This is a genomic window from Bacillus thuringiensis (assembly GCF_001182785.1).
Taxonomy (GTDB): domain Bacteria; phylum Bacillota; class Bacilli; order Bacillales; family Bacillaceae_G; genus Bacillus_A; species Bacillus_A thuringiensis_S.
In genome coordinates, this window is sequence record NZ_CP012099.1 from 4,950,323 (window position 1) to 5,007,993 (window position 57,671).

Here is a 57,671-nt window from a genome sequence, read left to right on the forward strand (position 1 = left end):
GCGACCGCACACTATTTAAAAATATGAATGGAACTATTGTCCCTGGTGCAAAACTAGCTATTTTAGGGGCAAATGGAAGCGGCAAAACCACTTTGTTCAACATGCTTCTCACAAACGAGCGTGGCATGCAGCTATCGAAAAGTTGTAAAGTTGGATACTTCGAACAAACATTATCTATTTTAAAAACAGATAAAACCATTTTAGAAAACGTTCTAGAAGAAACAAACTATACGGAAGCATTCGTTCGCACAATACTTGCACGGCTTCTATTCCGCCGTGAGGATGTTCATAAACCTGTGCACGTTCTAAGCGGGGGTGAACGAATGAAGGTTGCACTCGCAAAAGTATTTTTAGGAAACTATAATATGCTTCTGCTAGATGAACCGACAAACTATTTAGACTTAGCAACGCAAGAAGAATTAGAAACCATGTTACAAGAATATCCTGGCACAATACTTTTTATTAGCCATGACCGTGCCTTTATTCGCTCTGTTGCAGACCATATTCTCCAAGTAGATGAGAGTGAACCAAGAATCTTCCACGGTAATTACGAGCAATACACTAAAAGAGCCACCGGAGATTCTGTAAACGTTACTGAGCAAGAATTGTTACGATTACAAACAAAATTAACAGAAATCATCGGCCGAATTTCCATTCCAAATCAGCACGATGACATCACATCTCTCAACCAAGAATACGAAACATTATTAGTTCAAATACGGAAATGTAAAGAAGCGCTCTAATGTCTTCCCTATATATCGACAAGGCCTTCCGCATTTCCCAAGAAATATTGAAACTTCGACATATAAAGTAAAAAGCCATGCATCAGCACGGCTTTTTACTTTTATATACGAACAGCAGTCCCGCTCACAGCAACCATTAGCATTCCTTCGCGAACTACTTCGTAATCCACGTCGATACCAACAATTGCATTCGCATTTTTTTGTCTTGCGAAAGTTTTCATCTCTTCCATTGCAATGTCGCGCGCTTCTTTTAATTTACTTTCATAAGCACCCGCACGACCGCCGACAACGTCACGGACAGAAGCGAAGAGGTCACGAACGATATTCGCGCCCATAATCGCTTCTCCATTGACGATATCGATATACTCAATAATTTCTTTTCCTTAAATTGTAGACGTTGTTGTTACAATCATACTTTATAGCCTCCCATATGAGATTTTTACCTACTTATGGTGCACTAATTCAGTATAAATTATATTTACGAACTAAACTGAGCTTCGTATAACCTACTATATCCTCCGCCACGCTCAATTAATTCATCATGTGAACCTTGTTCTGCAATACCGTCTTTATTTACAACGACGATTCGATCTGCATTTTTAATCGTTGCAAGTCTATGAGCAATAACTAATGTTGTACGACCGACAGATAGTTCAGCCAGTGATTTTTGAATCGCTAGTTCCGTCTCTGTATCTAATGCGGAAGTCGCTTCATCTAATATTAAAATTGGCGGGTTTTTCAAGAACATACGAGCAATCGCTAGACGCTGCTTCTGTCCACCAGAAAGTTTCACACCACGCTCACCGATAACGGTATCTAAACCGTCTGGTTGTGAGTAAATTAAGTCTTCTAACTGCGCACGTTTTACTGCCTGCCAAATTTCAGCTTCTGACGCCTTTAAATTTCCGTAAGCAATATTTTCACGAATTGTTCCTGAGAATAAGAACACATCTTGCTGCACAATTCCAATTTGCTTACGAAGTGAAGATAATGTCATATCTTTCGTATCAATACCATCAATTTGAATTGATCCAGATGATTGCTCATAAAAACGTGGTAATAGGCTACATAACGTCGTTTTCCCTGCTCCTGATGGTCCAACGAACGCAACAGTTTCACCTGCATGTATGTTCAAACTAATGTCATTTAAAATCGGTTCTTTATTTTCATATCCGAACGTAATGTTGTTATATTGAATATCACCATGTACCTGCTTAACTTCCATTGCATCTTTAGAGTCTACAATGTCAGGCTCTGTTTCAAGAAGCTCTACATACCTTTTAAAACCAGCGATTCCTTTCGGATAGCTTTCGATTACCGCGTTAATTTTTTCAATTGGACGGAAGAAAATATTCGTTAATAGAACGAATCCGATAAATCCACCGTATGTTAATTCTCCTTGCAGAACAAACCATGTACCGCATATTAATACGAAGAGCGTTACAAGACGCATGAGCATATAACTAATCGATGAATTTAAAGCCATAATTTTATACGCCATTAATTTCGTTGTACGGAAACGAGCGTTGTTAACAGCAAATTGCTCTTTCTCAAACTTTTCATTTCCGAATGCTTGTACAACGCGAATGCCCCCTACATTGTTCTCAATGCATGCATTAAAATCAGCAACATCTGAGAATAAACGTCTAAACGTACCTGTCATTTTTTTATTGAAGTAAAGCGCCAACCATAATAAGAATGGAATAACGAAGAACGTTAATAGCGCTAACTTCCAGTTAATCATCATCATAAATGAGAATGCCCCAACTAAAGTCATAATAGCGATAAACAAATCTTCTGGTCCATGATGAGCAATTTCCCCAATTTCCATTAAATCGTTTGTAAGGCGTGAAATTAGATGACCTGTTTTATTATTGTCAAAAAATCTGAATGATAGCTTTTGAATATGATCAAATAATTTCTGCCTCATATCCGTTTCAATGTTAACACCAAGCATATGTCCCCAATATGTAACGACATATTGTAAGCCTGCATTTAATATATACACTGCAAGTAAACCGAAACAAGCCCATAAAATAAGCGTCCAGTTTTGTCCTGGCAATAACTTATCAATAAATTGATTTACGATAAGCGGGAAGCCAAGTTCTAGTAACCCTGCGACAACTGCGCAAGAAAAGTCGAGTATAAATAAACCTTTATACGGTTTATAGTAAGAAAAAAATTTACGTAGCATATCTTACCTCCATTTTCCAAAATTAAAAAGACTCCCTAAATGATAACCATTATCAAATAATTATTCAAGTTATCCGTCTATGAAACTGAAAATAAGCTTTACGCTAGTTGTTGTTTTTTTGCCGAAAAGTCGATATAAATTTCATTTGCTACTGCCATCACCACTCACACACAAAAAAGGGGTGTCACCTATAGGTGACACCCTCACTTCTATTACATCGCTTCCGAATCCCACTCATGCTCCTGCTCAACGAATACAATACCTAATTCGTGATGTCCACCAGCATATAATGCAGTTTGTGCAAGACGAAGCTCACCATTTGTATCTAATACTTCTAATTTACAAAATGCTCCTGTCGTCTTCGTTTGAAGCGCATCATAAAATTCCTCGGCGCTTTTTGGAATGACTCCATTTACTTTCGTAATAATTTCTCCAGGCAGTAATTTTAGCTCTGCTCCAATTGTATTTGGAATTGTATCTAGTACAACGAGCCCATCATTGCGTGCAGCAAAATAAGCTGGTCTTGTTTCATCGGCAATTTTCTCTTGCATCGAAATTGTGAAACGCCCAAGCATCGCGACTCCCATCGCGATAATTGCAAGTACGTGCCACCAGTAACTTGCGATTCCTAAAACGAGCACGAGTCCTGCTAATCCATAAACACGTCTTCCTGTAAATAATAAAGCTTCCGTCGGCTCATAACTTTTAATCTTTCTCATAAATCCAATTAAAAATGGAACGAGGAATAGAGAATATGTACCTGAACCTATTGAAACGACAGGCCACCATGAAATAAACTGCGTTACCGCATCACCCGGTACAAGAATAAAAATAGGAACGATCCATAAACGCTTTGATTCGTGTAAACCAATCTTTAATCCACGCTTCCCCTTCCTAATCTTCGGTGTAGAGTATCCTACTGCATTTTTAGAAATCAATAAACCTTCTACAATAAGCATAACGCCTAGTAAAATAGCAAGGGATACAACGGTACTCTCTTCACCTTCTCGAAGCTGTAAGAAGGGAACTGGTAGCTTAGAAGATAATAGAACACATACAATCGCAATGCTAAATGTATAAGCTGCCGATAAATATCGATACATAGCCGTTAATCCAAATATTAATGTCCAAATTAAAATAGCCCATAAGCTTGCTTTAGAAACAACAAGTCCAAGCCCAATCGTAATAATAGATACTACTAATCCGTATCCAATCCCTGCAAATAGAGAGGTTCGCAGTTCAAACCAAATATCATAAACTTTAAAAGAAAAATCTTTTCGTTCTCTTAACATACGTAAGTATCCAACGAAGATACTACTTATTACAAATATATAGACAGCAGGGTGTAAGAAAAAACGTCCAACTGCCCGCATTATTTCAAAAATCCACGCCTCCACGAACTCATTCACCACCATTTATATCATTCTTTCTTTTTATATTATCATAACTAAACAAACGTTTGTTTAACACAAAAAAATACAGGCAGCAAACTGCCTGTATTTTTTCTTATTTTGCCATTAATTTTAATGCTGACTGTAATTGTAGATCATTTTCTCCAGAACGGATTTTTTCGATAATTTTAGTTTGAATCGCTTCAGCTGTCTTTTTATCAAGCTGTCCTGTCGCTTCCATCTCATTCGCATTTTGGAATGCTTTCAGCGCCGATTCTGTCTCTTTACTAAAGTATCCATCTTCACGACCTGGTACATACCCTAAGCTCTTAAGCATTTCTTGAGCATGTTTTACTTGTACATCATTTGAATTGTATGAAAGTGTTTTTTCAATTTGAATTGGTGTCGCATGATAATAATTTGGTTGCTTCACTTCTACTGTTGGCGCGATTCCTTTTTTATGAATCCAGTTCCCATCCGGCGTTAACCATTTAAACATCGTTAATTTAATGTTGCTGCCGTCTTTAAATGGAACAGCTTGCTGGACAGTACCTTTACCAAATGTTTTTTCACCAATTAAATCGTATCCTTCTCCTTCTTTCAGCGCACCCGCTAAAATCTCTGAAGCAGAAGCACTTCCACTATCAATTAATACTGAAATTGGATATGGTTTTCTCTCTTTCAGTTCCGTAGAGAATTTCTTCTTCTCACCATTTCGCTGCTCTACTTGTAGCATTGGCTTTTTATTCGTCATAATTTCCCCTAGTATATCTTCTACACTATTTAAATAGCCACCAGGATTACCACGCACGTCAATAACTAAGCCTTTTATATTTTTCTTTTCCAACTCTTTTAACTGATCCTTAAATTCTTTCGCTGTATTCTCAGCAAAAGAAGTGATTTGCATATAACCGATATCTTTTCCGCTCTCTTGCTTCACAGAACTAAACACTGTAAAGATTGGAATCTTTTCACGCTTAATTTTAAATACAATCGGATCAGTTACTCCCGCACGTTTAATTTCAATTGCGACAGTCGTTCCCTTTTTACCACGAATTTTTAATACTGCTTCTTCACGTGATAAGTCTTTCACACTGTTTCCATCTACAGATAAAATTTGGTCATTCGGTTTAATTCCTATCTTTTCTGCTGGTGAACCTTTAATTGGCGATACGATAATAAGCTTATCGTCCGTCTTGTTCACCTCAGCCCCAATCCCCTCTAATTCAGGATCAAGCGATTCACTAAACTGTTTGGCTGTTTCTTTATCCATATACGTGGAATAAGGGTCCTTCAGCGTAGACAACATACCTTGTATTGCACCTTCAACTAACTTTTCATCTTTCACGTCTTCCACATAACGTGAATCAATTAGTGCATACGCCTCATTAATTTTTGCCAAATTCCCTTGCGCAGTGCTAGCATTCCCACTCGAAATTGTTTGCGTTACTTCTGCTGGGTTAACCCCAAATACAGACATGCCTGCAAACATTCCGCCAGCACCAATTAAAAATGCAACAACCATTCCAATAATTGCAACTCTACGTTTCAATGCGGAATTCCCCTTTCCAAAACACACAGGTGGTGTAGCAAAAGGCATCACACAGTGTGTGATGCCTTTACCTATTTCTACTATATGATAAGCTTGTACGAATTATGTTTGCAACTTTTTATACTTTTAAGAAGCGACGAATTGACATTACACTTCCCCACATACCGATTAAAGCACCGATTAACACTAGTAAACCAGCTAATTGGAATACGAAAGGACTGTATGGTAGAAGCTCGAAAATTGTGCCGCCAAGTTTTTCGTTAAACACACCTTGCAACGAATTATACGTAACTAGAATTAGGCCAATTGGAATAATTGATCCTAATACTCCTAAGAATAATCCCTCTAGCAAGAATGGCCAACGAATAAACCAGTTTGTTGCACCAACAAGTTTCATAATTTCAATTTCTGTACTACGAGCATAAATTGTAATTTTAATTGTATTAGAGATTAAGAACATCGCTGTGAATAAAAGACCAGCAATTAACGCAATCCCAATGTTACGACCAGTTTTTACAGTATCAAATAATCGTTCAACTTGCCCTTTTCCGTACTGAACATTACTGACAAACTGCATTTTTTCAACTTTCTTCGCGATTGTCGCTGTATCTGTTGGTTCTTTTGCTTTTACAACGAATACGTTTTTAAGTGGGTTATCTTGTTCAAATAACTCAAACGTTTTTCCGCTATCACCTAAGCTTTTAATTAAACGTTTTAACTCTTCTTCTTTAGAAGAATATTTAATAGAATCTACTTTTGCAATCTTACTCATATCTTCTTCTAATTTCTTTTGATCAGCTTCTTTCGCAGCTGGATCAATGTGTACACGAATCTCTACATCTTGCTCTACTTTTGTCGCAAAATGGTTCATATTCATAATCGCTGTTAAAAAGACACCTACAAGTAATAATGTAACTGTTACTGCACTAACAGAAGCAAACGTCATCCATCCGTTACGTGATAGATTCTTTACACCTTCTCGCAAATGTCGACTAAGGGTCTTAGCCTTCATATCCGTATCCTCCCTCAATCTCGTCTCGAACAATTTTTCCGCCTTCAATCGCGATTACACGATGACGGATTGTATTTACGATATCTGCATTATGCGTCGCCATAACGATCGTTGTACCACGCTCATTAATGCGAGTAAAAATCTTCATAATATCAAGAGCTGTTTCAATATCTAAGTTACCTGTTGGCTCATCGGCAATTACAACCTTTGGTCGATTTACAATTGCTCTTGCAATCGCAACACGTTGTTGCTCCCCACCTGAAAGCTCACTTGGAAGTGCATCTGCACGATCTTCAAGGCCTACAAGACCTAGAACTTCTGTTACACGCTCACGAATTGCATCCGGTTCTTCTTCAATTACTTCTAAAGCAAACGCAACATTCTCATATACCGTTAATTTAGGTAGCAATTTAAAATCTTGGAAAATTACGCCTAATTGACGACGAAAATACGGAACGTCTCTTTCTGCCAATGTTTCGATAGTAAGTCCATTTACATTAATAGATCCTGTAGATGGTTTCTCTTCACGATACATCATTTTAATAAATGTAGATTTTCCGGCTCCACTCGGTCCAACTACGTATACGAATTCACCTTGTTTAATGTTAACTGTAAGACCAGCAATGGCTTTCATACCATTCGGGTACTCCTTATAAACATTCGTCATTTTTATCATTATTTATCACCCAATACTTAATGATTTTTTTCGAAATACTTTTCTGTACATCTGAAAATAAAAGACATCCTTCATTTTCACTTATTCATCCTTGTTGAAGGTAGTTTACTTATGCTTTCTCATAAGCAATACCACTCTATGTAATATATTTCAGCAAAATTCTACAAACCCCATTGTAACATCAAACGGTTTCCAATTTGGATACATTTTTGTTACAGTTATGTTACATCCCAGAAAAAGGAAAACGAGTTGACTATATTATCAACTCGTCCATTTCACCTTTTTTATTTATGTTCTGCTAACCATTCAGATACTTTTTTCGCATCTTCACCTTGAATAAGTCCTGGTGACATTGAACCGCGGCCTTTTTTAATAATCTCTTCGATATCTGCGGCGTCGTACTTACCGCCTACTTTTCTTAAATCAGGTCCAGTTGCCCCTGATAAATCTGTTGCGTGACATCCAGCACAACTTCTTTGGAAAATTTGTTCTGCGCTGTCTGTGCTTGCAGACTGTTTCGAAGACTTACTCTCTTCTTTATTTCCACATGCTCCTAAAGCAAAAACAACCGATGTCCCTAGCGCAATAGCCAACAATTTCTTTTTCACTTCTATCGCTCCCCATTGTTGATATTCTTTTTATTCCTAACACACTCATTTTCATTATAAGCATTATCTTTATATAGAAAAACTAAGGTGTATTTCATATTCCTCAAAAATACAGTGAGAACCTTGATAAAATAAAGCTTTCATAAGTTGTTTCAATTCTGTGAACAACTTAAAAAACTTCTATAAAGAATCCTTTTTAAAAGGAAAATTAGAAAAGTTCTATATAAATCTTCACCCTATTACCGCTCTATTTTACTATTCTCTACTTTTTACAAAACAATATACAGCATTGTAATCTACATATAATCCCATCAAAAAGAGAAGTTGTCGTTTCCAACTTCTCTTCCTCTTTACTTCATCTATAAAAATAAAATCAAATGCCTTATATCCTCTATATCCTCAGCATGCGCCAACAATTTTGTTGGCTTTTTTTCGCTTATTAGATGCGAGAACGTAAGTAAGCATCAATAAATGGATCAATCTCTCCATCCATAACTGCTTGTACGTTACCAACCTCCGTATTTGTACGGTGGTCTTTTACAAGAGAATACGGGTGGAATACGTAAGAACGGATTTGGCTACCCCATCCGATTTCTTTTTGTTCCCCACGGATTTCATCTAATTGTGCCTGCTGCTCTTCTAGTTTCTTTTGATATAATTTCGCTTTTAACATCTTCATCGCATGCTCACGGTTTTTAATTTGTGAACGCTCTGATTGACACGTTACAACTGTATTTGTCGGTGTATGTGTAATACGAACTGCTGAATCTGTCGTATTTACGTGCTGCCCACCCGCTCCACTTGCGCGGTACGTATCAATTTTTAAATCTTCTGTACGTACTTCGATTTCAACTTCATCATTGAACTCTGGTACAACTTCACAAGATACAAACGATGTATGACGACGACCTGAAGAATCGAATGGTGAAATACGTACAAGACGATGTACACCTTTCTCTGCTTTTAAGTAACCGTAAGCGTTATGACCTTTAATTAATAAAGTTACACTCTTAATACCAGCTTCATCACCTGGTAAATAGTCAACCGTTTCTACTTTAAATCCACGTTTTTCAGCCCAACGTGTATACATACGTAATAACATAGAACCCCAGTCTTGTGACTCAGTTCCACCTGCACCTGGATGTAATTCTAAAATTGCATTATTTTTATCATAAGGATCACTTAATAGTAACTGAAGCTCATACTCATTCATTTCTTGAATTAAGCCTTTTACTTCTGATTCTAATTCCTCATGTAAATCTTCATCATATTCTTCTTTTAAAAGTTCATGCGTTACTTCTAAATTTTCGAACGTCTCATCTAACTGACGGAAACTTCCAACCATATCTTTTAACGCATTCGCTTCATTAATTACAACTTGTGCGCCTTGTTGGTCATCCCAAAATCCTGCGCCCATCATTTTTTCTTCTAATTCTGCAATTTGGTTCTCCTTAGTAGGGAGGTCAAAGAGACCCCCTAAAAGCCGCTAATCGCTTAGCCATTTTCTCTAATTCCTGTCTAATTTCTACTAATTCCATTTCCTTCACCTCTATGTAATTGCTGTTACTTTCGTATGAAAACAAGGGAAACTCTCTCCACTTATTACGGAGAGAGTTTAATTCTTCTTAATTATACATTTTTGATATAAAAGTTTGCAAAGCAGCCAAGCTACCGCCCTATATTACTGAACAATACCACAGCAGTTTTTATATTTTTTACCGCTACCACATTTACATAAATCGTTGCGGCCCACTTGGTCACCTTTTACAACTGGCTTTTTCTTCGCTTCTTCGCCATCGCTAGATGGATGAACAGCTTCACCTTGAACAACTTCTTGACGTTCTAAGTTTTGTTCAATTTCAGCTTTCATAATGTAACGAGAAATTTCCTCTTCAATAGAAGCAACCATTGACTCGAACATCGCGAATCCTTCCATTTGGTATTCACGAAGTGGATCAATTTGACCGTAAGCACGTAAATGAATACCTTCACGAAGGTGATCCATCGCATCAATATGCTCTGTCCATTTCGTATCTACAACGCGGAATACAACAACTTTCTCAAACTCACGCATTTGCTCTTCTGGCATAAGCTTTTCTTTGTCGTTGTAACGCTCTATTAATTTCGCGATAATCGGTTCGCTCATTTCCTCAGGAGCAAGGCGACGTAATTCTTCTTCTTTTATGTCTCCTTCTTGAAGAAGGTTTGTATTTAAGTAGTCAACAAGACCTTTAATGTTCCAATCCTCTTCAATTTCCTCTTGTGTATGAAGCGCAACAGCACGTTCTACTGTAGATTTCATCATACCTTCAATAATGCCACGTAAATTTTCCGATTCCATTACTTCTTGACGTTGCTTATAAATAACTTCACGTTGCTGACGAAGTACATCATCGTATTGTAATAGCTGCTTACGTGCATCATAGTTATTTCCTTCAACACGTTTTTGTGCAGACTCTACCGCACGAGAAACCATTTTACTTTCAATTGGCTGAGAATCATCCATACCAAGACGATCCATCATTGCTTTCATATTATCTGAACCAAATCGGCGCATTAATTCATCTTCCATTGATAAGTAGAACTGCGTCACACCAGGGTCCCCTTGACGACCAGCACGACCACGTAACTGATTATCAATACGACGGCTTTCATGACGTTCTGTACCGATAACTGCTAGACCGAAGATTTTTACATCGTCTCCAAGCTTAATATCTGTACCACGACCAGCCATATTCGTTGCAATCGTTACAGCACCTTTCATACCAGCTTCTGCAATGATATCTGCTTCACGCGCATGGTTTTTCGCATTTAAGATGTTATGACGTACACCTTTACGCGTTAACATTTTTGAAATAAGCTCTGAAGTTTCAATTGCAACTGTACCTACAAGAATAGGTTGCCCTTGTTTATGACGATTTACAATATCCTCAACAACTGCATTGAACTTACCTTCCATTGATTTAAAGATTAAATCGGCACGATCATCACGAATAATCGGTTTGTTTGTTGGAATTACGATAACATTCATATTGTAAATACTACGGAATTCTTCTTCTTCCGTTTTCGCTGTACCAGTCATACCAGATAATTTTTCATACATACGGAAGTAGTTCTGGAATGTAATTGTCGCAAGCGTCATACTTTCATTTTGAATTTCTACACCTTCTTTTGCTTCAATTGCTTGGTGTAATCCTTCGCTATAACGACGACCTTTCATAAGACGACCAGTGAATTGGTCTACAATTACGATTTCGCCTTCTTGTACAACATAATCTGTATCACGGTGCATAACAACGTGTGCACGAAGCCCCTGATTAATATGGTGAAGAAGTGCTACATGTTTTAAATCGAATAAGTTTTCAATATGGAAAGCTTTCTCCGCTTTCGTAATACCATCTTCTGTTAACATTACATTTTTCGTTTTCACATCAAATGAATACTCTTTTTCATTTTCTAACGTACGGACAAATGCATTTGCAAACATGTATAGCTCTGTTGATTTTTGAGCTTGTCCCGAAATAATAAGCGGCGTACGCGCTTCATCGACTAAAATAGAATCGACTTCATCGATAATAGCAAAGTGAAGTGGACGTTGAACGCACTGCTCTTTATATAAAACCATGTTGTCACGTAAGTAATCGAATCCAAGCTCATTATTTGTGCTATACGTAATATCAGCAGCATAAGCCTCTTGTTTCTCTTCGCGTGACATACTATTTAAGTTAATTCCTACCGTTAAGCCAAGGAACTCATGAAGTTGTCCCATTTCGTTCGCATCACGTTGTGCTAAGTATTCATTGACTGTAACAACGTGAACACCTTTTCCTGTTAAAGCATTTAAATATACAGGTAATGTAGATGTTAACGTTTTACCTTCACCCGTTTTCATCTCAGAAATATTCCCCTCATGTAAGGCAATACCACCCATTAACTGTACGCCATATGGACGCATTCCAAGAACACGAGTTGCCGCTTCGCGAACAACTGCAAAAGCTTCAGGTAGTAGATCATCTACTGTTTCACCTTTTGTTAGACGTTCTTTAAATTCAAGCGTCTTTCCTTTTAATTGTTCATCAGTTAGTGGCTTAATAGATGACTCTAATGCATCAATTTGCTCAACTGTCTTTTGCATACGTTTAATTTGGCGTTGGTTTACATCAAACACCTTTTTTAAAATACCGATCATAGGAAATACGCTCCTCTTTTATTAAAATAAAACTTCCGATTGTTTTTCTTTTTCTCTATTACAATCAGTCGTTGTAAAAATCAAATGTATGTTATGCCAATTTTTCTCCTAATTAAAAAACTAAAATGTATATACCTAATGATAATTGTAACACTTGTCTTATAACTATGACAACAATCGGCCGAATGTCTCGTTCTAAATTAAGAAAAGTTTTTTAAAAATCTATTTTCAGCAAAAAAAGCGCAGCCATTTCGGCTGCGCTTGCGAATTATTATTTAGTTTCGATTAAACCGTATTTCCCATCTTTACGGCCATATACAACATTAGTTTCATTTGTATCAGCATTTGTGAAGACGAAGAAATTATGTCCTAGCATATCCATTTGTAGGATCGCTTCTTCAACGTCCATCGGTTTTAAATCGAATCGTTTTGTACGTACAAGTTCTAATTCATCCTCTTCTACCGCATCCAGAACAGCTACTGCTTCTGGAAGGATAAAGTTCGTTTTCACAGAACCTTTCTCACGTAACTTACGATTTACCTTTGTTTTATGTTTACGAATTTGTCGCTCAAGTTTATCAACTACTAAATCGATAGCAGCGTACATATCGCTATTAGTTTCTTCTGCACGAAGTAATAAATCAGTAAATGGTATTGTTACCTCGACACGTTGCTTGTCAGAGTATACTTTTAAATTAACTTTAATCTCTGGGAATGTATCAAAATAACGCTCTAACTTACTTAGTTTTTTCTCTACATATTCCTTTAATGCTGGAGTTACTTCAATATTTTCACCACGAATGTTGAATTTCATAGATGAATTCCTCCTTTCAAGCCTATGTCCTATAATTTCGACACTGGCTTAAAAACTCCTTCTAACTTTTTTAAAAAAATTAGTGGAATTGCGATTTTTTTATCGTTTTTTGTTGAAATGAAAAGATGCATCGTTTCTATCTTTATTTTATCCTATTAACATCGTGAATAACGAATATAACTGTGGACAATTCGTTACAGAAAAGAAACAACTTTTTGACAACTTACCCTATAACAAAAAACCCCTTGCGAAAAACAAGAGGTTCTACTACATATATATAACGTTGCCACAAATGCAGCTTTCTCTTCCCAAAAACAATATTCCTACAGTTTTACAACATTAGCTGCTTGTGGTCCACGTGCTCCATCTACAATGTCAAACTCTACTTGTTGCCCTTCTTCTAATGACTTATACCCATCTTGTTGAATAGCAGAAAAATGGACAAATACATCGTCACCATCTTCACGCTCAATAAACCCAAATCCCTTTTCTGCATTGAACCATTTCACTCTTCCTTGCATGTTCATTCCATTCCCTTCACTCTAAAAATCAGGGCATCCGCCCCATATTTTGACTATAACGAATGACAACATATGAAGTCAAAGAAGACTTATCGCCTTTTTATTATCCCTTTCGACACTGCCATATTAACTTCTACAAAGTGTCAAACTAGATACTTCCCTTGCCCCTCTTTCATATAACAAACTTCCGATTTGCCTAACTGTAATTCCAGTCGTATACACATCATCAACGAGTAAAATATGTTGCTCAGAAAATATCTCTTCTCCCTGAAAATAAAAAGGATTGCTTCCTGACATCCTTTCTTTACGTGTCTTCTTACTTTGCTTTTCTGTTTCCCTTCTTCTTAATGATGGATAAGAAATTTTGACAGGTAAACAAGTTGCTAATAACTCAGCTTGATTAAAACCACGTTCAACTTCCCTTTCCTTACTAAGCGGAACAGCGATAACGGTTGAAACATTAGCAAAATACTTTTGAAATAAACTTCGAAAAGGACGATAAAAAATGCGCACTAACTCTGCATCCCCCCGAAACTTAAACTGCGCTACTATTTCTTTCATCTCATCATCATACATATATAACGAACGGTTTTTAAAAGAACGATACTTGCCCTCTTTCATCCACCTTAGACAATCTATACAAATACCGTCTTCTTGAAATGAGGCAGGAACATATTCTAAAGGCCGCCCACACTCCATGCAAATTTCTCCTATAATATAGGAAAGTTTCTGCTCGCATCTATCACATATATATTTTCTATGACACTTTACCAAAAAATTGTACCAACTAACCTTTTCTACACAACACTCATCACAAAGTAAACAATGCATTAATCGATCAATCCTTGTTCTTTGGCATTTTTATTCATACCTTGAATATGTTTTTTCGCGCGCACCATCGCCTCTGTCTTACCATAGTGAAAATAAATGACCTCTCCATACGGTGCTTCAAAGCTCCGCCCTGCTCGGCCCGCAATTTGTACGAGTGCACTTTCTGAGAATATTTCTTCTTCCGCCCCTAAAACCGCTACTTGCAAATTTTTCACCGTTACGCCTCGCTCTAAAATTGTCGTTGTAACTAATAATGGGATTTCTCCTTTTCTGAAAGCCGCTACTTTTTCTTTTCTCCCCGAATCTTCTGCATGTACACCTTCAATTCGCTTGTTTAATGATTTTAACAACAGGCTTATCTCTTCTATATATCGCACATGGGGGACAAATAAAAAAATAGGATGTTTTTTATTTAAGTATGTTTGTAACCACTGTAGTAAAACTCGAGGAATTCTTTTATGAATGAGGCTTTTTTTCCAATTCCCGCACCAACAAAATAAAGGAACTGGTAAAGGATGACGGTGATATCGTCCAGAAACAATAACACCTTTTTGTTCACCTTTTTTAAATTTTCGCTTCCACGTTTCATCTGGAGTCGCAGTTAAATAAATACGCGCCGCCCTTTCTTTCATCGCTTGTTTTACCGCGTACTGTAACATTTGATCTGCACAATATGGAAAAGCATCTATCTCATCTACAACCATGACATGAAACGCCCTATAATAACGCAATAATTGATGCGTGGTCGCAACGACTAGTACTGCATCTTTTTCTTTATCCACACTCCCTCCATATAAAGCCGCTACCTTTATATATGGAAATACTTCTTGTAATCTCGGTGCTAATTCCAGAACAACATCCGTTCTCGGCGTTGCGATACAAACTCTTTCTCCTTTTTGAAGCGCTTCGTTAATACCGTAAAACAACATCTCTGTTTTCCCAGCCCCGCATACAGCCCAAATAAAAAATGATTCTTTTCGCTTAATAGCCTCTACAACACCTTGTGCCGCCAAATTCTGACCAGTAGACAACTTCCCGTTCCACTGTAACAAATTTAAATTCTTTTCTCTCTTTCTTTCAGCAATCCCGCGAACAAGTACAGCACATTCACTTACCCTCCCCATCGTTATACACTTCCGGCAATATGTGCACACTTTACTGCACCTTTTACATAAAAACGACGCAAATAGCCGCTGTTCTATATTTCCACAACGCTTACATACATATTTAGAAGCCTTCTTTTTTACACCTTGTACACACACGACCTCTCCCTTCTTTTTCAAATCATTTAATTCCCTCTGTAAATCTGAAGAAAGTTCGTCTAATAGCAACTGTTTCCCCGCTAGCATCGACAATCACCTCCAGCACTACTATAAACCCTTCTTCAAATCCCGTAAAAACTCAAAAAAGCCGATAACCTACTTATAAAATAGTAAGCTATCGACTTTATACACGTTTTTTATTCTTTTATAAATCCTATAATCGACCGTAACCTAAGAAATGTTTTTGGTTATATGAGCTGTTGATATCACCGTACGCAATTCCTTTATCACTAGCATGAATCATTTGACCATTACCAACGTAAATACCGATGTGAGATGGACCTGCTTTATAAGTACCTTGGAAGAATACTAAGTCTCCTGGTTGTGGGCTACCTACTTTAGAAACTGAGTTCCAGTAACCTGCAACGTCTTGACGACCTACACCAAAAATGTAAGAAATGAATCCACTACAATCAAAACCACCGTTTGATGGAGATGCACTTCCCCAAACATAAGGCATACCTAAGTATTGCTTTGCCTTACCAATTACGCCCGGAGCCGGATTTGGATCTGGTGTTGGCTTTTGCTCTTCTTTTTTAGGTGCTTCTTTCTTAGGCTCTTCTTTTTTTGGTTCTTCTTTTTTAGGCTCTTCTTTTTGAGCTTGTCCACCATTGTTTGCTGGTGCAGCTTGCTCTGCAGGTGCTTGTGCTGGCTGAGCTTGCGCAGCTTTAGCAGCTTTAGCAGCTTGCTCTGCTTGTTTTTGAGCAGCAGCTTCTTGTGCAGCTTTTGCTTGCGCTTCTTCTTCGGCAATGCGTTGTAATTGTAATGCTTGTTTTTCAAGCTCTTTCAATTGACCTTCTGTACTTGTCATTGAAGTTACAACTGTATCCATTTTACCGCTTAAATCGTTTACCGCTGTTGCTTTTTTCTCTTTTTCAGCGTCAAGTTCTTTCTTAGCAGTTTCAATTTGAACTTGTGCTTCTTTTAATTCTTTTTGTTTCTCTTTTACCGTTGCAACATCTTTTTTCACACTAGCTTGGTCTTCTTGCTGTGTTTTCATGATATCTTCATCAGACTCAAGAATTTTAGAAACAGAAGTTAAACGATCAACTAAATCTGCAACGTTTTTAGAGTTTACAAGAACTTCTGTTACAACGTTCGTATTTGGTTGTTCTTGAAGTGCAACTAAACGCTTTCTTAATAACTCTTCACGTTTTGCAATCTTCGTTTGTAATTCTGCAATATCTTTATTTTTCTTTTCAATTAATTGCTCAGTATCAGAAACTTTTTTCGTTGTTTCATCAAGCTTTGAAGCATTCTCTTGAACAGACTTATCTAAACCTTGAATTGTTTTGTTTAAGTCATTCATTTGTTTTTGTAATTCATCACGTTCTTGTTGTTGTTTATGTAAAGTGTCATTTTGTGTATTAATTTGTGATTTCACGTCAGAAATTTTATCTTCTGCAAATACATTTGGTGTTAGCCCTGAAAACATTAACCCTGCAACTAAAGCGCAAGATGCCATTTTTAGCTTTTTCATTTTATTTTTTACACCGCTTTCTTTTTTCTTTTTCCGTATATAACCTATAAAATTTATACCATAATTCGGGATTTTTTTTGCTAATGTTACGTTTTTGTAAAACAAATGTAATATTATATGTAGCTCTAGCGCAAAATTCGTATATTTTTGTATGTGTGTGTAGAAATTTATATACTTTTCTTACTTCTATAAACAAAGAAAAAACGTAAGGAATCCCTTACGTTTTATTAAATATACGAATACAAATGAAATGCTACTTCATCCATTTCTCAGCCCAATTTTGGACCTCATCCATAACACTTTCTAACGCTTTTCCCTTGTCAGTTAAGCCATACTCGATTCGAACTGGTACTTCTGGATAGACATTACGAACTACAATGCCCTCGCTTTCCAATTCCTTCAAACGCTCTGACAACATACGATCGCTCATATTTGGGATAATATCTGCGATTTCTCTAAAACGTTTCGACTCTTCAAGCAAAGATTTAATAATTAAGCCAGTCCATTTCTTACTAAGCAAAGTAAAAGCTGACTCAAACTTTGGACATAAACAAGAATTATGCTCCATATGTTTCACCTCTCTTCTATTATAATATAGTTTCTTGTAAAAAGTAAGTTATAAAACTTTCCTCATTATTTTATTTTACGTACATTTTACCATTTCCAAATATTAACTTGTCAACTAAACGTAACATACCCGTAAAAAAACCCTCTTAAAAAGAGAGCTTTTTATATCTTTATTACTTCGTATACCATCCAAGACCTAATGCACCTTCACCTAAGTGCGTACCAATTACAGCTCCAAAATAACCTGTACGAATTGTGACGTGAGGATATTTTGCTTCTAATTCTTTCTTCCATTCATTCGCTTCCTCTTCACGTTGCGCATGAATGATAACTGCTTCCATAGGGACTCCTTCACTTGCTTGCTCATCAAAAATTTCAATGATACGTTTTAATGCTTTTTTACGTGTGCGAATCTTTTCAAACGGAATAATGATTTTATCTCTAAAATATAAAACTGGCTTCACTTGTAACAGACTGCCGATGAAAGCTTGCGCGCTATTTAATCGACCACCACGTTGTAAATGATGCAAATCATCAACTACAAAATAGGCGTCCATCGTTTTCTTCATTTCATCAAAACGAGCAATAATCTCTTTTGGATTCTTTCCTTCACTTGCTAACCTTGCACCTTCACGCACATAAAATCCTTGTACTTCACAACTAATTTCAGAGTCATACGTGTATACATCAATACCCTCTACCATCTGTCCAGCTGTCGTCGATGTTTGATATGTACCACTAATTCCACTTGATAGGTGAATACTAATAACTGCATCATAATCTTTAGCTAGTTCTTCATATAGCTCAACAAACTTTCCGATTGCTGGTTGAGAAGTTTTTGGAAGTTCCTCTTGTTCACGTACTTTCACATAAAAATCATCTGCTGAAATTTCAGCTTCTTCTTGATAAGATTCTGTTCCAAACACAACGTTTAATGGAATCATATATATATTGAGTTCATCACGGATTTGCTTCGGTATATATGCTGTACTATCAGTAACAATAGCTATTTTCATTTTCGTACCTGCCTTATAAAAAGTTTTATTTCCTAATTTTACACGAAAACTACAAATGGTGCATCCATACAGGGAAATGCCGGTTGAAATTATACTCACCATCTCGACAAATTACAACAAAAAGATAAAATACTCACCAAAAACTTCAGCCTATTTAGAAAAAATGTTTGAATATAAAAAGGCTCGCTTTTAAAATGGAAAGTACTAGTCATTTTGATAGATAGGGGCGTATACAAGTGCTATTACAATATTTAACAATCAAAGACTACGGCGAACACGAAATCGTCATTCAAAAATCAAGATTTATTTGTTATGTTAGCCGAGCAACGACTGAGGAAGAGGCTCAAGAATTTATACAAAAAATAAAAAAACAGCATTGGAATGCAACACATAATTGTTCCGCTTATTTAATTGGCGAACAAGATCATATTCAAAAAGCAAATGATGACGGCGAGCCTAGCGGTACAGCTGGCGTACCAATGCTAGAAGTACTTAAAAAACGTGGGCTAAAAGATACCGTCGTTGTCGTAACACGCTATTTTGGTGGCATTAAACTTGGCGCAGGTGGATTAATTCGTGCATATGGAAAGTGTACAAGCGAAGGCATTAATCATGTCGGTGTTGTCCAGCGAAAACTAATGCGTGTGATGCAAACCGAGATTGATTACACATTACTTGGCAAAGTAGAAAATGAATTACGTAATTCAAAATATGCCATTAAAGATATACATTATCTAGAAAATGTCACATTTGATACTTATGTAGAAGAAGACGGCAAACAAGCATTCACAGATTGGATGATTGAATTAACAAACGGGAAATGTACAATTACAGAAGGAGATATGTTGTACTTAGAACAAGATGTTATCTAAGCATAACTCTTTTATCACCTTCAAAGATTAATGTAGTGAATTACTTCCCTACAAATGAACTAACGAACTAAGGAGATTATATATGGAAGAACGTTATTATCATCTCCAAAATAGCAGAATAAAAAAGAAGCGAAGAAGGAAACTTTTCTTCTTCCTTATTTTCGCATTTTTATTTGGCAGTATAGGAGTTTATGTGTTAAATTCTTACTCTTCTCTTATGGAGATGTATAGTGGTTTTACTCGTGAAAAATCGGATTTAAGAAACAAAGATGTAGAAATTACAAAAGAACCTTTTACAATTCTCATTATGGGGATAGAAGATTATGCGACAGACGGTCAAAATGGTCGTACAGATTCATTAATGTTTGCAACAGTCAATCCGAAAACTCAAAAGATTTCACTTATGAGTATTCCTCGTGATTCTCGAGTTAAAATTGTTGGTAAAAATAAGGAAGACAAAATTAACGCTGCCCATGCTTACGGCGGAGAAGAAATGGCAATCAAAACTGTCGAAGGCTTTCTAAAAGTTCCTGTAGACCATTATCTTAAAATTGATTTCCAAGGCTTTAAAGGTATCGTTGATGCTGTCGGCGGCGTTACGGTTGACGTACCCTTCGATTTCTGGGAGCGCTCTGACGTAGATTACTACAAAAAAATTCAATTTAAGCAAGGACAGCAAAACTTAAACGGTGAAGAAGCACTTGCTTACGTCCGTATGCGAAAGCAAGATCCAAATGGCGATTATGGTCGAGCTGCTAGACAAAGACAATTACTAGCCGCTGTTGCCCAAAAGCTAAACTCCACCTCTACTGTATTTAAAATTAAAGATTTAACAGCTGTCGTTGGAAAATATATAAAAACCGACATTCCTATTTCAGACGGACTTGCTCTTTACAATAAACTTTCTGGATTTGATCCTTCTACAATGCAAACGTTAAAGCTTGAAGGCGAAGACAAAAAGATAGGCGGTATTTATTACTTCCTTCCAGATCCAATCAGTGTAGAAACGGTGCGTAACGAAATTGAAAAAGAATTAGGGGAAAAAGCAAAAAATCCAACTACAAAAAACAACTCAAATCCTGATTCAAATGCAAGTTCAAGTTCAAGTTCTAATTCTAACGAACAAGCAGAAAAAGAAACAAACCAAAATAAAACACCAACTGATCCGCCACCTTCTACAAATGCTCATGCAGAGTGGATTATGCGCAATCAGCCGTAACAAAAAGGCCCAATCTATCCGATTGGGCCTTTTTTATTTACTTATTAAAATGTTGTAAAATCGCTTCTACAATGCGCTCTGATGCACGACCATCACCGTAAGGGTTAGATGCTTTCGCCATCTTATCATGAGCTTCTTTATCTGATAACAACTCATCAGCAAGACCAAAGATTGTCTCTTCGTCTGTTCCTGCTAATTTCAGCGTACCTGCTTCAATACCTTCAGGGCGCTCTGTTGTATCACGAAGAACAAGAACTGGTACCCCAAGTGATGGAGCTTCTTCTTGTACACCACCAGAATCCGTTAACATTAAGTATGAACGAGCTGCAACATTGTGGAAATCAATTACATCTAGCGGCTCAATTAAATGAATACGATTATGTTCACCTAAAATTTCATTTGCTATTTCACGAACAACAGGGTTCATATGAACAGGGTACACAACTTGTACATCTTCATGCTTATCAACAAGACGCTTAATTGCACGGAACATATTACGCATAGGTTCACCTAAGTTTTCACGACGGTGAGCTGTCATAAGTACAAGACGATCATTTCCAAGTTTCTCTAGTACAGGATGACTATATGTTTCTTTTACAGTCGTTTGTAGCGCGTCAATCGCTGTATTTCCTGTGATGAAAATACGTGACTCATCTTTATTTTCCTTCTGTAAGTTCGTTGCTGATTTTGCTGTTGGTGAGAAATGAAGATCCGCCATTACACCTGTTAATTGACGATTCATCTCTTCTGGGTATGGAGAATACTTATCCCACGTGCGAAGTCCCGCCTCAACATGACCTACTGGAATTTGATTATAAAAAGCAGCTAAGCTTGCAATAAATGTTGTTGTTGTATCACCATGTACAAGTACAATATCCGGCTTCGCTTCTTTCATTACTTTATCCAAACCTTCTAAACCACGCGTTGTAACATCAATTAAAGTTTGGCGGTCTTTCATGATATTTAAATCGAAATCTGGCGTAATTCCAAAGATATTTAATACTTGATCTAACATTTGGCGATGCTGTGCTGTTACAGTTACAATCGATTCAATTTTTTCTGGTTGTTTTTGCAACTCTAATACAAGAGGTGCCATTTTAATTGCTTCTGGACGTGTCCCGAAAATTGTCATTACTTTTAAACGTTCAGTCATATGATTGCCTCTTTTCTTTCACTAATTACAGCTTCTATTATGACATATAAAAATATGCATGAGTACATCCCTTTTTAACGCATAATAGAAACATGTCTATTACAAATACTTTTTCTTCCAACCGAATAATAATCTATCTTTTGTTTCTTAACATCTTCATCAGTATAACAATTTCTCCCATCAAATAAAATAGGCTCTCTCATAAGTTGTACGTACTTTTCTAACGGATAAGCTTGAATAGCTTCCCATTCTGTTACGATAAAAACCGCACTCGCATCTCTAATCGATTCATCTATACATCTACTATATTGTATAGCATCTCCAAATATATTTTTCACATATTGAATTGCTTTTGGGTCGTACAGAACAATTTCTGCACCTATATTAAGCAATGCTTCTATTATAGTAAGAGATGATGCCTCTCTAATATCATCCGTATTCGGTTTAAATGACGCGCCAAGAACTGCAATCCGCTTTTTATTCATGTTCATAACTTTTTTCGCTTTTTCAATCAATAGCAGCTGTTGCTTATTATTTACTTCAATAACCGCTTTTAACAAACGAAAATCATGAGCAACATTTCCCGCAATTTGCACCAGCGCTTTCGTATCTTTTGGAAAACATGATCCCCCGTATCCAATACCTGCATTTAAAAAAGATGCACCAATCCTCTTATCCATTCCCATTCCTTTGGCAACATCCAATACATTTGCGCCTACCTTCTCACATATATTTGAAATTTCATTAATGAAACTAATCTTTGTAGCTAAAAAGGCATTCGACGCGTATTTAATCATCTCTGCACTTTTAATATCTGTAACATACGTTTCTAAGCATAATTTACTATACAAACTCTCTACTCTTCTTGCTACTTCCTCACTATCAGCTCCAATTACAATACGATCTCCATGAAAGAAATCATAAATACCTGAACCTTCACGCAAAAACTCTGGATTCGATACGATATGTACTGTATGCCTCCCTTTTAACTTCTCCTCAATCCATCCCTTCATTACATCATTTGTACCTACTGGAACTGTACTTTTCGTAACAACAATAATATCGTTCGTCGCATATAATCCAATATCGTTACAAGCACTCTGAATATACGTTAAATCCGCCGTCCCATCTAATAAAGATGGGGTTCCAACTGCAATAAATATAAACTCTACATCATCAAATGCCTCTTCTTTATTTGATGTAAAAGTTAAAGCATTATTCTCATATGCATGATTTATTAATTCATGTAATCTAACCTCATAAATAGGTAAATCCCCTTGTTTTATCCGTTCAATTTTTTCATCATCTATATCAAAACATGTAACTGAATGCCCCAACTTTGCCAATCCTACTCCTGTAATCAATCCAACATATCCAGTACCTATTATCGTAATTTTCATTTCCTTTTCGCACAGGAATTTACAATAGAAAAGATATGAAATACAGAATTCTCCCTGTGCTTCCCCCTCTCACATTAAAAATGAGAAAACCCTTTTCTTTCTTCATTATATGAATTACTTCCCTCATTCTTTTTAAAGTTTTTGTAAAATTAAATGCACTATAATATAAAGTGAAACTTTAATTAGTAGGAATGGGGCTACTAGTTGATGCGAGATAAATTCCCACATTTTAACATGAAACTTACTCATTTCTACGTGTAACACTTATAATACTGAACTAAAAGTATTCACTATCGAAGAAAAAGAGGAAATGTCATATTCCAAAGTCCAGTACGATTAACCTTCTCATATGATGCAACATTCTATATACAATTGTCATATATTCTATCCGCTTCCATTAACCGTAAAGAGAAAAAAAGATTGAATTCTAATCTTTTTGTGATACCATATGTTATGAGCCTGTAAATAAACATCATAATTTTCAGATAAATATATTTTCAAAAAAAAAATTACGTTAGAATATAAAGGGTGGGGTATTAATGGACTCACAAGTGATTTATGCCATTTTGGCATCTTTCATCACTGTACTCGTCGTTACTCCTTTAGTTATTAAATTAGCTTTTAAAATAGGAGCGACAGATAAGCCAAACGCACGTAAAGTGCACCAAAAAATTATGCCTCGTCTTGGCGGGTTAGCAATATTTATTGGTGTAGCTGTAGGATTTGTTGTCGGCGGCTTATATGAGCAAAGAATGTTATCGATAACACTAGGTGCAATTATCATTGTAATCATCGGAATTTTAGATGATATGTACGAGTTATCTGCGAAAGTAAAATTCGGTGGACAACTGTTAGTTGCCATTATGATTGTAAAAAGTGGATTATTAGTGCAAGTATTATATATCCCATTCCTTGGGGATACTGAACTTGGATGGCTTGCTTATCCAATTACAGTATTTTGGCTTGTAGGTATTACGAATGCAATCAACTTAATTGACGGCTTAGATGGATTATCTGCTGGTATTTCATCTATCGTACTTGCAACGCTAGCATATATGGCCTTCACTAGCCCATGGGGTACTGGAACAGCTATTATCTTGCCACTCGCATTAATTATATTAGCAAGTACAATTGGATTTTTATTCTTCAACTTCCATCCAGCAAAAATTTTCATGGGAGATACAGGAGCACTATTTTTAGGATACTGTATTTCTGTTATATCGTTACTTGGATTATACAAAAGTGTAACGTTATTCAGTTTTATCGTTCCAATTATCATTTTAGGTGTACCTATATTTGATACGATATTTGCAATCATCCGTCGTATCGTAAATAAAAAACCTATTTCAGCACCAGATAAATCGCATTTACATCACCGCTTACTTGCAATGGGATTCTCTCATCGTAAAACGGTACTAATTATATACGCATTCGGTATTTTCTTTAGTGTAAATGCCATTATTTTCACTAGTGCAACGTTATGGTTATCCATTATTCTTCTTTTCGCTTTGATTTTCTTCACAGAAATTATTGCTGAAATAATCGGGCTTGTACATGAACGTTACAAACCACTTATTTCCTTTTATAAAAAAGTGAAAAAACGCGAAGACTAATTGTAGTATAGCCTTTACCATTATGAAATATTCAAATAGCATCCTCTTTCTTACAAGAGGATGCTATTTTTTATTCCTTATTTTATATTTCCAAAATATAGATTGTTTGAGAGTTCCTCTATTGGAGAAAGATATACATAATAAGAAACGTATCAAGTTTTCTTTTTTACATCTTGATTGTCAAACTGAGGGTGAATGTTATGATCAAGCGAGTATTTCAATGTATTATTTTATTCTTAACAATTACTATGTACGCATCATCTAATACTGAAGCAACAACTGTTATTCCTGCTGAACATTATCCAAATACTGAAACGAACTCTCCTACACAAAAAATTGCGTACTTAACATTTGATGACGGGCCAAACAAATATACTACACAAATTTTAAACATCTTAAAAGAAAAGAACGGAAAAGCAACTTTCTTTGTTATTGGTGGAAAAGTACCACATTACAAAAAGACAATGCAACGATTGATTAAAGACGGACATTATATCGGACTTCACAGTATGTCACACGATGTAAAACGCCTTTACACTGGCGATCCATCTGCTTTAATTACAGAAATGGAACAAACACAAAACATTGTCCAGCAAGTTACAAAATTAAATACACATCTCGTTCGTGTCCCGTATGGTAGCATGCCTTACTTAAAAAAGAATTACCGTGATGCACTTGTATCAGCCCATTATAAAATGTGGGATTGGACAATCGATACATACGACTGGAAAAGCTATGACAATCCTTCTGCCATACTAGAAAGAGTACGTAATCAGAGCGATGAACAAATCGAAGTAATTTTAATGCATGATTCGAGTGTAACCGTACAAATACTGCCACAAGTAATTGATTACTTACAGTCACAAGGATACAAACTTCTTCCCTATAATCCATCTTCCCATCTCGAAGTAAACTTTTGGAAAGACACAAGATTGTAACAGCTTTAGTGCCTATATGCTAAAGCTGTTTTATTTTTCTCTTCCCACCCTTCCCATTTTTGTGTAAAATTTTAAATAGTGATGAAGTTTCGAGGTGAATAGAAATGAAACGAATAGATCTCATTTTTAATGCAATACAAGAAGGCAATTATACAGAAGGTGTAACCGCGTCAGAACTCGCTACATTTCTGCAACTAGATCGCGCTAATGTAAGTAGCGACTTAAACAAACTTGTAAAAGATAAACGTTTATTAAAAACAAATACGCGTCCTGTTCGTTTTTATATCGAAACGAACACTTCGTTGGAAACGCATTCAAAAGAAGTAACTTCATTAGATACATTTGCAATTGAAAATACGAGCCTTAAAATCGCAATTGAAAAAGCGAAAGCTTCTATTCTCTACCCTCCAAACGGTATGCATACTTTACTACTAGGAGAAACAGGGGTCGGAAAGTCTATGTTTGCTTCTTTAATGCACGAATATGCAATTGAAGTTGAACAGCTTCCCAAAAATGCACCATTTATTGTCTTTAACTGTGCTGATTACGCAAACAATCCACAACTACTACTCGGACAGTTATTTGGGATTAAAAAAGGGGCTTACACAGGTGCGAGTGATCAAAAAGGATTAATTGAAAAAGCTCATGAAGGGATTCTTTTCTTAGATGAAGTACATCGTCTGCCTCCAGAGGGACAAGAAATGCTCTTCACCTTTATTGACCGCGGAGTATACCGCCGCCTTGGAGAAACAGAAAACGAACGTAAAGCACAAGTATTAATCATTACTGCAACAACAGAAGAACCAAATTCATTTTTATTAAAAACATTTACAAGACGTATACCGATGACTGTTACGCTGCCACCACTTCGTGAGCGTACACATAAAGAGCGCTTTGCTTTACTACAGCTATTTTTCACAAATGAAGCAATTCGTCTGCGAAAAGAAATTCATGTTAGCCCAAATGCAATGCGTGCTTTCGTCTTTTATAATTGTCCCAATAACATCGGTCAATTAAAAACGGATGTACAAATCGCCTGTGCGAAAGCCTATTCTGACTTCGTGACAAAGAAACGTGATTCTGTCTATGTTTCAAGTACAGACTTACCTTGGTATATGAAAGAAGGGCTGTTCATTGAAAGAAAGAGCCGTCACTTATACCAAATACCAAATGAAACATTTGTATTTACAGGTGATGAAGGTTGGAGTAATCATAAAACAGAAGATGAAAAACGCTCTTCTATTTATGATTATATTGATTATAAATACGAAGAACTTCAAGCACGTGGTATTGAAGAGGAAGAATTAGAATTACTAATAGAAAATGATGTTCAAAGCTTTTTCGTACAATATTTTAACCAAATATCAAAAAAAACAAGCCATGAAAATGTTTTTAAAATTGTGGATCGTAATATCGTTTCCGTATGTGAAAAAATAGCGGAACTTGCTGAAAAGCATTTATCTAAGACATTTGATGAAAAAGTATTTCTCGCTTTAAGCTTACATGTACAGACAACTCTACAACGTTTACAAAGTGGAAAACAAATACATCACCCGCAATTAAATCAAATTCGTACGAAATATAAAGAAGCCTTTTCCGTCGCTATGCAAGGCATTCAACTACTGGAAGAAGAATTACAAATAACAATGCCTATTGATGAAGCTGGCTTTTTAACAATGTTCTTCGTTGTTGATCCAATTCCTGCCTCACAAACAGAAGTAAAAGTATTAATATTAGCACACGGTAATGGCATCGCAACTGAAATGGCAAACGTTGCAAACGAACTTCTCGGCATTGAGGAAGTAACCGGTATTGATATGCCGTTACACGAATCACCGAAAGATTTCTTAGAGCGTGTAAAAGTGTATATGAAAACACTACAAAATGTAAATGGGCTTCTCTTACTTGTTGATATGGGGTCACTTGCTTATATCGGTGACATATTAGAAACGGAGTTCAAAATTCCTGTACGTGTTCTCTCGATGACGAGCACACCACATGCACTAGAAGCAGCTCGAAAAGCTCAGCTCGGTTATTCATTAGATGCGCTATATGAAACAGTAAAAAATTTAACACCGTTTTACTTAAACGTACAAGAAGAAAAGAAAAAACCTCTCTCTCCAATGAAATCTGTTATTTTAACAGCTTGTTTAACTGGTGAAGGAAGTGCTTTAGCTATTCAAAAAATGTTAGAGAACTATTTACGATTTGATAAAGACTTAATTGAAATTATTCCGATTAGTATCGTCCATGAAAAAGATTTAACGAAAATGATCGAGAACATAAAAAAAGAGCGTAACATCATTTGTATCGTCACGAATTTCGATGTGCAAGTACCATGCTTAACATATCATTTCCAAGACATCGTAAACTACACAGCAATTCAGCCCATTCAAGAATTAATTACGTATGAAGAAACATATGCAAAAATGGCGGATATTCTTGAACAACAAATGCAGCGTAACGATGGGGCATTACTGATCAAAACAATTCGTTACGCATTAAATACAATCCAAGAATTAATTTCCTTACAGCTAACTCCTGATAGCTTAATGGGTGTTATTCTGCATATGAGCTGTATGGTTGACCGTCTTCAAAAAGGAGAAAGCCTTCTTCCTCATCCTGATAAAGAGAAAAGAAGACAAGATGAATACTGGATGTATATGAAAGTAAAAAAAGCATTGCAACCAATTGAAAATACATTTGAAATACAAATACCAGATGACGAAGTATTTTACGTTATGGACTTCTTTATTAAAAATCAACCTGTGAAAAATTAATCGAGGCAGTTTTTAAATATATCGACCGTCACGCAAGTTATATCAGCGATTATTGAAATATATCGGCGTAACTCAGATTATATCAGCGATTTTCAAAATATATCGATTTACCCACAATAATCGCTAAAACTAGCACCTTATATAATGAGAAAAGGCTGTTCCAACATATGGACAGCCTTTTCCTCTACTTCTTTACTTTTCTAACTCGCCCTCTTATTTCTCCTCTTTTTTGTGATTTCGTATGAACATTAACATATACATTTGCTTGAATAATTTCTTGAAGTAAATGTACAAATGATTTCCCTTGTAAAGGTCCCTCAAAATCCTCCACATTCACTACACCAGTAATACTTCCCTCGTTCAAGCTAATCCCTTGCTCCAGTGGACCATACAAATATAAAACAACAGGACCAATTTGAGTAGACTTTCCTAAATGAATTTGACACGATGTAACCTTTTCTATATTTTTTAGTATGACTCTGTAATGCAATTTCGTTAAATCATCACTAAAAATAAACTCTGCTACCCCAAAAGCTTCTGTATTTACAGGAGGCACTTCCCTCTTACCTGTTAACCTGGCAAAGAAATGTGTTGTCATAAGGCATTCTCCTTATATAAATTTCCCAGCACTACTTCTACTACTTTATGGTTTAGACATAATCATTTATGACTTTTTCAATTTTAATTACAAAGAAAAGATTCACAAAATCTTTACATTGAAATTGTTCCTTTAGATTTACAGTCTCTTGTATAATGCACATAGAAAAAACATTATGGGGGGTTCCATTGAAAACTAACAAATACACTTTTCAAATATTATTAGAGATTTTTCTCGTCTCATTTAAATTAGGACTTACTTCATTCGGCGGTCCTGTCGCTCATCTTGGTTATTTCCACCACGAATACGTGCAAAAAAGAAAATGGATGGATGAAAAAAGTTATGGAGACTTAGTAGCACTGTGTCAATTCCTTCCTGGACCCGCTAGCAGTCAAGTCGGTATGGGAGTTGGATTATTAAGGGGCGGGCTTTTAGGAGCAATTACCTCTTGGATTGGTTTCACCCTTCCATCTGTTCTCGTTTTAGTCTTTTTTGCTTCATTCCTTACTCAATTCGAAATTGGAAGTACAGGATGGATTCATGGACTCAAACTTGTAGCAGTCGCAATTGTCGCTCATGCAATATGGGGAATGGCGCAAAAGTTAACTCCAGATCGCAACCGTGCGACGATTGCGATTGTAACTACCGCAATCGCCTTATTATGGCCAAGTAGCTGGACGCAAGTGATCCTCATTATAATATGTGGCTTTATCGGCTGGTTTTTATATCGCAACCAACCAATTAGCCAATCTCAGCATATAAAAGTACCTATTTCAAAAAAGATAGCAGTTTCTTGTCTCGTCTTATTCTTTGGACTATTACTACTGCTACCAATATTAAGACCGTTCTCTTATTACATCGCTTTATTTGATAGTTTCTATCGCTCTGGCGCACTTGTATTTGGAGGAGGACACGTCGTGCTGCCCCTTCTTGAAGGTGAGTTTGTACAAAACGGCATGATGACGAAAGAACAGTTCCTAGCTGGATACGGATTAACACAAGCAGTACCAGGACCACTATTTACATTCGCCTCTTATATAGGAGCAGTGTTAAACGGGACGCTTGGGACAATACTCGCAACAATTGCGATTTTCCTCCCTGCTTTCTTACTCGTTATTGGTGTTTTACCATTTTGGAACAGCGTGAGAAAAATATCATTCATACAAGGCGCACTACTTGGAGTCAATGCCGCTGTTGTCGGTATTTTAATTGCCGCTTTTTACGATCCCATTTGGACGAGTACAGTTATAAATGCTTCAGATTTCGTTTTCGCTTCGCTTCTTTTTTGCTTACTAGCTTTTTGGAAAACACCACCTTGGGTTATCGTTATACTGGGAGCATTTGGCGGATATGCTCTATCCATTTTATAAATAAAAAACGACGGCATGATGTAGCCGTCGTTTTTCTATTAAAACTTCACAAGCTCTACTCCTTCTGGCAACTTGCTCTCTGTTAAAATACGCAATTCCTTCACACGATCCATTACGTAAGAAGAACGCTTCACAAGCTCTGGATCAATATAAGCTGGATGAACCATAATTTCTACCGTTTGTTCACCTTGTACTCTTTCTTTTAACTTCACAAAGTAATCTTCCGTCACACCATCCGCATAAAAGTCACTGTAAAACACATCAGAAAATGGATGCACCGCTCTATCTTCCTCACAACGACGAATCGGAACATTATATTTAGCCGCTAATCTCTCAAGAACATCATGTAAAATCGGTAAACCATGCACATGATGATGACTATCTAAATGAGTTGGTGTTAATCCGTAAGATAAAAACTTCTCAATTTGAGCAGTCCATTCTCTCTCAACTTCTTCTGGATTTATATTCCCTTCCCTTACAACACTTTGTTTATGAAACGATCCGTCGCTACCTACAAGTGATGGTACGTCTCCAAGAAGTGGTTCCCCTGCTGTTAATACGAGATGTACGCCTACTCCGAGTAGGTTGTGCTCTTTCGCTAAGCGTACCGCATGCTCTGTTCCTGGCATATTCATCATCATCGTCGTTGAATTTACAAGTCCATTTATATGCCCATCAATAATGCCGTAATTTGTACCCTCTGTAAGACCGAAATCATCTGCATTTACAATTAACTTAATCATCATAATACCTCCTAATAGAATAAAAAAAGCGGGCTAAATAGCGCCGCTTTTACTTCTCTACCTTTTTAAAGAACTGTGGAAGATACTCTTTATGTGCTTCCAACATTTCATCTAAAATTTGTTTTGCAACTTTATCTGATGGTACAAGTGGATTGATTGTCATAGCAAGCAGCGCCTTATGATAATCCCCTGTAACAGCAGCTTCAATTGTTGTGCGCTCGAATGATTTAATTTGTTGTACTAAACCGCGAACTGGTACTGGAAGATCTCCCACTGCAATTGGTTTTGGACCTTCTTTCGTAATAATACAGTTCACTTCAACAGCAGAATCATGTGGTAAGCTTGCAATTGTTCCGTTGTTTCGTGTATTAACAGGCTGGATATCACCTTTATTATTGTAAATAGACGTAATTAAACTACATGCTGCGTCACTATAATAAGCGCCGCCACGTTTTTCTAATTGTGGTGGTTTAATATCTAAGTTCGGGTCTTTATATAACTCGAATAAATCATTTTCTAATTGTTTTACTACTTCTGCACGTGTACCTTTTTCAACAGAAGCTTCTTTTTCTTCTTCTAACATTTCACGTGTTTTGTAGTAGTAACGATGGTATGGACAAGGAATCGCACGAAGTCCTCGAATAAAGTCTGGTTCCCAGTTAAGCGCTGCGATATTTTCCATCGTAATTTGCTTTTCTGGATCTGTTACAAGCTCTAACACACGGTCCATTACACTTACGCCATCTAAGTATACATCTAGTCCGTATACCATATGATTTAAACCTGCGAAATCAACGTGGACACGACTCGCATCTACTTCAAGTAATCTTGCAAGACCCATGCGGATTCCGATTGGAACGTTACATAGACCAACTACTCTTTGAATATTTGTATAACGAAGAACTGCCTCTGTTACCATACCAGCTGGATTTGCAAAGTTAATTAACCATGCATTTGGACAGAGCTCTTCCATGTCTTTACAAATATCTAGAATAACAGGAATCGTTCTCAACGCTTTGAATAAACCACCAGGACCATTTGTTTCCTGACCGATTACATCATATTTTAACGGGATTGCTTCATCTTTTGCACGTGCTTCTAATAAACCAACACGAAGTTGTGTTGTTACGAAGTCAGCATCTTTTAATGCCTCACGGCGATCAAGTGTTAAATGTATCTCAATTGGTAAACCTGATTTTTTCACCATACGTTTCGCTAAGTTACCAACGATTTCTAACTTTTCTTTTCCTGCCTCAATATCTACTAACCAAATTTCACGAACAGGAAGCTCATCATAACGTTTAATAAATCCTTCAATTAACTCTGGTGTATAACTAGATCCACCGCCGATTGTAGCAATTTTAATTCCAGTCATGCTTTATTCCCCTTTCGCTTCTAACTTTTTATAAAGGTCAATAAACTCTGCTGCTAATTCTTTCACTGTAATCGCATTCATTAAATGATCTTGTGCGTGAATTAAAAGAACACTAATCTCTGTTTTTTCTCCTCTTGCTTCTGATTGTATGAGCTCTGTTTGGAAATGATGCGCTTCATTAATCGCTTCTTTCGCCTTTGCCATTGCTTCATCAGCTTCTGCCATTTTCCCCTGTTTGGCAAATTGAAGTGCCTCCATCGCAAAGCTTCGTGCATTACCACTATTTAAAATTAATTGGAATGGAATTTGTTCTGCTGTAGTCATCATAATTACCGCCCTCTCTATAAGGTTCAACCGATTTAAATACCCCTTCAGTTTGAACATGTCTATTAAAGTATTAATTTATTAATGATAGTTTAGTGTTCATATAGATGTTTTTCATCTTTTTGAACATGATATAAAGGTAATTGTTCTCACAGACACCGTTGTCTGTGAGAACAATCTCTATGTTACATAGGTACAGAGTTGTTGTTTCCTTGCGCTGCTTCTTTTTCAGTACGAACAACTGAACGGTCACATAATACAACGAATGGATAATAGATTACCATCGCAATTACAAAGTTGAATAACTGTAGAATTGCACCTGAAAGATGTCCACCTGTTACAAGATAACCACTAATAATTGGTGGTGTTGCCCATGGGATCATCGCAACTGTTTTTGGTACCCAGCCAATAGATATAGCTGTATAAGAAGTAATTACTAATACAATTGGTGTTATGATAAACGGTAAGAATAACACTGGATTTAAAATAATTGGTGTACCAAATATTACCGGTTCATTAATATTGAATGCACCTGGTCCAATTGATAAGCGAGATACACCGCGTAACTGTGCACTTTTTGCTACAAGTAATACCACTACCAAGAATGCTAATGTTGCACCAGAACCACCAAGATATACGAAAGTATCAAAGAATGGTTTTGTAATAATGTTTGGAACATCAAATGCAGATGTACCACCTTGGAATAACTTCATGTTTTTCTCTAATGCCGGTAAATATAATGGCTCAATAATACCACCAACGATATTTGGACCATGTAAGCCGAAGAACCAAAGAAGATGAACAAGGAGTACAATGACAATTGCACTTGGTAATGTCCCTGCTAAACTTTGTAGTGGTGATTGGATCGTATTAAAGATAAATTCATGAACACTTGTACCAGCTAATTTCACTGCTAATTGAATACCTGCAACTACTGTTAAGATAACAAATGCTGGAACTATAGCTGCGAAAGATCTTAAAACTGCTGGTGGTACTCCATCAGGCATTTTAAAAGTAATGTTTCTTTGTACAAAGAAACGGAATACTTCAGTAACAAGGAGTGCCACGATAATTGCTACAAATAACCCTTGTGCACCTGTCCAAGCTAAGTTCAATCCGCCTTCTTTCGGTGTTGTTGGCGTAAGAATAATTAACGCACCAAATGAAATAATACCTGCTGACAAACCATCAACGCCGTAAGATTTTGCTAAGTTATAACTTGTTGTAAATGCTATGATTAGTGCTAGAATCGCGAAAGAACCAGTCCACATTCCACCGCCGACTTGTTTCCACGTTTCACCAAACAAACCTTTCATGAAATCTTGGAAAGCTTCAGACGGAAAACCATTAATTAGTGATGCCAGTGCACCAACTAAAATAAGTGGCATAACTGCAATAAATCCGTCACGGATCGCAGCTAAGTGACGTTGCGATCCGATTTTACCAGCGACAGGAACAATATATTTCTCCATAAATGCAATAAACTTTTGCATTTCGCTTCCCCCCTAATTATTTTTTAAGTGTTAATGCGTGATCTAAAACTGCTTCTCCATTCATCATGCCGTAGTGCATTGGATTAATAACATCGATTCCAACGTTTCTCTCATCAGCAAGCGTTTTCATTGAAGAAAGCATGTAACGAACTTGTGGTCCTAGTAATAACACATCTGCTTGATCGATATTCGTTTTTACTGCATCCCCAGATACAGCCCAAATCTTTCCTTCTAGACCGCGAGCTTTTGCAGCCGCTTCCATTTTTGTAACTAGTAAACTTGTAGACATCCCTGCTGAACAACATAATAAAATATTCATTTGAAAATCCCCCTTGTGTAGTATAAAAAATTTATGTTTATTTATTTTTCTTTACGCTATTTATTAATGCAATTAGCGTGCCAACTTTTTAAAACCACTAAAATCAGTGCTTTTTCGAGCATTTTCTTTGTGTGTTAACGCTTTCAATTAGTGTGTTACTCAAAAAACACACAGTGTGTTATAAAACAACACGCTTTTAACACATAACTGTATGAAAATAGATTAGTGTTTAGTTGTCTAGTTATGTTTAACATAAAAAAACACTAAAAAATTTTTTTATCGTAGAAATCTAGTAAAAAAACAACATACTCTTGAACACACTCTTCTATCTTTTGTCCAAGCAAACTCTACTAGATTACATAAAATAGAATAAAATCACACACTTTGAAAGGAGATTCCTATGCCAAAACATAGAAAAAAGAACAAAATGACGATTTATAAAATAACATGCTGTAAAAAAGATAGACGTTCTGAATTAGACTCTGACAAGTTTGAACTAGAAGAGCAGGAAATAGAAAATAAACAGGACAAACAGGATAAGCAAGTACAATCAGAAAATGTAATTATAGTACCCACAGATTCACACAGCTTAGATGTGTGGGATGAAATTTCTCTAAAGGAAATACAAGCTGGTGAACATACGAAGTTATTTGAAGAAAAGAGTAATTATCAAAATATTAATTTAGTCCAAGTAAATGATGTTCGCTTATACTTGGACAAGCAACTACAATTTAGTTCCGTTGATGAGCAAATTTATCATGAAGCGCTTGTACACCCAATTATGTCAAAAGTAATTGATCCAAAACGTGTTCTCATATTAGGTGGCGGCGATGGCCTTGCCTTACGAGAAGTTTTGAAATATGAAACTGTGCTACATGTAGACCTTGTTGACCTAGACGAAGCAATGATTAATATGGCACGTAATGTTCCAGAAATAGTATCTTTAAACAAAAACGCTTTTTTTGATAATCGAGTGAACGTACACGTATGCGATGCAAAAGAATTTCTAAATACGCCTTCATCTTTATACGATGTAATCATTATTGATTTTCCTGATCCAGCGACAGAATTATTAAGTACTTTATATACAAGCGAACTATTTGCTCGTATAGCTACATTCCTAACAGAGGATGGCGCATTTGTCTGCCAATCTAATTCTCCTGCGGACGCACCTCTTGTATACTGGAGTATCGGTAACACAATTGAACATGCTGGATTAACTGTGAAAAGTTATCATACAATCGTTCCTTCTTTCGGAACTGACTGGGGATTTCATATTGCGGCTAGCTCTGCACATGTACTCAATCAAATTGAGCAATTATATGTAGTACCAACTCCTCGAACATTGCCTGCTCTTCTTTTTCCTTTATTTCAATTTCAAGAAGAACATGTAGAACAACGTAACCTCGCTCCTTTAAATTCAGAATCGAATCTTATCCTACATCAATGCTACAAACAGGAAATGGAGTTTTAACGATATTATAGTAAGGAGTGCTACCCTATGGAATATTCTACTTTTGGCAAGCATATAATAGTAGATTTATGGGGAGTAGATTGTTCCCTACTAGATGATATGTACTTTTTAGAATATCATCTAGTTACAGCTGCAAACTACTCTGGTGCCCATGTGTTAAACGTAAGTAAAAAAGAGTTTCAGCCATATGGTGTTACTGTATTAGTGTTATTATCAGAAAGTCATCTTTCCATTCACACTTACCCGGAACAAAATTTTGCAGCTATTGACTGTTATACTTGTGGTACAACCGTTGAACCGCAAATAGCGATTGATTATATCGTAAACATATTAAAACCGGTGCAGATGCATATAAAAAAACTAATCCGTGGTATAGGAGAAATCGTTACTACTGATTAATTTTCACTCTTACTCATCCAGAAAAAGGAGGATTGTAAATACCATCAGTGGGGTGAACATTCCACTGATGGTACAGGCACATACATAAAGTGAAACTTTAATTAGTCGGAGTTTTACTGCCCGTTAATTCGAGATAAAAAAACCTTGCATAAGCAAGGTTCATTCATCCGCCGACATCTTCCTATATAACTCTACAAACTCACTCGCTAATTCTTTCACCGTAATTGCATTCATTAAATGATCTTGCGCGTGTACCATCAGAAGAGTAACTTCTGTCTTTTCGCCACCAGCTTCTTTCTGGATAAGCTCCGTTTGTACACGGTGCGCCTCTTTTAATTCATCTAGTGCTTCTTGTAATTTAGCTTCTGCCCCTGTAAAATCCCCACGCCTCGCACAATCAATTGCTTCCATTGAACAACTTCTCGCGTTTCCTCCATGCAAGATTAAATGAAAAGCTTTCGTCTCTATCGTATCCATTTTAGTTCTTTACTCCCCCTTTTCTTCCGCCAATTTTTGTTTATCCCATATTTTTAAGAACGGTAAATAAATGAAGAATGCTAGCGCAAAGTTAACAAGCTGCAAAATAACACCTGAAATTTTCCCGCCCGATCCTAAATATCCACTAAAAAGAATAGGCGTCGTCCAAGGTACAGCGGCCCCACTTGGACGTGCGACCCATCCCCATTCCATTGCAAAGTAAGAAACAATTGTTAACACAACTGGAACTAATATAAATGGAATTAGTAAAAGTGGGTTCATCACAATCGGCATACCAAAAGTTACCATCTCATTAATATTAAATATACCAGGTGCAATTGACAATCTCCCTAAACTTTTTAATTGTTGACTTCGTGCAAATAGTAACATTCCGACAACTAGAGCAAGCGTTGCACCAGAACCGCCCATATAAATCCATAGGTCAAAAAACTGTGCCGTAATGGTATTCGGTACATCTTGCCCAGCTTGAAAAGCAACTCGGTTTTGATCCATTAACGACAACCAAACAGGGCTCATTACACCACCAACAATAGTAGCACCATGAATTCCACAAGACCAAAGAACATGAACGAGAATAACTGCTATTATTGCGCCCCAAAGACTAGCACCAAGTACACTAAGTGGTTCCTGTAAAATTTGTCCTACGATATTATGGATACTGCCAAAAGAAGTGTTTTCTATAATTAAGCGCAAAATCCAAATAACCGTTACAACAATAAATCCTGGAACAAGTGCGGCAAATGAACGCGTGACAGCTGGTGGAACTGTCTCTGGCATCTTTATAATTATCTTTTTTTGTACAATAAACCGATAAAGTTCAGTAGATATAAGTGCAATAATCATTGCTACAAATAACCCTTGGCTTCCCATTAATGCAGCTGGGATTGCACCTTCTACAAGTACGCTTTCTTTTGTACTTGGTATAATATATGCAACTTGAAATGGAGTCGCAAGTAAAAACGTCACAAGCGACAATGCCCCGGATGCTAAAGCATCCACTTTATAATACTCCCCAAGTCTGTAAGCGATTCCAAAAACAGCTATTAAAGCCATTATATTAAAAGTTGCACTAACTGGATACCCTAAAGCTCTCTGCCAATTCTCACCAAACAAACCTGCCATAAACTCGTTATATCCCGGTATCGGCAGTGCACTAATAATGAGGAAAAACGATCCAATAATTAAGAAAGGCATCGTTAAAATAATTCCATCTCGAATTGCTTGTAAATGCCTCTGTTCTGCAACCTTCCCTGCTACCGGCATTACATACTTCTCTAAAAACCGTATCATCTATCCCACTCTCCTCATGGTTTCATTGACAAAGCTGCTTGCAAGATAGCTTCCCCATTACAAAGTCCGTAATGAACGGATTGAATGACATCAACAGGTATCCCTTTCTCTTTACATAATTCTTTCATTTTCGGTAATAAATAACGTACTTGCGGTCCAAGTAAAAGGACATCAGCTTTATCAATGTGACTATTTACTTCAGAACCTGATACTGCCCAGATTTTCACCTCCATCCCTCTTGCCTCTGCTGCTTTCTCCATCTTTGTAACAATCAAACTGGAAGACATTCCCGCTGCACAGCAAAGTAAAATATTCATCCCGCTTCCCTCCCCCTTTTTCTAAACCTAACTTACAGTGCACCCCTTGCCACCACTAGGTTACAAATATATATGTCTAGATTTCCTGCTGTATGCCGAGCTTAAAAACAAAAATTTCTTGGTTTTCACGCTATTCCATTTATCCGTATTCTCCTAGTAAAGAGGACTCTAACTCGCTATAATGATTCAGTATGATTTTTTTTAATTGATAGGAGGATATATTTATGAAGGCATATCGCTTTCCACTTATTTTATTATCTTCTATCCTAATTGGTGGTTTCATTGGTTATTTCATGGGTGCCGATGCAGTTGCTTTAAAGCCGCTTGGTGACATTTTCTTAAACTTAATGTTTACGATTGTTGTACCTCTAGTGTTCTTTAGCATCGCATCGTCTATTGCTAATATGGATGGATTAAAACGTTTCGGTAAAATTATGTCTAGTATGGCTGGGACTTTCTTATTTACAAGTATTTTAGCTGCTATTTTTATGATTATTGTCGTGAAAGTATTCCCGCCAGCACAAGGTGTTGTACTAGAACTAACACAACCTGACAAAGCCGGCAAAGCTGTTAGTGTTGCAGATCAAATCGTCGGTATTTTAACAGTATCTGACTTCTCGAAGTTACTATCTCGTGAAAATATGTTAGCTCTTATTTTCTTCTCTATCTTAATGGGGATTGCAACTTCAGCAGTTGGTGAAAAAGGAAAGCCATTCGCTACATTCCTACAAGCTGGTGCAGAGATTTCAATGAAGGTTGTATCTTTCATTATGTACTACGCTCCAATCGGACTTGCTGCTTACTTTGCAGCATTAGTTGGTGAATTCGGACCACAACTTCTTGGAACTTACTTCCGAGCAGCAATGGTATACTATCCAGCTTCTCTAATTTATTTCTTTGTATTTTTCACCTTCTATGCATACCTTGCAGGTCGCAAACAAGGTGTACAAGTATTTTGGAAGAACATGGTCTCTCCTACAGTTACATCACTTGCAACTTGTAGTAGTGCCGCAAGTATTCCAGCGAACTTAGAAGCAACGAAGAAAATGGGTATTTCTTCAGACGTTCGTGAAACAGTTGTCCTTCTTGGTTCTACACTTCATAAAGACGGCTCTGTTTTAGGTGGCGTATTAAAAATTGCTTTCTTATTCGGTATTTTCAACATGGAATTCGAAGGACCGAAAACATTAGCAATCGCACTTGTTGTTTCTCTATTAGTAGGAACAGTAATGGGTGCTATTCCAGGCGGTGGTATGATTGGTGAAATGTTAATCGTATCTCTATACGGCTTCCCGCCAGAAGCATTACCAATTATTGCAGCAATTAGTACAATCATTGATCCTCCTGCAACGATGTTAAACGTAACAGCAGATAACGCTTGTGCGGTAATGACAGCTCGCCTTGTAGAAGGTAAGAATTGGATCAAAAACAAATTTGCTTAATAGCTAAAAAGAGGATGCTCTAAACGAGCATCCTCTTTTTGTCGTTATTTGTTGATAAGTTGATATCTCCTCTCGCCACAAATTTGTTAAAATCTTCACAAATATTCCACATCCATTATCCATTCTCCGTACTATAATCATGTATGGAAAAGGAGATGGACACGATGACACAAAGCGCACCTGAATTTAAAGTTTTGCAAAGCATTGCATTTCTCGCTGTCGTTTTGCAAAGTTCCTTATTATATACAATGAATCAAGGAAATGTCTTACTTGAGCAATCCCTCATTATGGGCATGCTATTTAATCTTGCAAAATTCTCAGCACCAGCATTCATATTTATCGTTGGATTTCACTTAATTCGTCACTATACGAAGCAATTAGTATATAAAGAATATATTTCTGAAAAAGCGACACACTTACTCATTCCTTATTTCTTTTGGTCTATTCTTTACTTATTAACAACAAACGATCTTATTACGTTACAAAGTGGAATAAAAAGTTTATTACTCGGAACAGCCGCGCCCCATCTTTGGTACGTTATTATGATGTTCCAAATTCACTTATTGTTCCCTTTACTATGCACACTTTTTTATTGGTTTCAAAAACGAACAGAAAATAAAAAAGACATATATAAATATATGACCTTTTTCGCTTGCCTATATTTTCTATTAATGTGGTTCTCTTCTCACTATATTTTTAATGGAGAAAAATTAACAAGTTCAACAATTTTACATTATACAGATCGATCATTTCTATTCTACTCATTCTATTTCGTTATGGGCGGCATTGCCGCTGTAGCACTAAAAACTTGGCGGCTATTCGTCATGAAACATATCCCGCTTATAACAATATTATTTTTCATCTTATTTTTATTCATCAATTATGAGTTGTTTAGTTTTTACGGAGCAAACTCTATTCATTTAACCGTTTCTACCTATTTAAAACCATCTATGTTTTTATATATAGTATGCGAAATTATCATACTGTATGTGTTATCTATTATGATAGTACAGCGTCGTGGTTTCTTATATAAAACGTTACGTTTCATTGGAAATTACACGTATGGTGCTTATTTAGCTCATTTATTCTTCTTGCAACTATGCACAAAACTTCTTTCCTTATTCACGCTGCAAGAAAATACTATATTATATACCCTATTACTATTTGTGTTAACGGCCATTATCTCTATTTCAACAATGGTCATTTGTAGCACAATACCATTTCATACTTGGATTACAGGTCCTTCTCCTACAACAAAGATGGAATGGACGAAGGTTGTATTCCGAAAAAATCATAAAAAACTATTCAAACCATATATTTGATATAATAATATGCATATAAAAAAGAAAGCGAGAGACACCTATGATTAATCAAGTTGGACAAATTATGCTATATGTAAATAACCAAGACGAAACAGTACAATTTTGGACAGAAAAAGTAGGGTTCCAAATCATTGCGGAAGAAAATAACGGAAACGGATTCCGCTGGATTGAAATTGCACCGGCGAAAGAAGCAGGAACAAGTATCGTCCTTCACGATAAAGCGTTAATCGCGAAGATGCAACCTGAACTAAACCTTAATACGCCTTCACTTATGTTCTTCTCAAATGACTTAGACCGTCTATATAAAGATCTTTCTGAGAAAAATGTCACAGTTGGACAGGTTGTAGATTTACCTACTGGTAGAGCATTCAACTTTGCTGATAATGAAAATAATTACTTTGCAGTAATGGAACGTAAATAAAAAATAAGCTATCCGAAAAAATCGGATAGCTTATTTCATTTTAAGAAACTTGTTCTACATTCGTTTCTCTATGCTGTATATGGCTCGTGATCCAAGCAATTCCACCGGCAACAACGAGATAACATAACAATATTAAAATTTGCATTTGTAATTGCGACCAATCTCCTAAAGAAATAACATCTTGTAATCCTCTAAGAGAATGAGACATTGGGAGAAACTGTCCAATTTTGCTAAGAACAGCTATGTTTAATTCTCCTGGGAAAGTCCCCCCGCTTGTCGCTAGTTGCAAGACAAGAAGCGTTACTGCTAAGAACTTTCCAACGAGGCCAAATACTGTTACTAACATAAGAATAAATGTCATGAACGTAAAGGAAATAACAATACTTGATAAAACAAAGAGTGGCACACTTGCGACTTCTAATTTCATAACACCTAGCACAACTACATCTACGAGTAGCGCTTGAATAAGTCCAATTAAATATACCAATCCTAGTTTATTAATAAAATGTACCGTTCCGCTTACCTTCATATTTTGTCTGCGGCCAAGCGGTAAAATATTCGATGCCATAATTCCGCCAACATAAAATGCAAGTGATAAGAAATACGGCGCAATGCCTGAACCGTAGTTAGGAACGTCAGAAACTGTTGACTTCACTAACTGAACTGGCTCTGAGAACATCGTATTACGTGCATCATCATTACGAACATCCGCTATCTTCTCTGCGCCTTCTCCCAATTTCGTAGAAAGTTCTTTCGCACCATCATCAAGTTTAACAAGTCCATTTGTTAATTTACTAGCACCGTTATTCAGCTCCGTTCCACCACTTGCAAGCTGATTTACACCTTCTTGCAATGATGTAAATCCATTTCCCCACTTCGTAAATCCATCAGCCAAATTCGATGCACCATCTGCTATCTTTTGCGTTCCAGCAGTAGCTTCATTTAACTTAACTCCGAATGTATTCATGCCTTCTTCAATCTTATGTTGACCGTCAGTAAGCTTCTTCGCACCTTGTGTCAATTGTTGTTGGCTATTATTTAAAGTACTTGTTGCTTTAGCTAGTCCATCAGACGTAGCAACAATTTTTTGAAAAGCGGGATCTTGCTGCACTTCTGGATGATTTTTCACGTACTCTTCTAATTGTTGTTTCACATTATTTGCCGCATTGTCCGCTTTCGCTTGCCCTTCAGCAAGTTTTTCATTTCCATTCACCCATTCATTTGTACCAGCACTTAATTCACTAACTCCTGATTGTAACGTTTTTTCACCTTGTGCTAATAACTCCATACCACTATGAAGTGATGTCGCTCCTTGACTCAGCTCATTTGCTCCCCCGGTTAAAGCAGATTGACTGGATGCAAGCTTTTCAGTCCCTTCTTTCAATTTCGATGTCCCATCACTTAAACGATCAATACCATCCGCAAGCTGATTCGCTCCATTTTTTGCATCGGTCGTTCCTTCATGTAACTTCCCAGCACCATTACTTGCATCACTCAATCCTTGTGCCAAATCTTGAAACTTTGAAAAGACACCTTCTGTATAAGATTTCGTAATACTGTTTGAGATTTTTGTTTTCATATTTTCAACAGCTGTCGTTCCAATTTGAGCTGCTACAAAGTTTTTACCTGGATTTACTTTGTACTGCAACTTTGCCGGCTCTGGTTTCTCATCCATAAGTGTACTTACCTTTTTAGAGAAATCTTCCGGAATCGTAACAACCATATAATATTTATCTTCTTTTAACCCTTCATCTGCATTTTTTTCTGATACGAAATGAAAAGCCAGTTCCTTATTCTCTTTTAAATTTTTAACAAAATCGTCTCCTGCATGAATTGTTTTTTCATCCATCGCAGCACCCTTATCTAAATTCACAACCGCAACAGGTAATTTATCTAATTTTCCGTACGGATCCCAATATCCAGCTAAAAAGAATCCTGAATAAATTAACGGAACGATTAACAAAAAAATTAAAGCGATACGTCCATGTTTATGGTGCCACATCGCTTTCCAATCTTTAAATATAAGTTTAATTCCCTTCATGAAACATACTCCTTCTCCGAATTTAACACCATTAGAATGGTTTAACAGATTTACTATACACGTCACTTTCCATACTGTATAATACATCTTTAATTATCAATTCATTCCTTTTGGTCTATAGAAAGGGGATTCGAAATGGAACTGCTCCAGTTAAAATACTTTCAGACAGTCGCACGACTAGAACATATGACAAAGGCAGCTGAAGAATTGCATATCGCGCAACCTTCACTCAGCAAAACAATTGCTAGACTTGAAAAGGATTTAGGTGTCCCTTTATTTGATCGCCAAGGCCGACAGATTACTTTAAATTCTTTCGGAAAAGTATTTTTAAAACGGGTAGAACGTATTTTTCATGAATTAAGTGAAGGGGAACGAGAAATTAAAGATTTAGCCGAATTACAACAAAGCTCTATTACACTGGCCGTTTCTATTCCAAGAATATTACCGGAACTACTTGGCTCTTTTTTACTAGAACATCCTAACGTTAGATTCCAACAATTTCTTGCATCTACTCCTTCTATGAAACGACAACTAGATAATATAGAAATTGACTTTTGTATCTCCTCTGTGCCAATTGCAGGTGAGGAGATTGTTTGGGAACCACTTATTACAGAAGAAATTTTCTTAGTCGTCCCTTCAGGCCACCGTTTATCCGGCCGAGAAAACATCCACCTGCATGAAGTAAAAGACGAACCGTTTATTAGTATGAATACTGGCTATGGATTTCGGCACTTAACGGATGAATTTTGTAAAGAAGCTGGTTTCACTCCGCATATTGCTTTTGAAGTAGATGAACCGACAGTGATTAGCGACCTCATTAAGCAAGGGCTCGGCATCGCTTTTGTTCCAAGTTTAACTTTATTAAAAAACTCTACTTTAGCATCAAGCAAGTTGCGTATTATTGAACCCAATTGTCAGCGAACCATCGGATTAAGTTGGTCCAAAAAACGTTACTTATCAAAAACAGCTCAGCAATTCCGTGAATTCGTGATTGACTACTTTTCTAATATTAGGACGTAAAATTATATGAATAATAAAAGGTGCCACCCTCATATGGTGGCACCTTTTATTATTCACTCTTTTTTAATTCCATTTCAGCTAAAAGTGGTAGTACATTATCAAAAATATGCGTATTATTATTTTCACCTGTTACATATCCACCGTAATATCTACTAAATACGTTGTCATTTCGGAATGTGGACATATGATCATACAATTCCTTCGCAAACTTTGTATCACCTGTTTGTAGTACGTACAAAATCGTTAATCCGTACGCGGCCGGCGATTCATAATTCACAGTTTGTTTTCCCGTTTCTAAATTGTAACGACCGTATAGCTTTCCATCCTCTTGGAACTTCTTCTTTATAAATTCCAAATAAGCATCTGATGAAAGACCTCCTAAACTCCGATGATATGCAACGTATGATTGGTCAATAAGATTCACTTCTTTATCGTACGTAAATGTACCATCTTCTTTATACTCTTTTGGGAATGCCCAGCCATGCCTTGGATAATCCGCTAAAAATTGAACGACTTCCTGATATTGCTGAGCAGAAACTTTGCCGTACTTCTTCATATAGGAGAATGCACGCGGATTTATGTATGATGTTGTTACAAAATTATTTTGTTTCCCTGCATCTGCATCATAATAATCAACATAATAATTATCTTTTTTATTATAACGAAGTACAGCATCACTTAATTGATCAGCAAGGTTTTTATAACGCTCTTCCTTATACATTTCATAAGAACGATATAATTGTTCTATAATACGAAGATCATCTATAAGTGCATTTGTAGCTGACTGTCTCTCTCCCTTTTCAGAGAGTTTCCATAAAACGATATGATTCTTATATACGAAATTATCTTGAATAACCTTTACTTGCTCATCAAATAACGCCTGGTCATCTTTATCAAGTGTATATTGTAACCATAATCCCGCCGATTCTGATAAAGCTTCACGTCCCTTTGCTTCACCCGTACCTGCCTTAGTATCTACTAAACGATACGTGGCAAGCGTTCCATTTTCATTCACCATATGTCTTAAAATAAAATTTTCTGTACGGTTTCCTTGTAAAGCTGACCAAAATACAATTCCACCTAAAGCGATTAAGAAGATAACTCCAATCCCTATATATAAACGTTTCCGCAATCTTTTCACCTCCCTAGTAAGGCTAACCTTAATTTTATCAGAACATACATAAATTTAAAAAAGACAATCTATTAGATTGTCTCCCACATTTCTATCCCCCGCAAACCTCTTTAGAAGGTTTATATAGCGATTGTACAAGTCGATCATATTCACGACGTGTAATCTCTTTATTATATAGCTTCAATAATAAATCTCTATGCTCTTTTGAAAATGCCATCTTTTTAATGACTTCAGGATACATAAAACACCCTCTCCATTTCACATAAACTTCTTCATTCCGAAAACAGAACTTATGTTCGCATAAAAGATTATAAAATATTCCTGCGCAAAAAACAAACAAAACATGAGCAACTATTCATTTCTTTCTATTCAAAATATTACAACATTATATTATCATATTCACTTTTTAAATACATATATATTTTTGGTAGTTTTTTTGAATAAATCTTCCAATTCAATCAGAAAATAATGGCAAAAAAGAAGAGGAGTTTACATATGGATACGGTAACATTAGCAAGAGCATTTTTTGGTTCTTCATTAGCATTCCACATTATCTTTGCAACACTTGGTGTCGGACTTTCATTGATGATTTTTATAAGCGAAGTACTCTATCACTGGAAGAAAGACTCCGACTATGCCATTATGGCGAAAAGATGGACAAAGGCGTTTGCTATTCTTCTCGGTGTAGCAATTCCAACTGGAACAATTGTTGGTGTACAAATCTCACTTCTTTGGCCTGGTTTTGCCAAAATTGTCGGGCAAGTTATTTCTGTTCCCTTCCAAATTGAGATTTTCGCCTTCTTTTTGGAGGCTTTATTCATGTCGATTTACGTATATGCAGCTGATAAACTTCCTCCATTTATGAGATTAATCTCGCTATTTTTCGTCATGCTTGGTGCCACGGCATCCGCCGTGCTCATTACATCAGCAAATACATGGATGAATACACCGGCAGGCTTTTCAATGAATCCAGATGGATCTGTTTTTAACGTTGATCCGTGGAAAGCTTTCTTTAATCCGAGTTTTGGCACAAGTGCATTCCATGTCGTTATTACGGCTTATGCAACTGGTGCGGCTGTCATTGCTTCTATCGCTGGATTTAAATTATTGAAGAAAAATTTAAGTACACGTGAAATTGCTTATCATAAAAAAGGGCTACTATTAGGGCTTGTCGTTACATTTATTACAGGCGCTACGATGTGGCTTTCAGGACATGAATCAGCGATTGCCTTACATAAACACTCACCTGAAAAACTTGCATCTGCTGAAGCTTTATTTGAAACGACATCACACGCACCGCTATCCATTGGCGGAGTTGTGGATCCTAATACACTTGAACTAAACTATGCACTTGAAATTCCAAACATGCTTAGCTTATTAGTGGGACTAGACCCTAACACTGTCGTAAAAGGTTTAAAGGAATTCCCACAAGAAACATGGCCACCATTTTATACACATACACTGTTCAACTTAATGGTCGGCACTGCTGCGTTTACCTTTGCAGTTGCAGCAATTGCGCTCTTATATTGGTACTTCGTTTACCGAAAAAAGGGAACAGAACTACCGAAGTGGCTACTTTGGGGGGCTGCCGCATGCGGACCAATTATGATGCTCGGTATTGAATTCGGATGGATTTTCAGTTGTAGCGGTCGTCAACCATGGACAATTTATGGTATGCAGCGTACCGTCGATGCATCTACACGCGCTGATTTCGTCGGTCCTTTATTTATTTTGTTCATCATTTTATATATTGGACTCGCTATTTTAACAGTCTTTGTTCTACGGACATTCTTTAGAAGACATCCATTAAAGAATGATTTACAACACCAAGGAGGCGATTCTCATGCATGAGGAAAGTATTGCAATCATCATCTTATGGGCCCTTATTTTCGTATACAGTATATTAGGGTCCATCGATTTTGGCGCTGGTTTTTGGGGCATGGTATACGCAAAACATCCAACGCTCGCTGCCAAACTTGCGAATCGGTACTTATCACCTACTTGGGAAGTAACAAATACGTTTCTTGTTTTCGTCGTTGTCGCATTTCTCGGCTTCTTTCCGAAAGCGGCCTTTACCCTTGCGACAGTAATGTTCGTACCAGTTATGTTAATTTTAGTGCTCGTTGCAGTACGTAGTACATTTATGGTGTTTGCTTACTCCTTGCCGAAATATCAGTACCTTCTTCGGGTTATTTCAGGTATTACTGGTCTCTTAATTCCAGCACTATTAATTACCGTTTTACCCGTTACAGAGGGAGCCTATATTACAATGTCTGAAGGGAAAGAAGTACTCCTGTATGGAAAACTTCTTTCTAGCCCGGTTATCTATTGCTATATGCTCTTCGGAATAACGTCTGAACTATTTCTCTCCTCTCTCTTTCTCGCTGATTTTGCGAGAGAACAAAGTTCAGAAGATACGTATAGAATTTATAGAAGAAATGCCATCATCCTTGGTCCTGCAACGCTCGTTACGGCGATCATTGCCCTCGTTGTAATGGATCCAGAAACACATTGGCTTATGCAAGGATTAATAAAGCAATTCCCGTGGTTTACAGTTTCTATTGTTTTATTCGTTATCGGATACTCGTCCCTTTGGTGGACAAACAAAAAGTACAATACACTAGGATACCCTCGCATTGCCGTTTTAGCTGTCGTCGCTCAATATGCATTTGCAAGCTACGCTTACGGCGTCGCGCATTTACCGTATATTATTTATCCTGACGTAACTGTATTTACAAGCTTTACAACGACAGAAACGTTCTATGCACTTCTCATTCTATACGCAATTGGGATTGCAATTTTATTACCAGGATTTATTTTCTTCTGGAATTTATTCTTGAAGGATCGTACTTTTTTGAAGGAAAAATAATATAGCCTTGGAGTCTGTTCCAAAAGGTATTTTGGGATAGACTCCTTTTTCATGTTTTGTCGGTAAATCGATATATTTTAATAATCGCTGATATATTTTCAGTTACACCGATATAAGTCTCATTTACTACCTTACCACCCAATCAATTTATAGACTCCTATCACAATAGTTATTTCACTACTAGTGACACTTGTCCTTTAGCTTGAAAAACACATATTCGCTTCATCTCGTTATACGTCTAGTTCTTCTTATTTTTTGCTGAATATACTACCAATATAAACTTGAGACAAGCTACATCTGTTCAAGGGGAAATAGAAAGGTAGGCAAAATATGAGCATTGAAATATGGATTACTATTATTGTATTCTTCTTAACGATGATTGTTATCTTTTGGCGGCCTCGTGGTTTAAATGAGGCGTGGCCAGCAGCAATTGGTGCTGGCATTATCCTGATTACTGGACTTGTGTCAAAACCAGACGTCATGGACATTATAAGTAAAATTGGCGGTGCCTCCATAACAATATTAGCGACCATCGTTATGGCCGTTATATTAGAAAGCTTCGGCTTCTTCCATTGGTCCGCAGCAAAACTAGCAAATTTAGCAAAGGGTTCTGGTCACCGTTTATACTGGTATATTCAATTACTATGTTTTCTTATGACTCTTTTATTTAATAACGACGGTAGTATTTTAATTACAACTCCAATTTTAATTCTTCTTCTAAAAAATCTTCAATTAAAACCTCATCAGCAAATTCCTTATTTATTAAGTGGCGCTTTAATCGCTACGGCATCTAGTGCACCAATTGGTGTAAGTAATATCGTAAATTTAATCGCATTAAACATCGTCCATATGACTCTTTATATGCATACTGCTATGATGTTTGTACCTGCAACATTAGGCTTATTATTTATGTCATGGCTTATGTATACAGTTTTAAAGAAAAAACTTCCGAAAAAATTACCTGTTTCTTCATATGATATTGAAGAAATTTTCTTCACGAAAAACTTCCATCCACTAAAAGGAAATAATTCTGTTGATACGAAACAAAAGCGTACAAGATTCATGTTAAAAGTATTAGGTTTCGTCTTCCTTATGCGCTGCCTTTTATTCGTTGCATCCTTCTTATCGATTCCAATCGAAATTGTTGCTGTACTCGGTTCACTCGTTCTTCTCATCTGGAGATGGTACTACTTACGAACAAACCCTGTCGATATTTTGAAAAAGACACCGTGGCACATTTTAATTTTCGCTTTCTCTATGTACGTCATTATTTACGGGCTTCACAACGCAGGATTAACAGCGGCGCTTGTAAATTGGCTTGAACCAGTTGTAAGTCAACATCTACTCTATGCTAGCTTTGCAATGGGTGGACTCGTCTCCCTCCTCTCTAACGTCTTCAATAACCATCCTGCACTTATGATTGGTACAATCACATTAACAGAAATGGGACTAGACCCAGTCACATTAAAAACTATCTACCTCGCAAACATTATTGGTAGTGACATCGGTTCACTATTACTACCAATTGGTACACTCGCTTCACTCATTTGGATGTATATTCTGAAACAAAACAAAATTAAAGTAAAATGGAAAGACTATTTAAGTGTATCCCTTATCGTTATTCCTCTCACAACAGTCGTCACATTATTCCTCTTATACTACTGGGTACACCTCTTCTTCGCCTTATAAAGTGAAACTTTAATCAGTGCGGGTTTTGTTCATCCCCCACTGATTATTAGTTAAACCAATCGGGCTTTTACGGGCAGCCCGACCCCGACCTAACTTCTTTGCTTCCGCTGAATTTTGAGGGGGGGTCTTACTGCCCACAAATAGCGGGATAAACGACAGAAGCCCGCTTTGCTACCGTCTTAGCAAAGCGGGCTTCTTCTATATTTAAGTTAGGTACTACAGTGTGATCAATCAAGTAAAGAGGTGTAACGTGTTATTGGTATAAATGACTACCAGTGTCTTTAAATTCTTTCGCTTTCTCTTTCATCCCTTTTTCAATTGCTTCTGTCGTTTCTAAATCATTTTCTTTCGCATATTCACGAATATCATGTGAAATTCTCATACTACAAAACTTCGGTCCACACATGGAGCAGAAATGAGCCGTTTTCGCACCTTCTGCTGGCAATGTTTCATCGTGATATTCCATCGCACGTTCAGGATCTAAAGATAAATTAAATTGATCGCGCCAACGAAATTCGAAACGTGCTTTTGAAAGTGCATCATCACGCTGATGAGCCGTTTTATGCCCTTTTGCAAGATCAGCCGCATGCGCTGCAATTTTGTACGTAATAACACCCGTGCGTACATCATCTTTATTCGGTAAACCTAAATGTTCTTTCGGCGTTACATAACAAAGCATCGCCGTTCCAAACCAACCGATCATCGCAGCTCCAATTGCCGATGTAATATGGTCATAACCTGGTGCAATATCTGTCGTTAGTGGCCCAAGTGTGTAAAACGGCGCGCCCTGACAAATATCAAGTTCTTTCTCCATATTCTCTTTAATTAAGTGCATCGGTACGTGTCCAGGTCCTTCGATCATAACTTGCACATCATGTTTCCAAGCAATTTTGGTTAATTCACCAAGTGTTTCAAGCTCAGAAAACTGTGCTTCGTCATTTGCATCTGCAATCGAACCTGGACGTAATCCATCTCCGAGAGAGAACGAAACATCATACTGCTTCATAATTTCACAAATCTCTTCAAAATGAGTGTATAGGAAGTTTTCTTTATGGTGGAATAAACACCACTGTGCCATAATCGAACCACCACGTGAAACGATACCTGTCGTACGCTTTGCCGTGATTGGAATGTAACGAAGCAATACACCAGCGTGAATCGTAAAGTAATCCACGCCTTGCTCAGCTTGCTCAATTAACGTATCACGATATACTTCCCACGTTAAATCTTCTGCAATTCCGTTTACTTTTTCCAGCGCTTGATAGATCGGTACAGTCCCAACTGGTACAGGCGCGTTACGAATAATCCACTCACGCGTCGTATGAATGTTTTTACCTGTAGATAAATCCATAATCGTATCCGCACCCCAGCGCGTTGCCCACGTCATCTTCTCTACTTCTTCTGCAATAGAAGAAGATACAGCAGAGTTTCCGATATTTGCATTGACCTTCACGTGGAAGTTACGCCCAATAATCATCGGCTCTGCTTCCGGATGGTTAATATTCGCTGGTAAAATGGCACGGCCTTCCGCGATTTCCTTACGAACAAACTCCGGCTCTACACCTTCACGAATCGCAACATATTCCATCTCAGACGTAATAATGCCATTACGTGCATAGTGCATTTGCGTAACGTTTGCACCTTGCTTCGCTCTAAGCGGCTGGCGATCCATTTGCGGGAAAACAGATGTATGCTTCGAAGCCACTTTCACACCGTCATCCTCTGGTTTCACTTCGCGCCCTTCGTATGCTTCTACATCACCACGCCCCATAATCCAAGAGTGGCGCGGTGTTGGAATACCTTTTTCCAACTCGACCTTATACGCAGGATCTGTATAAGGACCGCTCGTATCATACACACGGATTGGCGGATTTGGAACGCCATTCGTTTCGCTTTGTTCAATCTCACGCATCGGCACTTTCATACCTTCTCGTGGTCCATTCACATATACTTTTTTACTCCCTGGTAAACTCGATTTCAATTCAATTTGCTCAGCTGAAACAGATTGTTTCATAAATTTTGTTGCCCCCCTGTTCGTGACAAGGACGAGATATGGCCAGCGCATGCCAAAATAAAAAGAGCCAGGTCCATAAAAAAATAAGGACCTGGCTCATAAAGACATCATTATGTAAAGCCGTTAACTTCCCTACGCTGGTACGAGCCAGATCAGGTCCAAAGGGTTAAGAAGTTCACGCGCTTCTCTCTCAGCCTACGCATACGTTAGGCACCCCTAGTTTATCACTGATTTAATTTTCAATACTTTCCCATCATACACGATAATCTGAAAAATGCAAAGTTTATTTCTTTTGTTGTTTATGGAATCATCCACGTTAAATAATATGCCTGCACATACGTCATAATACCAACAATAATTACGAAGAACACCCTATTGTAAAAATAGTTTATAACTTAACATGGGAGTTTAAAAACATCTTCACCACAAAGAGTGTTGAGAATCTCGACCATTGTATTAAAAAAATTAAGAATACTAATATACAAGAGTTTAAGAGCTTTACGAATGGATTAGCCCGGGATATTGAAGCTGTCAGAAATGCGGTAACTTATGAGAATAATAATGGTCTTGCCGAAGGGAGCATAAACAAGTTAAAGCTTATTAAAAGAATCATGTATGGTCGATACAAATTCTCCACATTGCGGACAAAGATTCTACTTTTGGAGAGAATGAGACTTTTCAACTAACTCCGGAAAGAACCATTTTTTACTTGCTAAATACATTCATCAGTCCCGTTTGACAAAGAGCCTTTGTCTCTGCTGCATTTCGCTACAACTGCTACTGTTACCTGCCATACAACCTGCAATAGAGATAGGTAACAATTTACTATACAAGGAACAAAATTGACCTGCTCCTCCATTTAGTGATTTAACTATCTTTATTATTCAGAGCTAAAACTCAAAGAGAAATCTCTTACATTTATCGTAACATTATTTCCTTAATATGTTAATTTTTTGTTATCTTGTTAGTTAAAGGGGGACTTAGTACAAAAAATAACCGTAGATAGTAGCACGAACACCGTTCTTGTTATAATTAATTTTTTTCAGAACGTCTATAATCCTCTTTTAAAAAATATATGTAAATATAATAAAAAACGAATGATTAATAGAAATATTCTACACCACTCGTTTTTTATCGGACTTCTTTTTACTGTACTTTTATTTTCTTTATGAGTTATTAGAAAAATAATTGTCTATATAAGTCTTTATTTTTTCAAAATTCTTTTCCATAAATAAGATTGCTGGTACTTCAATTATTGGAAGATTATTTTCATTATCGAAAGCTGGACACGGTTTGGGAACTACCAAATAGTCAACTGAGTTTTTATCTCTAATATAATTAATTGAAACATCATAATACTTAGAAAAATATTCCTTCAAATCATCCTGATTCCTTAAAAATGGTAGAGAAAATATTGAACCATAATTTATACCAGCATCGACAATTAATACAAAGCATATTTTTTTCATGATACACCCTCCTCGTATAATAAGTTTTAAGTTAATAACTGTTCCTTGAAAATTAAATAGTTTTTATCTTCAAGAGCTACATCAAAAAAATGATGTATGGGTAAAATTTAGTCTTGGATACTGGGGGATTTCCCCAGATAATGGAAGTACGGAAATGGACCCATCGGGAATATGCTTACTCCTCCTGTAGTTCGACCACGTTAAAAGACTGTGACCCAGACCAAAATGCACTGCATACGCACAAGCTGTATCGTTTTCCTTCACTTACCTCTCATAGTGGGGAGGGCAGCTTAGATGAAGGCAATCATTGAATACTCATACGCGAGGTTGTGGCTATGTTTTGGACTCTAGGGAGATCCCACAGTATCCAAGCTCATTCCAAATACTATTCAAAGAAAGGAGGTCCTTTCTTTGAGATTATTCGTAGCTATTGATGTAAGCTCTGAAAAACTTGATGTATGTTTTCTTGACAGTCATGACACTGTTTTGAAAGAAATTTGTCTTTCAAACGATGTGAATGGTGCCAACGCCATTAAGGAGGATGTTCTCCATTTTCATCAGTTGTACAACTATAAAAAAATTGTCATTGGTATGGAATCTACTTCCGTCTATAGTTTCCATCCTTCCATGTTCCTAACGGAAGATAAGGATTTGAGGGCTTTAGACGTGGAAGTGGTCGTACAAAATCCAAAAGCCATCCATCGGTATAAAAAACTCTTTGAAGAAGATAAGACCGATAAAATAGATGCTTTCCGTATTGCCAATTTTTTACGAATCGGACGGTATAATAAGTTTCTTATCAAGGAGGAAAAATACGTTGCCCTTCAACGTTTAACACGATCTAGATATCAACTCGTTCACCAGCAAACAGAATGTAAGCAACACTTTCTGAAGAACCTTTACTACAAATGTAATACGTTATCGAAAGAGTTAAATACCTCTGTTTTTGGTGCGACGATGATGGAAATACTCTCAGTTTCCCTTTCGTTGGATGAAATCGCAGAAATGGATCTAGAAGCACTCGCTACTCTTCTTCAGAAAAAGGGGAAAGGACGCTTTAGCGACCCAGAAGATTTAGCGAAAACCATCAAGAAAGCCATACGTGACTCCTACCGACTAGGTAAGGTCGTTCAAGACTCTGTGGACGTTGTATTAGCCACTTATGCACGATTGATTCAAACATTGAAAAAACAAATCAAAGAGATAGAAAAAAGCATTACTGCTTTATTCTAAGCCATTCCAGAAGCGAGATATTTAACAAGTGTTCCAGGCATTGGAGTCGTATACGCCGCGGGAATCATTGCAGAAGTTGGACAAATTGAACGCTTTGAGAACGAAGCACAATTGGCCAAATACACCGGTCTTTACTAGAAAAAATCGCAATCTGGAAACTTTGAATCGGAACGAACACCCATGACACGAACGGGAAACCAGTATCTTCGTTATTACATGGTTGAAGCTGCCAACTCTGTACAACTTCGTGAAGCTACTTACCGTGCTTATTATTTAAAGAAATATGATGAAGTTCCGAAATACAAACATAAAAGAGCCCTTGTCTAAAGCCGTAACTAGATTCGCTAAATTGTTTTTCAAATATTGAACCAAGCACTTGACTGATTGCTTGTTGAACAACCCTATCCACTACTGTCGGTATTCCCAATTTGCGCATCTTCCATAAAAAGAGCCAGGTCCATAAAAAAATAAGGACCTGGCTCATAAAGACATCATTATGTAAAGCCGTTAACTTCCCTACGCTGGTACGAGCCAGATTAGGTCCAAAGGGGTTAAGAAGTTCACGCGCTTCTCTCTCAGCCTACGCATACGTTAGGCACCCCTAGTTTATCACTGATTTAATTTTCAATACTTTCCCATCATACACCATAATTTGGAAAATTAAAAGTTTATTTCTTTTGTTGTTTATGGAATCATCCACGTTAAATAATAAGCCTGAACATAAGTCATAATACCAACAATAATTACGAAGAACAAACTATGCTTCACTGTAAAACGGAACAAATCCGATTCTTTTCCAGCAAGACCAACTGCTGCACAAGCGATCGCAATCGACTGCGGGGAAATCATTTTCCCTGTTACACCGCCTGTTGTATTTGCTGCAACGAGAAGCACTTCAGATACGCCGACTTGCTGCGCTGTAATGGCTTGTAAATTTGAGAACAGTGCATTCGCAGACGTATCAGACCCTGTTAGGAATACGCCAATCCAGCCTAAGAATGGTGAGAAGAACGGGAATAGTCCGCCAGTTCCGGCTAATGCTAACGCTAACGTAGAAGATAGACCAGAATAGTTTGCGATAAATGCAAATCCTAGTACGAATCCGATAGATAGAATTGGCATTTTTAATTCGTTTAACGTTTCTTTAAATGTCACTACTGCATCTTTTACATTCATTTTCAAAATAAACATGGAAATGATACAAGCAATTAAAATCGCCGTTCCAGTTGCCGATAATACATCGAACTTCAGAATTGCCTCGTAAGGCGTTGGTTTATTTACAATTGGTTCTGCTTTCATTACTAGATTATGCAGACCTGGAATTTCAAACTTAAATACAAGACTTGCTAAAGCCCCTCCTGGAGCGAATAATGCCTTAAAGAAACTTTGGCTCCAAATGACTACCATAACCGTTAATACGATAAATGGAGACCATGCTTTTACTACTTTTCCAAACGTTAATTTCGGCATCGATGCTGCTGTCGTTGTTGCTGCTACTTCACTATTTGCTTGCCCGGATTGATAAATTTCTTTCGGCTGCCAAACTTTTAAGAACAGCGCTAAACTAATTAAACTTACAAGTGCCGATGTAATATCCGGAAGTTCTGGCCCTAAAAATGTCGCTGTAATGAACTGCGTAATCGCAAATGAACTACCCGCTACAAGTAACGCAGGCCACGTTTGTCTTATCCCTTTAAATCCATCCATTAAAAATACGATGAAGAATGGAACAAATAATGATAGGAACGGTAATTGATGTCCAGCCATTTGTCCAATTTTATGTGGATCAATACCTGTCACTTGTCCAGCAACTGTAATCGGAATTCCCATCGCTCCGAACGCCACTGGTGCAGTATTTGCAATCAAACAAAGACCTGCTGCGTATAAAGGATTTAACCCAAGACCCGCAAGAAGCGCTGCTGTAATCG

51 protein-coding genes, 2 pseudogenes and 2 riboswitches (2 of these 55 running past the window's edge) are annotated in these 57,671 nt (G+C 37.0%); of the genes and pseudogenes, 19 read left to right on the forward strand and 34 right to left on the reverse strand.

Translation table 11 applies throughout. The features are described from left to right. Window positions 1-743: the 3' portion of a ribosomal protection-like ABC-F family protein gene (gene abc-f / locus AC241_RS25675; RefSeq protein ID WP_050844710.1), read on the forward strand. It extends 892 nt beyond the left edge of the window; only the last 743 of its 1,635 coding nucleotides appear in the window; its start codon lies off the left edge, out of view; its stop codon occupies window positions 741-743. 101 nt (window positions 744-844) lie between these two features. On the opposite strand, the gene AC241_RS25680 is transcribed toward abc-f, so the two are convergent. The 16 genes from AC241_RS25680 to AC241_RS25760 form a co-directional block, all read right to left on the reverse strand. Beyond that, window positions 845-1,117 carry a heavy metal-binding domain-containing protein gene (locus AC241_RS25680; RefSeq protein WP_224413697.1) on the reverse strand — a complete coding sequence of 91 codons (273 nt, stop codon included), beginning with the start codon at window positions 1,115-1,117 and terminating at the stop codon, window positions 845-847. 104 nt (window positions 1,118-1,221) lie between these two features. Beyond that, entirely contained in the window at window positions 1,222-2,937 is a 1,716-nt protein-coding gene (locus tag AC241_RS25685) for an ABC transporter ATP-binding protein (protein ID WP_050844711.1), read from the reverse strand. 212 nt (window positions 2,938-3,149) lie between these two features. Continuing rightward, the gene (locus AC241_RS25690; RefSeq protein WP_050844712.1) at window positions 3,150-4,352 is read right to left on the reverse strand and encodes a PDZ domain-containing protein; all 1,203 of its coding nucleotides are present in this window, start codon (window positions 4,350-4,352) and stop codon (window positions 3,150-3,152) included. A gap of 91 nt (window positions 4,353-4,443) precedes the next feature. Continuing rightward, window positions 4,444-5,880 carry a S41 family peptidase gene (locus tag AC241_RS25695; protein ID WP_080990861.1) on the reverse strand — a complete coding sequence of 479 codons (1,437 nt, stop codon included), beginning with the start codon at window positions 5,878-5,880 and terminating at the stop codon, window positions 4,444-4,446. A gap of 118 nt (window positions 5,881-5,998) precedes the next feature. Beyond that, window positions 5,999-6,892, reverse strand: a complete 894-nt coding sequence (gene ftsX / locus AC241_RS25700; RefSeq protein ID WP_000645028.1) for a permease-like cell division protein FtsX — start codon at window positions 6,890-6,892, stop codon at window positions 5,999-6,001. Then, window positions 6,882-7,568 (reverse strand): cell division ATP-binding protein FtsE, encoded by a 687-nt coding sequence (gene ftsE, locus AC241_RS25705; protein WP_080117069.1) that lies wholly within the window; start codon window positions 7,566-7,568, stop codon window positions 6,882-6,884. The genes ftsX and ftsE overlap by 11 nt, the downstream gene beginning before the upstream one ends. Before the next feature lie 284 nt (window positions 7,569-7,852). Then, entirely contained in the window at window positions 7,853-8,176 is a 324-nt protein-coding gene (gene cccB, locus AC241_RS25710) for a cytochrome c551 (protein ID WP_000727971.1), read from the reverse strand. A 439-nt stretch (window positions 8,177-8,615) separates the two neighbouring features. Beyond that, window positions 8,616-9,714, reverse strand: a protein-coding gene (gene prfB, locus AC241_RS25720; RefSeq protein WP_096001455.1) for a peptide chain release factor 2 whose coding sequence is annotated in 2 segments (ribosomal slippage) — window positions 8,616-9,641 and window positions 9,643-9,714 — 1,098 coding nt in all. Because the reading frame shifts where the segments join, the coding sequence is not laid out codon by codon here. 143 nt (window positions 9,715-9,857) lie between these two features. Then, window positions 9,858-12,365 carry a preprotein translocase subunit SecA gene (secA, locus tag AC241_RS25725; RefSeq protein ID WP_050844714.1) on the reverse strand — a complete coding sequence of 836 codons (2,508 nt, stop codon included), beginning with the start codon at window positions 12,363-12,365 and terminating at the stop codon, window positions 9,858-9,860. A gap of 271 nt (window positions 12,366-12,636) precedes the next feature. Then, window positions 12,637-13,179 (reverse strand): ribosome hibernation-promoting factor, HPF/YfiA family, encoded by a 543-nt coding sequence (hpf, locus tag AC241_RS25730; RefSeq protein WP_000671193.1) that lies wholly within the window; start codon window positions 13,177-13,179, stop codon window positions 12,637-12,639. A gap of 323 nt (window positions 13,180-13,502) precedes the next feature. Further along, window positions 13,503-13,700, reverse strand: coding sequence for a cold shock protein CspC (cspC, locus tag AC241_RS25735; RefSeq protein WP_001990088.1), 198 nt, complete (start codon window positions 13,698-13,700; stop codon window positions 13,503-13,505). A gap of 126 nt (window positions 13,701-13,826) precedes the next feature. Further along, window positions 13,827-14,531 carry a ComFC family protein gene (locus AC241_RS25740; protein ID WP_050844715.1) on the reverse strand — a complete coding sequence of 235 codons (705 nt, stop codon included), beginning with the start codon at window positions 14,529-14,531 and terminating at the stop codon, window positions 13,827-13,829. After that, complete coding sequence (gene comFA, locus AC241_RS25745; protein ID WP_048564233.1) at window positions 14,531-15,880, reverse strand: ATP-dependent helicase ComFA; 1,350 nt, start codon at window positions 15,878-15,880, stop codon at window positions 14,531-14,533. Before comFA ends, AC241_RS25740 begins: the two co-directional genes overlap by 1 nt. 127 nt (window positions 15,881-16,007) lie before the next feature. Continuing rightward, window positions 16,008-17,438, reverse strand: coding sequence for a C40 family peptidase (locus tag AC241_RS25750; RefSeq protein WP_050844716.1), 1,431 nt, complete (start codon window positions 17,436-17,438; stop codon window positions 16,008-16,010). Between the two features lie 148 nt (window positions 17,439-17,586). Continuing rightward, window positions 17,587-17,901, reverse strand: a complete 315-nt coding sequence (locus AC241_RS25755) for a winged helix-turn-helix transcriptional regulator (protein ID WP_000400857.1) — start codon at window positions 17,899-17,901, stop codon at window positions 17,587-17,589. A 172-nt stretch (window positions 17,902-18,073) separates the two neighbouring features. Beyond that, entirely contained in the window at window positions 18,074-18,916 is an 843-nt protein-coding gene (locus AC241_RS25760; RefSeq protein WP_050844717.1) for a DegV family protein, read from the reverse strand. Between the two features lie 236 nt (window positions 18,917-19,152). On the opposite strand from AC241_RS25760, the gene AC241_RS25765 reads away from it, so the two are divergent. Together AC241_RS25765 and AC241_RS25770 are read left to right on the forward strand one after the other, a co-directional pair. Then, window positions 19,153-19,788, forward strand: a complete 636-nt coding sequence (locus AC241_RS25765; RefSeq protein WP_016079727.1) for a YigZ family protein — start codon at window positions 19,153-19,155, stop codon at window positions 19,786-19,788. An 82-nt stretch (window positions 19,789-19,870) separates the two neighbouring features. Continuing rightward, window positions 19,871-21,007 (forward strand): LCP family protein, encoded by a 1,137-nt coding sequence (locus AC241_RS25770; protein ID WP_050844718.1) that lies wholly within the window; start codon window positions 19,871-19,873, stop codon window positions 21,005-21,007. Between the two features lie 37 nt (window positions 21,008-21,044). Here AC241_RS25770 and wecB read toward each other — a convergent pair whose 3' ends face one another. After that, window positions 21,045-22,160 (reverse strand): non-hydrolyzing UDP-N-acetylglucosamine 2-epimerase, encoded by a 1,116-nt coding sequence (gene wecB, locus AC241_RS25775; RefSeq protein WP_043935821.1) that lies wholly within the window; start codon window positions 22,158-22,160, stop codon window positions 21,045-21,047. A 74-nt stretch (window positions 22,161-22,234) separates the two neighbouring features. Further along, entirely contained in the window at window positions 22,235-23,560 is a 1,326-nt protein-coding gene (locus tag AC241_RS25780; protein ID WP_050844719.1) for a UDP-glucose dehydrogenase family protein, read from the reverse strand. A 539-nt stretch (window positions 23,561-24,099) separates the two neighbouring features. Here AC241_RS25780 and AC241_RS25785 point away from each other — a divergent pair. From AC241_RS25785 to AC241_RS25795, 3 genes are all read left to right on the forward strand, one after another. Beyond that, on the forward strand, window positions 24,100-25,173 hold the full coding sequence (locus AC241_RS25785; protein ID WP_000378306.1) for a UDP-N-acetylglucosamine--undecaprenyl-phosphate N-acetylglucosaminephosphotransferase TagO: 1,074 nt from the start codon (window positions 24,100-24,102) through the stop codon (window positions 25,171-25,173). A gap of 200 nt (window positions 25,174-25,373) precedes the next feature. Then, window positions 25,374-26,111, forward strand: a complete 738-nt coding sequence (locus tag AC241_RS25790) for a polysaccharide deacetylase family protein (protein WP_050844720.1) — start codon at window positions 25,374-25,376, stop codon at window positions 26,109-26,111. Window positions 26,112-26,215: 104 nt separating this feature from the next. Beyond that, window positions 26,216-28,891: a sigma-54-dependent transcriptional regulator gene (locus tag AC241_RS25795; RefSeq protein ID WP_016079723.1), complete on the forward strand. Its 2,676-nt coding sequence runs from the start codon at window positions 26,216-26,218 to the stop codon at window positions 28,889-28,891. 184 nt (window positions 28,892-29,075) lie between these two features. On the opposite strand, the gene exsM is transcribed toward AC241_RS25795, so the two are convergent. Further along, on the reverse strand, window positions 29,076-29,489 hold the full coding sequence (gene exsM / locus AC241_RS25800; RefSeq protein WP_000207046.1) for an exosporium regulatory protein ExsM: 414 nt from the start codon (window positions 29,487-29,489) through the stop codon (window positions 29,076-29,078). 188 nt (window positions 29,490-29,677) lie between these two features. Between exsM and AC241_RS25805 the strand changes: the two genes are divergently transcribed. Continuing rightward, window positions 29,678-30,859, forward strand: a complete 1,182-nt coding sequence (locus AC241_RS25805) for a chromate transporter (RefSeq protein WP_050844721.1) — start codon at window positions 29,678-29,680, stop codon at window positions 30,857-30,859. A 38-nt stretch (window positions 30,860-30,897) separates the two neighbouring features. On the opposite strand, the gene chbG is transcribed toward AC241_RS25805, so the two are convergent. The 5 genes from chbG to AC241_RS25830 form a co-directional block, all read right to left on the reverse strand. Beyond that, entirely contained in the window at window positions 30,898-31,602 is a 705-nt protein-coding gene (chbG, locus tag AC241_RS25810; RefSeq protein ID WP_050844722.1) for a chitin disaccharide deacetylase, read from the reverse strand. 49 nt (window positions 31,603-31,651) lie between these two features. After that, window positions 31,652-32,977 carry a 6-phospho-beta-glucosidase gene (celF, locus tag AC241_RS25815; protein WP_000145741.1) on the reverse strand — a complete coding sequence of 442 codons (1,326 nt, stop codon included), beginning with the start codon at window positions 32,975-32,977 and terminating at the stop codon, window positions 31,652-31,654. A 3-nt stretch (window positions 32,978-32,980) separates the two neighbouring features. Continuing rightward, window positions 32,981-33,304, reverse strand: coding sequence for a PTS lactose/cellobiose transporter subunit IIA (locus AC241_RS25820; RefSeq protein WP_000989047.1), 324 nt, complete (start codon window positions 33,302-33,304; stop codon window positions 32,981-32,983). A gap of 182 nt (window positions 33,305-33,486) precedes the next feature. Then, entirely contained in the window at window positions 33,487-34,794 is a 1,308-nt protein-coding gene (celB, locus tag AC241_RS25825) for a PTS cellobiose transporter subunit IIC (RefSeq protein ID WP_001168820.1), read from the reverse strand. Between the two features lie 16 nt (window positions 34,795-34,810). Next, window positions 34,811-35,113, reverse strand: coding sequence for a PTS sugar transporter subunit IIB (locus AC241_RS25830; protein ID WP_001023569.1), 303 nt, complete (start codon window positions 35,111-35,113; stop codon window positions 34,811-34,813). A gap of 400 nt (window positions 35,114-35,513) precedes the next feature. Here AC241_RS25830 and AC241_RS25835 point away from each other — a divergent pair, with 400 nt between their 5' ends. Both AC241_RS25835 and speD read left to right on the forward strand, forming a co-directional pair. Next, window positions 35,514-36,587, forward strand: coding sequence for a polyamine aminopropyltransferase (locus AC241_RS25835; protein WP_050844723.1), 1,074 nt, complete (start codon window positions 35,514-35,516; stop codon window positions 36,585-36,587). Window positions 36,588-36,614: 27 nt separating this feature from the next. Then, window positions 36,615-36,986, forward strand: coding sequence for an adenosylmethionine decarboxylase (gene speD / locus AC241_RS25840; RefSeq protein ID WP_029443617.1), 372 nt, complete (start codon window positions 36,615-36,617; stop codon window positions 36,984-36,986). A 159-nt stretch (window positions 36,987-37,145) separates the two neighbouring features. Here speD and AC241_RS25845 read toward each other — a convergent pair whose 3' ends face one another. From AC241_RS25845 to AC241_RS25855, 3 genes are read right to left on the reverse strand one after another with little or no spacing between them, the layout of a single operon-like run. Next, on the reverse strand, window positions 37,146-37,463 hold the full coding sequence (locus AC241_RS25845) for a PTS lactose/cellobiose transporter subunit IIA (protein WP_050844724.1): 318 nt from the start codon (window positions 37,461-37,463) through the stop codon (window positions 37,146-37,148). 9 nt (window positions 37,464-37,472) lie between these two features. Further along, window positions 37,473-38,774: a PTS cellobiose transporter subunit IIC gene (gene celB / locus AC241_RS25850; protein WP_000617789.1), complete on the reverse strand. Its 1,302-nt coding sequence runs from the start codon at window positions 38,772-38,774 to the stop codon at window positions 37,473-37,475. 14 nt (window positions 38,775-38,788) lie between these two features. Then, window positions 38,789-39,091: a PTS sugar transporter subunit IIB gene (locus AC241_RS25855; RefSeq protein ID WP_043935830.1), complete on the reverse strand. Its 303-nt coding sequence runs from the start codon at window positions 39,089-39,091 to the stop codon at window positions 38,789-38,791. 224 nt (window positions 39,092-39,315) lie between these two features. Here AC241_RS25855 and AC241_RS25860 point away from each other — a divergent pair, with 224 nt between their 5' ends. From AC241_RS25860 to AC241_RS25870, 3 genes are all read left to right on the forward strand, one after another. Continuing rightward, entirely contained in the window at window positions 39,316-40,533 is a 1,218-nt protein-coding gene (locus tag AC241_RS25860; protein ID WP_000649376.1) for a dicarboxylate/amino acid:cation symporter, read from the forward strand. A 164-nt stretch (window positions 40,534-40,697) separates the two neighbouring features. Beyond that, window positions 40,698-41,855 (forward strand): acyltransferase, encoded by a 1,158-nt coding sequence (locus AC241_RS25865; protein WP_050844725.1) that lies wholly within the window; start codon window positions 40,698-40,700, stop codon window positions 41,853-41,855. Between the two features lie 40 nt (window positions 41,856-41,895). Beyond that, entirely contained in the window at window positions 41,896-42,276 is a 381-nt protein-coding gene (locus AC241_RS25870) for a VOC family protein (RefSeq protein WP_000610162.1), read from the forward strand. A 40-nt stretch (window positions 42,277-42,316) separates the two neighbouring features. Here the strand turns inward: AC241_RS25870 and AC241_RS25875 are convergent, their stop codons facing one another. Then, window positions 42,317-44,317: a YhgE/Pip domain-containing protein gene (locus tag AC241_RS25875; RefSeq protein WP_050844726.1), complete on the reverse strand. Its 2,001-nt coding sequence runs from the start codon at window positions 44,315-44,317 to the stop codon at window positions 42,317-42,319. A 135-nt stretch (window positions 44,318-44,452) separates the two neighbouring features. Here AC241_RS25875 and AC241_RS25880 point away from each other — a divergent pair, with 135 nt between their 5' ends. After that, window positions 44,453-45,337, forward strand: a complete 885-nt coding sequence (locus AC241_RS25880; RefSeq protein WP_016079713.1) for a LysR family transcriptional regulator — start codon at window positions 44,453-44,455, stop codon at window positions 45,335-45,337. A 49-nt stretch (window positions 45,338-45,386) separates the two neighbouring features. On the opposite strand, the gene AC241_RS25885 is transcribed toward AC241_RS25880, so the two are convergent. Together AC241_RS25885 and AC241_RS34920 are read right to left on the reverse strand one after the other, a co-directional pair. Next, entirely contained in the window at window positions 45,387-46,469 is a 1,083-nt protein-coding gene (locus AC241_RS25885) for a hypothetical protein (RefSeq protein WP_048564243.1), read from the reverse strand. A gap of 91 nt (window positions 46,470-46,560) precedes the next feature. Beyond that, window positions 46,561-46,710, reverse strand: a complete 150-nt coding sequence (locus AC241_RS34920) for a hypothetical protein (RefSeq protein ID WP_000283180.1) — start codon at window positions 46,708-46,710, stop codon at window positions 46,561-46,563. A 254-nt stretch (window positions 46,711-46,964) separates the two neighbouring features. Here AC241_RS34920 and cydA point away from each other — a divergent pair, with 254 nt between their 5' ends. The 3 genes from cydA (at window position 46,965) to AC241_RS25905 (ending at window position 51,027) form a co-directional block, all read left to right on the forward strand. Beyond that, a complete protein-coding gene (gene cydA / locus AC241_RS25895; protein WP_016079711.1) occupies window positions 46,965-48,320 on the forward strand; it encodes a cytochrome ubiquinol oxidase subunit I in 1,356 nt (451 codons plus the stop codon). Continuing rightward, window positions 48,313-49,338: a cytochrome d ubiquinol oxidase subunit II gene (locus tag AC241_RS25900; protein WP_000544183.1), complete on the forward strand. Its 1,026-nt coding sequence runs from the start codon at window positions 48,313-48,315 to the stop codon at window positions 49,336-49,338. Before cydA ends, AC241_RS25900 begins: the two co-directional genes overlap by 8 nt. Window positions 49,339-49,668: 330 nt before the next feature. Then, window positions 49,669-51,027 (forward strand): arsenic transporter, encoded by a 1,359-nt coding sequence (locus AC241_RS25905; RefSeq protein WP_016079710.1) that lies wholly within the window; start codon window positions 49,669-49,671, stop codon window positions 51,025-51,027. 253 nt (window positions 51,028-51,280) lie between these two features. Here the strand turns inward: AC241_RS25905 and thiC are convergent, their stop codons facing one another. Both thiC and AC241_RS36050 read right to left on the reverse strand, forming a co-directional pair. Next, complete coding sequence (gene thiC / locus AC241_RS25910) at window positions 51,281-53,041, reverse strand: phosphomethylpyrimidine synthase ThiC (protein ID WP_016079709.1); 1,761 nt, start codon at window positions 53,039-53,041, stop codon at window positions 51,281-51,283. A 112-nt stretch (window positions 53,042-53,153) separates the two neighbouring features. Beyond that, a riboswitch (TPP riboswitch) is annotated at window positions 53,154-53,269 on the reverse strand. A 71-nt stretch (window positions 53,270-53,340) separates the two neighbouring features. Then, window positions 53,341-53,412, reverse strand: a pseudogene (locus AC241_RS36050) (L-lactate permease); the annotation flags it as partial. A gap of 45 nt (window positions 53,413-53,457) precedes the next feature. Here AC241_RS36050 and AC241_RS33420 point away from each other — a divergent pair. Further along, entirely contained in the window at window positions 53,458-53,727 is a 270-nt protein-coding gene (locus AC241_RS33420) for a transposase (protein ID WP_230690617.1), read from the forward strand. Between the two features lie 480 nt (window positions 53,728-54,207). Here AC241_RS33420 and AC241_RS25915 read toward each other — a convergent pair whose 3' ends face one another. Further along, window positions 54,208-54,510: a hypothetical protein gene (locus AC241_RS25915; RefSeq protein ID WP_000717611.1), complete on the reverse strand. Its 303-nt coding sequence runs from the start codon at window positions 54,508-54,510 to the stop codon at window positions 54,208-54,210. A gap of 411 nt (window positions 54,511-54,921) precedes the next feature. Between AC241_RS25915 and AC241_RS25920 the strand changes: the two genes are divergently transcribed. Continuing rightward, a complete protein-coding gene (locus AC241_RS25920; RefSeq protein ID WP_413541759.1) occupies window positions 54,922-55,743 on the forward strand; it encodes an IS110 family transposase in 822 nt (273 codons plus the stop codon). A 3-nt stretch (window positions 55,744-55,746) separates the two neighbouring features. After that, window positions 55,747-56,070: pseudogene (locus AC241_RS36055) on the forward strand (transposase). A gap of 169 nt (window positions 56,071-56,239) precedes the next feature. Then, window positions 56,240-56,356: riboswitch (TPP riboswitch) on the reverse strand. A 71-nt stretch (window positions 56,357-56,427) separates the two neighbouring features. Here the strand turns inward: AC241_RS36055 and lldP are convergent. Beyond that, window positions 56,428-57,671 carry the 3' portion of an L-lactate permease gene (lldP, locus tag AC241_RS25930; RefSeq protein ID WP_016079708.1) on the reverse strand. It continues 418 nt past the right edge of the window, so 1,244 of the gene's 1,662 nt are visible here — the last part of the coding sequence; its start codon lies off the right edge, out of view; the stop codon is at window positions 56,428-56,430.

Bases quoted from the DNA above. Each gene is read 5' to 3' on its own strand.
- AC241_RS25685 (WP_050844711.1), bottom strand. From the start codon at position 2,937: ATGCTACGTAAATTTTTTTCTTACTATAAACCGTATAAAGGTTTATTT.
- celB (WP_000617789.1), bottom strand. From the start codon at position 38,774: ATGATACGGTTTTTAGAGAAGTATGTAATGCCGGTAGCAGGGAAGGTT.
- AC241_RS25790 (WP_050844720.1), top strand. From the start codon at position 25,374: ATGATCAAGCGAGTATTTCAATGTATTATTTTATTCTTAACAATTACT.
- ftsE (WP_080117069.1), bottom strand. From the start codon at position 7,568: ATGATAAAAATGACGAATGTTTATAAGGAGTACCCGAATGGTATGAAA.
- AC241_RS25690 (WP_050844712.1), bottom strand. From the start codon at position 4,352: ATGGTGGTGAATGAGTTCGTGGAGGCGTGGATTTTTGAAATAATGCGG.
- AC241_RS25770 (WP_050844718.1), top strand. From the start codon at position 19,871: ATGGAAGAACGTTATTATCATCTCCAAAATAGCAGAATAAAAAAGAAG.
- wecB (WP_043935821.1), bottom strand. From the start codon at position 22,160: ATGACTGAACGTTTAAAAGTAATGACAATTTTCGGGACACGTCCAGAA.
- AC241_RS25780 (WP_050844719.1), bottom strand. From the start codon at position 23,560: ATGAAAATTACGATAATAGGTACTGGATATGTTGGATTGATTACAGGA.
- comFA (WP_048564233.1), bottom strand. From the start codon at position 15,880: ATGCTAGCGGGGAAACAGTTGCTATTAGACGAACTTTCTTCAGATTTA.
- AC241_RS25755 (WP_000400857.1), bottom strand. From the start codon at position 17,901: ATGGAGCATAATTCTTGTTTATGTCCAAAGTTTGAGTCAGCTTTTACT.
- secA (WP_050844714.1), bottom strand. From the start codon at position 12,365: ATGATCGGTATTTTAAAAAAGGTGTTTGATGTAAACCAACGCCAAATT.
- AC241_RS25835 (WP_050844723.1), top strand. From the start codon at position 35,514: ATGCCAAAACATAGAAAAAAGAACAAAATGACGATTTATAAAATAACA.
- AC241_RS25845 (WP_050844724.1), bottom strand. From the start codon at position 37,463: ATGGATACGATAGAGACGAAAGCTTTTCATTTAATCTTGCATGGAGGA.
- celF (WP_000145741.1), bottom strand. From the start codon at position 32,977: ATGACTGGAATTAAAATTGCTACAATCGGCGGTGGATCTAGTTATACA.
- AC241_RS34920 (WP_000283180.1), bottom strand. From the start codon at position 46,710: ATGTATCCTGAAGTCATTAAAAAGATGGCATTTTCAAAAGAGCATAGA.
- AC241_RS25785 (WP_000378306.1), top strand. From the start codon at position 24,100: ATGGACTCACAAGTGATTTATGCCATTTTGGCATCTTTCATCACTGTA.
- AC241_RS25870 (WP_000610162.1), top strand. From the start codon at position 41,896: ATGATTAATCAAGTTGGACAAATTATGCTATATGTAAATAACCAAGAC.
- AC241_RS25900 (WP_000544183.1), top strand. From the start codon at position 48,313: ATGCATGAGGAAAGTATTGCAATCATCATCTTATGGGCCCTTATTTTC.
- AC241_RS25915 (WP_000717611.1), bottom strand. From the start codon at position 54,510: ATGAAAAAAATATGCTTTGTATTAATTGTCGATGCTGGTATAAATTAT.
- cydA (WP_016079711.1), top strand. From the start codon at position 46,965: ATGGATACGGTAACATTAGCAAGAGCATTTTTTGGTTCTTCATTAGCA.
- AC241_RS25830 (WP_001023569.1), bottom strand. From the start codon at position 35,113: ATGAATATTTTATTATGTTGTTCAGCAGGGATGTCTACAAGTTTACTA.
- AC241_RS25875 (WP_050844726.1), bottom strand. From the start codon at position 44,317: ATGAAGGGAATTAAACTTATATTTAAAGATTGGAAAGCGATGTGGCAC.
- AC241_RS25855 (WP_043935830.1), bottom strand. From the start codon at position 39,091: ATGAATATTTTACTTTGCTGTGCAGCGGGAATGTCTTCCAGTTTGATT.
- chbG (WP_050844722.1), bottom strand. From the start codon at position 31,602: ATGATTAAGTTAATTGTAAATGCAGATGATTTCGGTCTTACAGAGGGT.
- ftsX (WP_000645028.1), bottom strand. From the start codon at position 6,892: ATGAAGGCTAAGACCCTTAGTCGACATTTGCGAGAAGGTGTAAAGAAT.
- cspC (WP_001990088.1), bottom strand. From the start codon at position 13,700: ATGCAAGGAAGAGTGAAATGGTTCAATGCAGAAAAGGGATTTGGGTTT.
- speD (WP_029443617.1), top strand. From the start codon at position 36,615: ATGGAATATTCTACTTTTGGCAAGCATATAATAGTAGATTTATGGGGA.
- AC241_RS25795 (WP_016079723.1), top strand. From the start codon at position 26,216: ATGAAACGAATAGATCTCATTTTTAATGCAATACAAGAAGGCAATTAT.
- AC241_RS25860 (WP_000649376.1), top strand. From the start codon at position 39,316: ATGAAGGCATATCGCTTTCCACTTATTTTATTATCTTCTATCCTAATT.
- AC241_RS25880 (WP_016079713.1), top strand. From the start codon at position 44,453: ATGGAACTGCTCCAGTTAAAATACTTTCAGACAGTCGCACGACTAGAA.
- celB (WP_001168820.1), bottom strand. From the start codon at position 34,794: ATGCAAAAGTTTATTGCATTTATGGAGAAATATATTGTTCCTGTCGCT.
- exsM (WP_000207046.1), bottom strand. From the start codon at position 29,489: ATGACAACACATTTCTTTGCCAGGTTAACAGGTAAGAGGGAAGTGCCT.
- AC241_RS25820 (WP_000989047.1), bottom strand. From the start codon at position 33,304: ATGATGACTACAGCAGAACAAATTCCATTCCAATTAATTTTAAATAGT.
- hpf (WP_000671193.1), bottom strand. From the start codon at position 13,179: ATGAAATTCAACATTCGTGGTGAAAATATTGAAGTAACTCCAGCATTA.
- AC241_RS25760 (WP_050844717.1), bottom strand. From the start codon at position 18,916: ATGAAAATAGCTATTGTTACTGATAGTACAGCATATATACCGAAGCAA.
- thiC (WP_016079709.1), bottom strand. From the start codon at position 53,041: ATGAAACAATCTGTTTCAGCTGAGCAAATTGAATTGAAATCGAGTTTA.
- AC241_RS25865 (WP_050844725.1), top strand. From the start codon at position 40,698: ATGACACAAAGCGCACCTGAATTTAAAGTTTTGCAAAGCATTGCATTT.
- AC241_RS25905 (WP_016079710.1), top strand. From the start codon at position 49,669: ATGAGCATTGAAATATGGATTACTATTATTGTATTCTTCTTAACGATG.
- AC241_RS25740 (WP_050844715.1), bottom strand. From the start codon at position 14,531: ATGCATTGTTTACTTTGTGATGAGTGTTGTGTAGAAAAGGTTAGTTGG.